50 protein-coding genes, 1 pseudogene and 1 riboswitch (2 of these 52 only partly in view) are annotated in these 57,671 nt (G+C 29.1%); of the genes and pseudogenes, 20 read left to right on the top strand and 31 right to left on the bottom strand.

Annotated features, from left to right (window positions below; translation table 11 throughout):
* From R3X25_RS09670 to R3X25_RS09655, 4 genes are all read right to left on the bottom strand, one after another.
* A protein-coding gene (locus R3X25_RS09670) for a DUF4290 domain-containing protein (RefSeq protein WP_317674257.1) crosses the window boundary here: on the bottom strand, nt 1-510 show its 5' portion. 126 nt of this gene lie to the left of the window's left edge; only the first 510 of its 636 coding nucleotides appear in the window; the start codon lies at nt 508-510; its stop codon lies beyond the left edge, outside the window.
* 105 nt (nt 511-615) lie between these two features.
* Nucleotides 616-2,952: an ATP-dependent helicase gene (locus R3X25_RS09665; RefSeq protein WP_317674255.1), complete on the bottom strand. Its 2,337-nt coding sequence runs from the start codon at nt 2,950-2,952 to the stop codon at nt 616-618.
* A gap of 78 nt (nt 2,953-3,030) precedes the next feature.
* The gene (locus tag R3X25_RS09660; protein WP_317674254.1) at nt 3,031-4,194 is read right to left on the bottom strand and encodes a hypothetical protein; all 1,164 of its coding nucleotides are present in this window, start codon (nt 4,192-4,194) and stop codon (nt 3,031-3,033) included.
* 136 nt (nt 4,195-4,330) lie between these two features.
* On the bottom strand, nt 4,331-5,638 hold the full coding sequence (locus tag R3X25_RS09655; protein WP_317674253.1) for an OmpP1/FadL family transporter: 1,308 nt from the start codon (nt 5,636-5,638) through the stop codon (nt 4,331-4,333).
* A 270-nt stretch (nt 5,639-5,908) separates the two neighbouring features.
* On the opposite strand from R3X25_RS09655, the gene R3X25_RS09650 reads away from it, so the two are divergent.
* The gene (locus R3X25_RS09650) at nt 5,909-6,430 is read left to right on the top strand and encodes a hypothetical protein (RefSeq protein ID WP_317674251.1); all 522 of its coding nucleotides are present in this window, start codon (nt 5,909-5,911) and stop codon (nt 6,428-6,430) included.
* A gap of 7 nt (nt 6,431-6,437) precedes the next feature.
* On the opposite strand, the gene R3X25_RS09645 is transcribed toward R3X25_RS09650, so the two are convergent.
* From R3X25_RS09645 to R3X25_RS09635, 3 genes are all read right to left on the bottom strand, one after another.
* Entirely contained in the window at nt 6,438-7,142 is a 705-nt protein-coding gene (locus R3X25_RS09645; protein WP_317674250.1) for a diphthine--ammonia ligase, read from the bottom strand.
* Between the two features lie 93 nt (nt 7,143-7,235).
* Nucleotides 7,236-8,240 (bottom strand): cell surface protein, encoded by a 1,005-nt coding sequence (locus tag R3X25_RS09640; protein ID WP_317674249.1) that lies wholly within the window; start codon nt 8,238-8,240, stop codon nt 7,236-7,238.
* Nucleotides 8,241-8,294: 54 nt separating this feature from the next.
* Nucleotides 8,295-10,187, bottom strand: a complete 1,893-nt coding sequence (locus tag R3X25_RS09635) for a TonB-dependent receptor plug domain-containing protein (protein WP_317674247.1) — start codon at nt 10,185-10,187, stop codon at nt 8,295-8,297.
* Nucleotides 10,182-10,387, bottom strand: a riboswitch (cobalamin riboswitch). Its footprint overlaps the gene before it by 6 nt.
* Nucleotides 10,388-10,499: 112 nt before the next feature.
* On the opposite strand from R3X25_RS09635, the gene R3X25_RS09630 reads away from it, so the two are divergent.
* Both R3X25_RS09630 and R3X25_RS09625 read left to right on the top strand, forming a co-directional pair.
* A complete protein-coding gene (locus R3X25_RS09630; protein WP_317674246.1) occupies nt 10,500-11,615 on the top strand; it encodes an ABC transporter substrate-binding protein in 1,116 nt (371 codons plus the stop codon).
* Nucleotides 11,616-11,620: 5 nt separating this feature from the next.
* Nucleotides 11,621-12,184, top strand: a complete 564-nt coding sequence (locus R3X25_RS09625) for a hypothetical protein (protein ID WP_317674245.1) — start codon at nt 11,621-11,623, stop codon at nt 12,182-12,184.
* Between the two features lie 6 nt (nt 12,185-12,190).
* On the opposite strand, the gene R3X25_RS09620 is transcribed toward R3X25_RS09625, so the two are convergent.
* The 3 genes from R3X25_RS09620 to ychF all read right to left on the bottom strand — a co-directional run bounded on the left by R3X25_RS09620 (nt 12,191) and on the right by ychF (nt 17,929).
* Nucleotides 12,191-14,785 carry a DNA gyrase/topoisomerase IV subunit A gene (locus R3X25_RS09620; RefSeq protein ID WP_317674341.1) on the bottom strand — a complete coding sequence of 865 codons (2,595 nt, stop codon included), beginning with the start codon at nt 14,783-14,785 and terminating at the stop codon, nt 12,191-12,193.
* A 1-nt stretch (nt 14,786) separates the two neighbouring features.
* A complete protein-coding gene (locus tag R3X25_RS09615; RefSeq protein ID WP_317674244.1) occupies nt 14,787-16,640 on the bottom strand; it encodes a DNA topoisomerase IV subunit B in 1,854 nt (617 codons plus the stop codon).
* 194 nt (nt 16,641-16,834) lie between these two features.
* Nucleotides 16,835-17,929, bottom strand: a complete 1,095-nt coding sequence (gene ychF / locus R3X25_RS09610; protein WP_317674242.1) for a redox-regulated ATPase YchF — start codon at nt 17,927-17,929, stop codon at nt 16,835-16,837.
* Between the two features lie 138 nt (nt 17,930-18,067).
* Here ychF and R3X25_RS09605 point away from each other — a divergent pair, with 138 nt between their 5' ends.
* Entirely contained in the window at nt 18,068-18,841 is a 774-nt protein-coding gene (locus R3X25_RS09605; RefSeq protein WP_317674240.1) for an SGNH/GDSL hydrolase family protein, read from the top strand.
* Nucleotides 18,842-18,844: 3 nt separating this feature from the next.
* Here the strand turns inward: R3X25_RS09605 and R3X25_RS09600 are convergent, their stop codons facing one another.
* Complete coding sequence (locus R3X25_RS09600) at nt 18,845-19,195, bottom strand: 4Fe-4S binding protein (RefSeq protein ID WP_317674238.1); 351 nt, start codon at nt 19,193-19,195, stop codon at nt 18,845-18,847.
* A 49-nt stretch (nt 19,196-19,244) separates the two neighbouring features.
* Here R3X25_RS09600 and R3X25_RS09595 point away from each other — a divergent pair, with 49 nt between their 5' ends.
* The 10 genes from R3X25_RS09595 to R3X25_RS09550 all read left to right on the top strand — a co-directional run bounded on the left by R3X25_RS09595 (nt 19,245) and on the right by R3X25_RS09550 (nt 30,249).
* A complete protein-coding gene (locus R3X25_RS09595) occupies nt 19,245-20,303 on the top strand; it encodes an acyl-CoA reductase (RefSeq protein ID WP_317674236.1) in 1,059 nt (352 codons plus the stop codon).
* An 83-nt stretch (nt 20,304-20,386) separates the two neighbouring features.
* On the top strand, nt 20,387-21,457 hold the full coding sequence (gene serC / locus R3X25_RS09590; RefSeq protein ID WP_317674234.1) for a 3-phosphoserine/phosphohydroxythreonine transaminase: 1,071 nt from the start codon (nt 20,387-20,389) through the stop codon (nt 21,455-21,457).
* A 21-nt stretch (nt 21,458-21,478) separates the two neighbouring features.
* Nucleotides 21,479-22,429 carry a D-2-hydroxyacid dehydrogenase gene (locus R3X25_RS09585; RefSeq protein ID WP_317674233.1) on the top strand — a complete coding sequence of 317 codons (951 nt, stop codon included), beginning with the start codon at nt 21,479-21,481 and terminating at the stop codon, nt 22,427-22,429.
* Between the two features lie 245 nt (nt 22,430-22,674).
* Nucleotides 22,675-23,916, top strand: a complete 1,242-nt coding sequence (locus R3X25_RS09580) for a DUF1015 domain-containing protein (RefSeq protein ID WP_317674231.1) — start codon at nt 22,675-22,677, stop codon at nt 23,914-23,916.
* Between the two features lie 46 nt (nt 23,917-23,962).
* Nucleotides 23,963-24,631 carry a YggS family pyridoxal phosphate-dependent enzyme gene (locus R3X25_RS09575; protein WP_317674229.1) on the top strand — a complete coding sequence of 223 codons (669 nt, stop codon included), beginning with the start codon at nt 23,963-23,965 and terminating at the stop codon, nt 24,629-24,631.
* Nucleotide 24,632: 1 nt separating this feature from the next.
* A complete protein-coding gene (locus tag R3X25_RS09570; protein ID WP_317674339.1) occupies nt 24,633-25,712 on the top strand; it encodes an exonuclease domain-containing protein in 1,080 nt (359 codons plus the stop codon).
* A gap of 12 nt (nt 25,713-25,724) precedes the next feature.
* On the top strand, nt 25,725-27,692 hold the full coding sequence (locus R3X25_RS09565) for a DUF3857 domain-containing protein (protein WP_317674227.1): 1,968 nt from the start codon (nt 25,725-25,727) through the stop codon (nt 27,690-27,692).
* A 71-nt stretch (nt 27,693-27,763) separates the two neighbouring features.
* Entirely contained in the window at nt 27,764-28,594 is an 831-nt protein-coding gene (locus tag R3X25_RS09560; RefSeq protein ID WP_317674225.1) for an ion transporter, read from the top strand.
* Nucleotides 28,587-29,492, top strand: a complete 906-nt coding sequence (gene miaA / locus R3X25_RS09555) for a tRNA (adenosine(37)-N6)-dimethylallyltransferase MiaA (RefSeq protein WP_317674223.1) — start codon at nt 28,587-28,589, stop codon at nt 29,490-29,492. Before R3X25_RS09560 ends, miaA begins: the two co-directional genes overlap by 8 nt.
* The gene (locus tag R3X25_RS09550) at nt 29,485-30,249 is read left to right on the top strand and encodes a TIGR02757 family protein (RefSeq protein ID WP_317674221.1); all 765 of its coding nucleotides are present in this window, start codon (nt 29,485-29,487) and stop codon (nt 30,247-30,249) included. Before miaA ends, R3X25_RS09550 begins: the two co-directional genes overlap by 8 nt.
* 50 nt (nt 30,250-30,299) lie before the next feature.
* Here the strand turns inward: R3X25_RS09550 and R3X25_RS09545 are convergent, their stop codons facing one another.
* The 4 genes from R3X25_RS09545 to recG form a co-directional block, all read right to left on the bottom strand.
* Nucleotides 30,300-30,971 (bottom strand): hypothetical protein, encoded by a 672-nt coding sequence (locus tag R3X25_RS09545; protein WP_317674219.1) that lies wholly within the window; start codon nt 30,969-30,971, stop codon nt 30,300-30,302.
* Between the two features lie 71 nt (nt 30,972-31,042).
* Complete coding sequence (locus R3X25_RS09540) at nt 31,043-32,080, bottom strand: quinone-dependent dihydroorotate dehydrogenase (RefSeq protein ID WP_317674217.1); 1,038 nt, start codon at nt 32,078-32,080, stop codon at nt 31,043-31,045.
* 59 nt (nt 32,081-32,139) lie between these two features.
* Complete coding sequence (pheT, locus tag R3X25_RS09535; protein WP_317674215.1) at nt 32,140-34,566, bottom strand: phenylalanine--tRNA ligase subunit beta; 2,427 nt, start codon at nt 34,564-34,566, stop codon at nt 32,140-32,142.
* A gap of 97 nt (nt 34,567-34,663) precedes the next feature.
* Nucleotides 34,664-36,769 carry an ATP-dependent DNA helicase RecG gene (recG, locus tag R3X25_RS09530; protein WP_317674213.1) on the bottom strand — a complete coding sequence of 702 codons (2,106 nt, stop codon included), beginning with the start codon at nt 36,767-36,769 and terminating at the stop codon, nt 34,664-34,666.
* A gap of 101 nt (nt 36,770-36,870) precedes the next feature.
* Here recG and R3X25_RS09525 point away from each other — a divergent pair, with 101 nt between their 5' ends.
* Both R3X25_RS09525 and R3X25_RS09520 read left to right on the top strand, forming a co-directional pair.
* A complete protein-coding gene (locus R3X25_RS09525) occupies nt 36,871-38,079 on the top strand; it encodes an RsmB/NOP family class I SAM-dependent RNA methyltransferase (protein ID WP_317674211.1) in 1,209 nt (402 codons plus the stop codon).
* Between the two features lie 229 nt (nt 38,080-38,308).
* Nucleotides 38,309-40,447 (top strand): endonuclease, encoded by a 2,139-nt coding sequence (locus R3X25_RS09520; RefSeq protein ID WP_317674209.1) that lies wholly within the window; start codon nt 38,309-38,311, stop codon nt 40,445-40,447.
* Between the two features lie 60 nt (nt 40,448-40,507).
* Here R3X25_RS09520 and R3X25_RS09515 read toward each other — a convergent pair whose 3' ends face one another.
* The 10 genes from R3X25_RS09515 to hisG all read right to left on the bottom strand — a co-directional run bounded on the left by R3X25_RS09515 (nt 40,508) and on the right by hisG (nt 49,534).
* The gene (locus tag R3X25_RS09515; RefSeq protein WP_317674207.1) at nt 40,508-41,182 is read right to left on the bottom strand and encodes a DUF2461 domain-containing protein; all 675 of its coding nucleotides are present in this window, start codon (nt 41,180-41,182) and stop codon (nt 40,508-40,510) included.
* A 49-nt stretch (nt 41,183-41,231) separates the two neighbouring features.
* The gene (locus R3X25_RS09510) at nt 41,232-42,230 is read right to left on the bottom strand and encodes a lipoate--protein ligase (RefSeq protein WP_317674205.1); all 999 of its coding nucleotides are present in this window, start codon (nt 42,228-42,230) and stop codon (nt 41,232-41,234) included.
* 46 nt (nt 42,231-42,276) lie between these two features.
* Nucleotides 42,277-42,876 carry a bifunctional phosphoribosyl-AMP cyclohydrolase/phosphoribosyl-ATP diphosphatase HisIE gene (hisIE, locus tag R3X25_RS09505; RefSeq protein ID WP_317674203.1) on the bottom strand — a complete coding sequence of 200 codons (600 nt, stop codon included), beginning with the start codon at nt 42,874-42,876 and terminating at the stop codon, nt 42,277-42,279.
* A gap of 1 nt (nt 42,877) precedes the next feature.
* On the bottom strand, nt 42,878-43,633 hold the full coding sequence (hisF, locus tag R3X25_RS09500; protein WP_317674201.1) for an imidazole glycerol phosphate synthase subunit HisF: 756 nt from the start codon (nt 43,631-43,633) through the stop codon (nt 42,878-42,880).
* Between the two features lie 88 nt (nt 43,634-43,721).
* Complete coding sequence (gene hisA, locus R3X25_RS09495) at nt 43,722-44,447, bottom strand: 1-(5-phosphoribosyl)-5-[(5-phosphoribosylamino)methylideneamino]imidazole-4-carboxamide isomerase (protein WP_317674199.1); 726 nt, start codon at nt 44,445-44,447, stop codon at nt 43,722-43,724.
* 60 nt (nt 44,448-44,507) lie between these two features.
* Nucleotides 44,508-45,089 (bottom strand): imidazole glycerol phosphate synthase subunit HisH, encoded by a 582-nt coding sequence (hisH, locus tag R3X25_RS09490; protein WP_317674197.1) that lies wholly within the window; start codon nt 45,087-45,089, stop codon nt 44,508-44,510.
* 99 nt (nt 45,090-45,188) lie between these two features.
* Nucleotides 45,189-46,325 carry a bifunctional histidinol-phosphatase/imidazoleglycerol-phosphate dehydratase HisB gene (hisB, locus tag R3X25_RS09485; protein WP_317674195.1) on the bottom strand — a complete coding sequence of 379 codons (1,137 nt, stop codon included), beginning with the start codon at nt 46,323-46,325 and terminating at the stop codon, nt 45,189-45,191.
* 1 nt (nt 46,326) lies between these two features.
* Nucleotides 46,327-47,361 (bottom strand): histidinol-phosphate transaminase, encoded by a 1,035-nt coding sequence (gene hisC, locus R3X25_RS09480; protein ID WP_317674193.1) that lies wholly within the window; start codon nt 47,359-47,361, stop codon nt 46,327-46,329.
* 30 nt (nt 47,362-47,391) lie between these two features.
* Entirely contained in the window at nt 47,392-48,675 is a 1,284-nt protein-coding gene (gene hisD / locus R3X25_RS09475) for a histidinol dehydrogenase (protein ID WP_317674191.1), read from the bottom strand.
* Nucleotide 48,676: 1 nt separating this feature from the next.
* A complete protein-coding gene (hisG, locus tag R3X25_RS09470; protein WP_317674189.1) occupies nt 48,677-49,534 on the bottom strand; it encodes an ATP phosphoribosyltransferase in 858 nt (285 codons plus the stop codon).
* A gap of 322 nt (nt 49,535-49,856) precedes the next feature.
* Here hisG and R3X25_RS09465 point away from each other — a divergent pair, with 322 nt between their 5' ends.
* On the top strand, nt 49,857-50,273 hold the full coding sequence (locus R3X25_RS09465) for a hypothetical protein (RefSeq protein ID WP_317674187.1): 417 nt from the start codon (nt 49,857-49,859) through the stop codon (nt 50,271-50,273).
* The gene (locus R3X25_RS09460) at nt 50,274-50,966 is read left to right on the top strand and encodes an NAD-dependent deacylase (RefSeq protein WP_317674185.1); all 693 of its coding nucleotides are present in this window, start codon (nt 50,274-50,276) and stop codon (nt 50,964-50,966) included.
* On the opposite strand, the gene R3X25_RS09455 is transcribed toward R3X25_RS09460, so the two are convergent.
* The 5 genes and pseudogenes from R3X25_RS09455 to rpsF all read right to left on the bottom strand — a co-directional run bounded on the left by R3X25_RS09455 (nt 50,938) and on the right by rpsF (nt 55,815).
* Nucleotides 50,938-51,408, bottom strand: coding sequence for a DUF6495 family protein (locus R3X25_RS09455; RefSeq protein WP_317674183.1), 471 nt, complete (start codon nt 51,406-51,408; stop codon nt 50,938-50,940). The two genes, R3X25_RS09460 and R3X25_RS09455, sit on opposite strands and share 29 nt — an antisense overlap.
* Before the next feature lie 57 nt (nt 51,409-51,465).
* A pseudogene (locus R3X25_RS09450) lies at nt 51,466-54,603 on the bottom strand (TonB-dependent receptor domain-containing protein).
* A gap of 105 nt (nt 54,604-54,708) precedes the next feature.
* Nucleotides 54,709-55,161 (bottom strand): 50S ribosomal protein L9, encoded by a 453-nt coding sequence (gene rplI / locus R3X25_RS09445; protein ID WP_317674181.1) that lies wholly within the window; start codon nt 55,159-55,161, stop codon nt 54,709-54,711.
* Nucleotides 55,162-55,174: 13 nt separating this feature from the next.
* On the bottom strand, nt 55,175-55,468 hold the full coding sequence (rpsR, locus tag R3X25_RS09440; RefSeq protein ID WP_317674179.1) for a 30S ribosomal protein S18: 294 nt from the start codon (nt 55,466-55,468) through the stop codon (nt 55,175-55,177).
* 5 nt (nt 55,469-55,473) lie between these two features.
* On the bottom strand, nt 55,474-55,815 hold the full coding sequence (gene rpsF / locus R3X25_RS09435) for a 30S ribosomal protein S6 (protein ID WP_317674177.1): 342 nt from the start codon (nt 55,813-55,815) through the stop codon (nt 55,474-55,476).
* A 209-nt stretch (nt 55,816-56,024) separates the two neighbouring features.
* Here rpsF and R3X25_RS09430 point away from each other — a divergent pair, with 209 nt between their 5' ends.
* Both R3X25_RS09430 and R3X25_RS09425 read left to right on the top strand, forming a co-directional pair.
* Nucleotides 56,025-56,651, top strand: coding sequence for a hypothetical protein (locus R3X25_RS09430; RefSeq protein WP_317674175.1), 627 nt, complete (start codon nt 56,025-56,027; stop codon nt 56,649-56,651).
* 18 nt (nt 56,652-56,669) lie between these two features.
* On the top strand, nt 56,670-57,071 hold the full coding sequence (locus tag R3X25_RS09425) for a hypothetical protein (protein WP_317674173.1): 402 nt from the start codon (nt 56,670-56,672) through the stop codon (nt 57,069-57,071).
* Here R3X25_RS09425 and priA read toward each other — a convergent pair.
* Nucleotides 57,068-57,671, bottom strand: the 3' portion of a protein-coding gene (gene priA, locus R3X25_RS09420; RefSeq protein ID WP_317674171.1) for a primosomal protein N'. 1,841 nt of this gene lie beyond the right edge of the window; only the last 604 of its 2,445 coding nucleotides appear in the window; its start codon lies beyond the right edge, outside the window; it ends in the stop codon at nt 57,068-57,070. The two genes, R3X25_RS09425 and priA, sit on opposite strands and share 4 nt — an antisense overlap.

Here is a 57,671-nt window from a genome sequence, read left to right as displayed (position 1 = left end):
ACCATCCGATAATTCAGTTAAATGTTTAAAAATTACCGTATCATCAACTGTATCTTTATTCCAATTTAGATAACATTTTTTCATATGGTTAGCTATAGTAAAATAAAGTGCATCACGTACTTCACCTTCTTCCCAAGTTAAAGCAGTATCAATCATTATTTGAATATTGTTTCCGTAAAAACGATATTTTGTTGCTGATTTTGGGTATTTTAAAGGTTCTGGTTTTGCTTGTAAAATTTCTTTTTCTGGCTTATCGTATGGTGAGTCTACATCTAAATTAAAATCTGCTATTATAAATAACTGATCCCATAATTTATGTTTAAAATCAGGAACATCGCGTAAATGTGGTTGAAGATTTCCCATAACATCTACAATAGCTCTCGCCATTTTATTTCGCTCCTCTTTTGTTTCTAAATTAATACAGTGATTTACTAATTTTTGTATATGTCTACCATATTCTGGTATTATTAATTTTTCTCTATCTGAATTGTATTCTAAATTATATTCCATCTATCTATTCATTAATTCTATAGAAAAATGTTGTGCTGTAAACATTTTTCTTTTTATTTTTTATAAATGCAAATTACAACTTAAATTTTGGATTTCAATATGAAATTAACCTATAATTTTAAGTTTTGCGAATTGTAATAATAATTTTTTTATACCTACTGAAGCAAATTGAATTTCGGCTTTTTTATTAGCACCGTTTCCTTCTAAACTTATAACTTTTCCTTTTCCAAATTTTGTGTGTTCAACTATATTTCCAACAGTAACATCGCTATCAAATAAATTAGCTTGGCTATTTTGATTTGATTTGGTTTCGGTAACTTTTTTTAAGTTTTTTGGTGGTACAAATTGAGCTCTTGGTGTCGCTTTTTTCTTTTCAGGTGTGCGTTGTATTGGTTTTTTAAATCGAATTTTATTTTGTGGAACACTTCCAAAAATAGCATCGTTTATAAATTTATTTTGAGAAACTGCTTTTGGTGCTGGAGCTAAATGTTCTAAATAATTTTCATTAATTTCTTCTAAAAATCTACTTGGTTCACAATCAACTAATTTTCCCCATCTATAACGTGTTTGTGCATAACTTAAGTATGCTTGTTGTTCGGCTCTTGTTAGTGCTACATAAAACAATCTACGTTCTTCTTCTAATTCACTTCGTGTATTCATACTCATTGCTGAAGGAAACAAATTATCTTCCAATCCAACTATAAATACATGAGGAAATTCTAAACCTTTTGATAAATGAATTGTCATTAATGACACTCTTGGCTCATCACCTTCTTTTTCACTATCAAAATCAGTTGCCAACGCTACATCTTCTAGAAAAAAAGCTAAAGAATCTTCTTCTCCTTTTTCTTTTTGAACTTCAATAAAATCTTTAATTCCGTTTAATAATTCTTGAACATTTTCTACTCTACTTACACCTTCAGGAGTTCCATCTTTTTCTAAATCTTTAATTAAACGTGTTTGTTTTACAACAAGTTCTGCTACTTCAAATGCGTTTTTTGTTTGTGCTTCAATTTGAAAGTGCTTAATCATGGTTACAAAGTTTTCTAACTTTGTTTTTGTACCCGAATTAATATTTACATCTGTTAAATTTATGGTTTGAAGCAATTCAAAAATCGATTTTTTATAGTGGTTTGCTGCAACACTTAATTTATCTATTGTTGTTGCTCCAATTCCACGCATTGGATAGTTTATAACTCTTTTAAGTGCTTCTTCATCATTTGGGTTTATAAGTAAACGCAAATATGCTAATGTATCTTTAATTTCTTTACGTTGGTAGAATGATAAACCTCCGTAAATTTTATATTTTATGTCTTTTTTACGCAATGCATCTTCAATAGCTCTTGATTGCGCATTTGTTCTATACAAAATTGCAAACTGATCGTTATTAAGTTGTAAATTCATTTTAGCATCAAAAATGGTATTTGCAACATATCTACCTTCATCAGCTTCTGTAAAAGTTCGCATTACTTTTATTAAATCTCCAGCATCATTATCAGTCCAAATTTCTTTGTCTAATTTAGTTTTGTTTTTTTCAATAACACTATTGGCTGCCTCTACAATATTTTTTGAAGATCTATAGTTTTGTTCTAATTTATAGATAGCGGCATTTGAATAATCTTTTTGAAAATTTAATATATTTTGAATATTTGCACCTCTAAACCCGTAAATACTTTGAGAATCGTCACCAACAACACAAACGTTTTGAAATCTATCTGCTAACGCTCTTACAATTAAATATTGCGAATGGTTTGTATCTTGGTACTCATCAACTAAAATATATCTAAATCTATCTTGATATTTAGCTAAAACCTCTGGAAACCTTGTCAATAACTCGTTGGTTCTTAACAATAAATCATCAAAATCCATAGCTCCAGCTTTAAAACACCTTTCTACATATTGATTGTAAATTTCACCAACTTTAGGACGTTGAGCCATTTTATCGGCTTCAATTAATTCTGGATTGTTATAATACGCTTTAACTGTAATTAAACTATTTTTAAATGAAGATATTCTACTTAAAACCTGTTTTGGTTTATATCTTTCTTTGTCTAATTGTAGCTCTTTAATAATTGAACTTATTAAGCGCACAGAATCTTGCGTATCGTAAATTGTAAAATTTTTAGGAAACCCTAGTTTATCACTTTCTGAACGAAGAATTCTAGCAAAAACAGAGTGAAATGTTCCCATCCATAAGTTTTTTGCCTCGGAAGTACCAACTACAGTTGCAATACGCTCTTTCATTTCTCGAGCTGCTTTGTTGGTAAAAGTTAGTGCTAATATGTTAAATGGATCTACATTTTGTTGCATTAAATATGCAATCCTATACATTAAAACACGTGTTTTTCCTGAACCAGCTCCAGCAATAATAATCATTGGGCCGTTTTTATGTAAAACAGCCGCTTTTTGAGATTCGTTAAGATTTTCTAGGTAAGTATTCACTCAATTTTTCTATAAAATTCAAAAGTACTATTCTAAAGTAAGTTGAGCAATAAAAGTTATTGACAATACTTAAATAATTTATTTTCTAAAAATTTGAACTGTAGCTACTAAAAATATACCTACCATTAAAATAACACTTGCAATTAATAAATTAAGGTGATAATTCTGAATAATCCCTTGATTAATCATCAATAAAAAACCTTGACTAAACATTAATAATTCTGTAACTAAAACACCAATTAAAGTAAGGTATACACCTATTTTTGAATAGATTGATTTAAGCTTTATAATATTAGATTCATTTAAAAGAAAAAATATAAAAACAGTCATAAAACCTAACGTAAACAAATGTAAATAGCCAATAATTAAAAATGGTTTTAATGCAATTGATTTAGTTACAAAATATGGAAATGCTGAAAAAAACTGAATACTTAATTTTAAACTATATGAAGCTATTGAAAATAAAAATAATGCCTTGGAAACTTTACTCAATGTTTTTACTGTTAAAAACTTACCAACAAGTTTTATCAAATATAAAAGAGAAATAATTTGAAATAAGGCTGCTAATCCTCCTAAAACATTAAACATTATTGAAACGTCACTCCATAAAACTGAAAGAAAATATGCTGGAATACAGGCTAAATTTAAAAATATAAAAAAATACTTTTGGTGTTTATTTGAAATTGATATTTTTTTATTTTCTAATAGTTTTAAAAACAAACCAAAAAGGGCAAAAACAAAAAATCCATTGTATAAAAAGTGAAGGTAAAAATACACTGTATTGTAATACAATTCTGTTTTACCTTGTGTAACTATAACATATGCCAAAAACCATGTTGCTAAACTAGAAAGTAGATAGTAATAAATTCCAAATCTCACTAATTTACTACTATACGAAATTTCTTTTATATCTTTTAATAGTTTAAAAGATATGCCATAAGATGTAATACCAAAAACCGACAATACTATTATAGAAAAAGCCTTGTAACCTACTAACGGAAAGCTAAATAGCATTAATACAATACAAAGTAACATTACCAAAAGTGTAAACAAATATATTTTAGATTTCCATTGTTTAACATCAACAAAAAACCTAATTATTAAAATAAGTACACCTAAATATCCCCAACCTAAAAATGCTACATGTGAATGACTTTGTAAAATATTTTTATAGTCAAAATTTTTGATAGGAAAAGAAAAATTCCAACGCATTAAGAATCCATAAAATGCAGAAATAAACAATAAAAAAAATGAAAATTTTAAAATTGTGAGATGGATGGATGTTTTTAACATAATTATTTCTTCAACTACAAAGAAACATTAAAATTGGATATAAAAAAAGCGGCTATTAAGCCGCTTTTCATAATATTAAAATTGATTATTTTAAAAATTTATATGACACACCAATTGTTATTAAGTCTGTTGTCATTTCATAACCTACTTTTGTTCCTGGAATTGCACCTGTTGGGTTTGTTGGAGCAATAGCCATTGGACTTAACATAGAACCTTCGGTTTTTCCATCACTAGATCCATGGTGGTATAAACCATTAATTGTTAGCTTATCGGTAAATTCATATCCAAAACCAAATTGGTATGCGTTTTTAATTACAGCTGTTGCTGGTATAGAGAAAAATGCTAAATCTTCATTAATAGGATTTGTACTATGCGTATACCCAAAACGTAATGGTAATTTATCAATACCTTTGTATTGAATACCAGCAGAGAAAATAGCTATATTTTCCCAACCAAAACCAGCTACTGAAGCTGTTTGTGTCCATCCACTAGCTTCAAAACCTTCGGTATTTTCATAATCTACATATCTAATATCAGCAGCTAAATCAAAATTACTAGTTGAATAACCAAGACCGAACGATAAAATTGCTGGATAATCCATTTGGAAATCAACATCTGGTGCTGCCGAACCGTCTAAATAAGTATTACTAAATTCAAAGTCACTAAATTTTTGTCCTGTTTTGTACGATGCACCTACTTTAACACCTCCATCAGATTCATAATACAATCCAAACTGTGCTCCAAAACCAATTGCAGAAGCTTTATCACTTACTGGATACCCCAAAGTCATACTTGGAGAAGCTAATGGGTTAGGTGCTAATTCTAAACTAGCATAATTAAAATTTGGTTGAATACCTATTGAAAAATTATCTGTAATTTCATAAGCCCACGTTAAACCAACTTGTAATAACATATAGTCTGATTCAATATGTCCAAATCCACCCATACTTTGCGGCATATTAATAGCGTTGGTCATACTTTCAGGAAAAGTAACCCCAAAACCACTAATACCAAAAGCAGAAACACCAAATGTGTGTTTACTATCTTCTTTACCCCAAACCATTGCTACTGAAGGCATTGGTGAAACACCTCTATCATCTTCGGTTACTCCAGAAAATTCAGGAGAACCAGCTCCCATAAACCCAGCAGGTAAAGTAGAAGATAATTCAGGAGAAGAGAAAAAAGCTCCAATATCAAAGTTCAAAATTTTATTGTCAAATGTAGAAAGTGATGCAGGATTCCATTGAATTGCTCCACTAATATCTATTGGTTGTGCAGTTGCAGCTCCACCCATAGACATATTAACGGCACCAACACCTTGCATAATATGACCCGTTTGTGCAAAAACTCCTGCAGAAAATAGCAAAAAAGCTAACTTAAATAAATTTCTCATAATGTTCTGTTTGTTTAATTTAATGATGTTTTAATTCTTTTCTTATTTAGCCTTAAAAGAATTATATGTTAAAAATATTAACAAAGTCAAATATAATTGATGACAAATATCAGTTAAAATATTTAATTCTGTAACATTTGTTACGTATAATGGTGTTAAAATTAATTTTTAGCGATTTTTTGATGAAAATATTTCAGATTTCATAAAATTATTAAACTAAACTATAATATTTACATTAGGTGTTTTATATTTGAATTTTAAACTAATTATATGGATTTGGAACGTATTATTGAATTATTAAGTTACACAATACCTTCAATTGTTACTGGGTTTGTTGCCTATTACTTTTTTGTTAATCACACAAAAAATGAAGAACGAAAACTAAAATTAAGTGTACTTAAAGAAAATCAAAAGCAATCACTACCTCTTAGATTACAAGCTTATGAAAGAATGACGCTATTTTTAGAACGTATAAACCCTTCTAAATTATTATTAAGAGTTACTTCTGTAAATAATGATAAAGCTGCATATGCTCAAAGTTTAATTAATACAATTGACCAAGAGTTTGAACATAACTTAACGCAACAAATTTATATTTCAAATGAATGTTGGAGTATTGTAATTGCTGCAAAAAATGCAACTGTACATTTAATAAAAAAGACTGCTGCTGATAGTAGTATTGAGTCTGCTGAAAACTTGCGTGAAGAAGTATTAAAACAAGTTTTAAATAATGGTTTTCCTTCAACCACAGCACTTTCATATATAAAAAATGAAGTAAAAAGTATTATTTAAACTGTTATTAAGGGATTAAATCACAAAAATGAAAACCAGATGCATTTGTTGAATTATCATCTTTAGTAATCTCATACTCTCTGTACGTTTTTTCGCCTAATTTAAATTTGATTGGATTTTTAAAAATTGGACCATCAAATACAAATGTATGAAACTCACCATTTTCACCACAAGGATCTACGTTTTTAGGCAAATCTTTTAAAAAGTCTTTATCTATAATTCTTCCTGTAAAATCATTTCCTAAAAGTTTTGAACTTGCACAAACTACAATTGTTTTAAAACCTAAATCAATAAATTCGTTTACAATTTCTGTTGTATCTCGCTTCCAAAGTGGAAAATAACCTTTTAAACCTACTTCTTTTAACCTTGTTTCACGGTATGCTCGTAGATCTTCTAAAAAAATATCACCAAAAATACTGTGCGTAATTTTCTGGCTGTTTATATCTGTAAGTTGATCCTTCATGATGGCATCATAATCTTCCATTGAAGGTGTTTCGGGCAATAAAATTCTTTTTATAGGAAGTCCTAATTCTAGACCTTGAGCCGTTAATAATTCATTACGAACACCGTGCATAGAAATTCTATTGTACTTTGAATTTACTGTAGTAACTAACTGTGCAATATCAAACTTATTGTCTTTTAAAACATGATACAACGCTAAAGCGCTATCTTTTCCTCCACTCCAATTAAAAATAGCCTTCTTCTTATTCATCTAAATTACTTTTTATTTTTCCTTATAACTAAAAATTGGTAATAGCTTAAATATACAAGCTATTACCAATTTAAATATAAATAACTATTACAATTAGTTAAAATAAATTTTTGATGCTGCAACAGGTGCAGCAACTGAAGTTGTTTTAGCTCCAGAACTTATACTATAGATATCCATAGTACTTTGGGCTGTAAAACTAGCGTCTAATATAAATAAATTATTGTTATTAACTGCCATTCCATATAAGTATCCTGCAGATGTATCAATAAATTCTGCAGTAGGTAAAGCTGTATCTGAACTACTCATTTTAAACACTTTAGAGCCTATAGCATAATATAAATCAGATCCATTACTTGCCAATAAACTTGGGTGAACACCTTCTTCAAATGTAATTTCAGAATCTACAGTATTTGTTGTTGTGTTTATTTTTGAAATAGCACCAATAGTATTTCCTATAACACTCCAAGAAGCATCATATTGTACTGCTCCTTCAGATAAAACCACTAAATCACCTGAATTATCAATAAATAATTCATCAGGATTATCCTGAACTGTTATTTCTGTTACTACTTTTGAAGCTATATCAATAACTGAAATTACGTTATTTGTTCCATAACCTCCTTTATGAGATACATATAACTTACCTCCATCTGCAATAATTCGTTCGGGACCAAAACTAATTGTAGTTTTACTTAAAACCGTATACGACGTTAAATCAATTTCAGCTACATAAGCACCAGTTGTACCCCAGTTTGTTACATATCCTTTTTCATCTACAACAGTCATATAACGTGGTGTAGCTAAATCTGTTGTAATAGTACCTAATTCTTCAAATGTATATCTATCTACAACAGTAATAGTATTTTGGTTATCAGTTACAATAAATGCTCTTTCATTGTCAAAAGCGACAGATTGTAAATATGTTCCAAATTCTTTAGAATTAACTTTATTGTAAATTTGATGCTCTACTGTTGCAAAATCATCAGAAACATAGGTTATAGAAGGAGAAGAAGCACCTGTTCCTTCACCTGATATAATAATCCCGTTTTCATAATCTCCTTTTGGTAATTGTGGTTCATCGTCATCATCACACGACACGAATAATATACTTAGTACAAATATGCTAAGTAAAAATTTACTGATTTTCATAATTTAAAATTTATAGTTTATGTTAATATTAAGATTTCTATTAGGCATTGGTCTGCTTGGCAACACAACATATTCTTTATTAAATACATTGTTTACCTTAACTCCAATACTAAACTCTTGATTTGTTTTTTGAATAATTTTATAATCTGCACCAACATTTCCAATATTGAAATACGGAACAGTATAACTATCTATATTATCGGTTGTTGTATATACTTCACCATTAAATAAATGTTGATAAAATGCACTAATTCTTTTAAAAGAATACCCTAAAGAAGCATTCATTAAATGCTTTGGCACATAGGTTAAGTAATTATCATTTTCTTTATCTTTTGCTATTGTGTAGCTATAATTTAAATTGAAACTAAAGTTGTGATTTTTAATATTCTTATTAAAATCAGCAGTAAACTCAATTCCTTTATTTTCCGTTTTATCCAAATTAATTGGCACCCAAATTCCAGGTCTTTCCGGATCTCCACTTGGTGTCCAAACAATTTTATCTTCAGAGTCGATATAGAAAAATCCTACATCTAATTTTAAATTATTTATATTATATACAAACCCTATTTCACTTTGTACAGAAGTTTCTGGTATTAAATCTTCATTTCCTTGTCCTGGCCAATACAAATCGTTATACGTTGGTACTCTGTAGTTTTTAGAACCATTAATTCTAACTAAAATATTTTTAAAAGTTTTAATATCAGCTCCTAAAGCAAAAATTAAAGGTACATTGTAATCCGAATTAAAATCTTTTCTAATTTTAGCGTTTATATTTATTAAATTACTAAGGCCTTGTGTGTATATAATTGATTGAGAAAATTGTCTTCTATTTTTTTCTTCAATCTGGTCTGTTTTTCCAAAAGCAGATTCATATTCAGAAAAAGTTTCAACACTTGAATTTTTAGCTATCTTATAATTAAAATCATATTTAAAAATATATCTTTTAGACTTTCCAAAGTTATAACTACTACTATTTTTATCTATGTAATATCTGTATTCTTGTTTTAAAAATGCAGCTTTTAAAGTATGTGAAAATTGATTTTTATGATAGTTATATGTTACTACATTTCGTAAATTATAATCTTTATATTTTTCTTTTGCCGCTGAAGGATTTGGTAAAGTTCCCGAAAACTCTCGTTCACCTGTGTAATTTGAAGAATATAAACTTAACTTACTGAAATTAGATAACTTATAAGCTAAACTTAAATTAAAACTTAAATTGTCAAAGGCACCATTTTCGTTTTTTAAATCGGTTCCTAACCACTCATAATCATTATCAGATATATTGTATGAAACTCCAAATTTAACAGCCAATTTTTCACTTCCATAAGAAAATTTGTACAAATTATTAAAGGTATTATAACTTCCAACTGAAGAGACAATTTGATTTTTTAATCCAGTATTAAAAGTTAATTGATTGTTTAAATGAACCGTACCACCTATTGCTCCCGAACCAAATTCAATACTTCCTCCACCACTTCTAACATCTATATTGTCAGTTAAATTAACCGATAATGAATTAAATCCTGTTTGTCCGTTATTTAATGAATTTATATTAATTCCGTTCCATACAACAGCTGTATTCGAAGCACTTGTTCCTCTAAAACTAGCAGAACTTGTTCCTCCTGCTCCATATTCTTTTAAATAAATTGGAGAATTAAATCTTAATAAATTAGTGAAAGACTCTGTGTTTTTAATAATTATAGAATCGGAAAGTGTTAGTACTTTATAACCTTTAGAGTACTTTTTTAGCTTTGCGCCACTAAGGTTCACAACTTCTAATTGTTGAACACTATCTAACTGTCCAAAAATTTGAATTGAAACTATTAAAAATAAAATACTGAATTTAAATTTCACCTTAAAAACTTTTTCACCCGAAAGTTTATTAATACTCACTTTTTTAGTTACGGCAGGTCTCCTGGCTTGCGTATTGTTAATTCCTTCCCATTCTAAAATTTGAACAGTGGACAAAGTTTTTAACAACCACCTTAAAGGCTAAGCTTACAGTTGCGGGTACAGCTTCGGAGTTTAACCGAATTCCCTTTTCACGCTATTATATAATAATATAATAAAGAACCATAATCTGTGGCAAAAGTAATTATTTAAGATGAATTAGTGTCTTTATTTTTTAAAAATATTACATTTGCTAAAATTTTAAAAAAAATCCTTTTTCTTTGATGTGATAATTATGTCAACAATAAAAAAATTATGAAAAAAATACAACCTACCTTTTATTTAATTTTATTGTTAACTATATTTTCTTGCAATACTAATTCAGAAAAAAAAATTACAAACAATAGCAAATCAGTTATAAAATATGCAAAAGGATTTGATATTGTAAAAACTGGAGACCAAACCAATTTAATTATAAAATCTCCATTTCCTGATGCTAAAGAAAAAACCATTTATAAAATAGTTTCAGAAAAGTCATCTAATATTAATGAAATTCAAACACCTTTAAACTCTATAGTAGTTACTAGTACAACTCATATTCCTGTATTAGAATTATTAAATGTTGAAAATAAATTAGTTGGGTTTCCAAATACAAATTTTATTTCTTCAAAAAAAACACGTGATTTAATTGATAAAAATGTAGTTAAAGATTTAGGGCATCCAGACCACATTAATACTGAAAGTCTATTAGAATTAAAACCTGATATAGTTATGGGATTTTCAGTAAATGGAAATACTAAAATGTTTTCAACTATCGAAAAAATTGGTATCCCTGTTATTTTTAATGGTGCTTGGTTAGAAGAAACTCCTCTTGGAAGAGCTGAATGGATTAAACTATTTGGAATTTTATTTGATAAAGAAAAACTAGCAGATAGTGTTTTTACTAAAATTGAAAAAAGTTATTTAGAGGCCAAAAAAATAGCTTTAAATTCTAAAACAAAACCTTCCGTTATTTGTGGTGGTTTATATAGAGATGTTTGGTATATGCCTGCTGGAAATAGTTTTGAAGCTACTTTTTTAAAAGATGCAAACACTAATTATTTATGGAAAAATAGTAGTGGAACAGGAAGTCTATCATTAAATGTAGAAAATGTATTTGATAAAGGTCAAACTGCAGAGTTTTGGTTTTCTCCAGGAATGTACAAAACTAAAAATGATCTTGAAAAAAGCAACCATATTTCTTCTAAAATGGATGCTTTTAAAAATAACTCTATCTTTTCATATAATAATACTCAAGGTGAAACTGGTGGAATAATTTATTTTGAACTATCACCTATTAGACCAGATTTAGTTCTAAAAGATTTAATAAAAATTACTCACCCTGATTTATTGCCTAATTATAATCTTACGTTTTATAAAAAATTAAATTAAAAATTATGAAAAGATTACGCCCTAAATCTAATATTGATGAGCTTTGCTACCCATATATTTATGAAGAATCTTTATTATGTGATTATGAGATTTTAACTGATGATTTAACTCGAACGGTTGGATGGGCTATTAATGATTTAGGTGTTTTAAGAAAACAATTTCCAAAAAGTATCGAATTAAAAAAACTAGAGGAAGAATTAAATTGGATTCTTCCATTGTGTTATCATTTAAACGGTTCTATTAGAGGTGAATTGGCTATTACAGAAGAAGATCACCATCAACTATTAAAAAACTATCGAAGTTTTAAAACCATTACTGAAAAATCTATTTCTGGCTTTGTTTTACCTGGTGGAAAATCTCCTGTAGGAATTTTAAACAAATGTTCTTCTATGTGTAAACAAGCAATTAGATTAATGGTTAAAATACATAACGAAGAACAAAAAGAAGTTTCAGATATTTTACCAAAATTTGCTAATTTATTATGTAATTATTTTTTTACTTCAACAGTGTTAATAAACCAAGTTACTGGTTTTAAAGAAACTCCATTTATAAGTAAAAGTTACAAGTAATTTTTTTTAAAATAAAGCAGTTTGCCCATCATTATCTTTTGAATTAGAATCTTCAGAATCATCAACAACTTCTTCGTCATTCACTTCAACATTATCAACAATAGGTGGTTCATATGGTAAAGGCTCTAACCTATTTACTGTTCTTATTTTTTCTGTAGTTAACTGATTACCGAGCGCTTTAATTCCTTTAACAGCTATAAACTCTTCTAAATTAATTTCCATATCTTCTAAACTACGTTTTGAAAATACAATTTCAACCATTGGTCTATAATCTGTAGAAACAATTTCTAATTGTGATTTTGGATGTTCCGATATAAACAATTCTTCTTTATTTGGATTGTCAATCATAAAACGTTTTATATAGTAACGTTCTTTTTCACCATCAAAATAAATTGCAGAAATTGGCTTTTCAGGTTCCCACTTTTCAAGAACAATCATATCACTATCAAAATGTGTAGTTAATTCTGGCTTTATAGTTTTTACTTCACCTTTTTGATTGATAATTAACAACCTATCTGCTGCTTTAAATTCTCCTAATAATTCACCTCTGTTATCAACATTTAAGCGTTGAACGGTATCATCAAACCAAATTTTACGTGGTTTTAAAGTAGAAACTCCTTCAGATTTTAATTCAATTTTTCTAATTGCGTATTTAGTAACTGTATTTCCTCTAACTGCTCTACCTTTAATTGCTAATTCAGAAAAATCTAAATCCCATTTCAATTTTTTAATACTGCCTACCGAACGTAAATTAATAGTCACTACTTCAGCTTCACCATTTGGATTTGCTGTAAAATAATGTACTATTGAAGCTTTATTTCCGTTTGTTAAATCGTATTCTTTATCACGTGTAATACTAGTTACGTGGAAACGTTTCATATAACTTGGACCATTTCTACCATCTCTATAAATCATATTGTAAACGGTACGCTTATCTCTTTTCTTAAAAATGGCTATATGAATAATGTTTTTACCTACAAAAGTTTTAGAATCAACTTTTGTAATCATCATTGTTCCATCTTTTCTAAAAATAATTACATCGTCAATATCTGCACAATCTGCAACGTATTCATCTCTTTTTAAAGAAGTTCCAACAAAACCTTCTTCTCTGTTTACATATAATTTAGAATTACGCATTACTACTTTAGTAGCAACAATATCGTCAAATAATCTAATTTCAGTTTTACGCTCTTTTCCTTTCCCGTATTTAATTTTTAGATTTTTAAAGTAGTCAATTGCATAGTCAATTAGATTTGCTAAATAATCTTTTACTTGCGCAATTTTCTCTTCTAAACTCTCAATAAACTGTTTTGCTTTGTCTATATCAAATTTTGAAATCTTTTTAATTCTAATCTCTGTTAATCGAACAATATCTTCTTCAGTTACGGCTCGTTTTAAATGTTTAATATAAGGTTTTAATCCTTCATCAATTGCCTTAATTACACCTTTCCAAGTTTCCTCTTCTTCAATATCACGGTAAATACGGTTTTCAATAAAAATACGTTCTAATGAAGCAAAATGCCATTGCTCTTCCAATTCGTTTAGTTGAATTTCAAGCTCTTGCTTCAATAAATCAACTGTATGATCTGTAGATTGTTTTAAAACTTCTGAAACTCCTAAAAATCTTGGCTTATTATCTTCAATAACACAACCTAATGGCGAAATTGAATTTTCACAAGTAGTAAATGCATACAATGCATCTATGGTTTTATCTGGTGAAATACCGTTTGGTAAATGAATTAAAATTTCAACATTTGCAGCAGTATTATCTTCAATTTGCTTTATTTTAATTTTCCCTTTATCATTCGCTTTTAAAATAGAATCTATTAATGATGAAGTAGTTGTTCCAAATGGAATTTCATTTATAACCAAGGTTTTTTTATCAAGCGTAGAAATTTTTGCTCTAACACGAACCTTTCCTCCTCTTTTTCCATCATTATAATTCGAAAAATCAGCAATTCCTCCAGTTAAAAAATCTGGAACTATGTTAAAACTTCTCCCTTTTAAATATTTTATGGAAGCGTCAATAAGTTCGTTAAAGTTATGTGGTAATATTTTTGTTGAAAGTCCAACCGCAATACCTTCAGCGCCTTGTGCTAACAACATTGGAAACTTTACTGGTAAATCTACAGGTTCTTTTTTTCTACCATCGTATGAAGCTTGCCATTCTGTAGTTTTAGGATTAAAAACAACATCTAACGCAAATTTAGATAAACGTGCTTCAATATAACGCGAAGCTGCTGCTCTATCTCCAGTTAGAATATTTCCCCAGTTTCCTTGCATATCAATTAGCAAATCTTTCTGTCCAATTTGCACCATTGCATCAGCAATTGAAGCGTCTCCATGTGGATGGTATTGCATTGTATGACCTACAATGTTGGCTACTTTATTGTAACGTCCATCGTCTAAATCTTTCATAGAATGCATAATTCTACGTTGAACTGGTTTAAATCCATCTTTAATTCCAGGAACTGCACGTTCTAAAATCACATAAGATGCATAATCCAAAAACCAATCTTTATACATTCCCGTTACCTTGGTAATGGTTTCTTGGTTTCCAAAATCTTCATTTAAATGTTCCTTGTTATCTTCTTCTTGCATATTATTCTTCAACTATATCAAGTTCAACTTTTAGATTTTTTATGATAAACTTTTGACGATCTGGTGTATTTTTCCCCATATAAAACTCCAACATACTTTCTATAGAAGTTTCTTTATCTAACATTACTGGTTCTAAACGAATATCTTCACCTATAAAATAAATAAATTCATCTGGTGAAATTTCTCCCAAACCTTTAAATCGTGTTATTTCAGGTTTACCTTTTAACTTTTTAATTGCATCTCTTTTTTCTTCTTCAGAATAGCAATAAAATGTTTGTTTTTTATCGCGTACTCTAAATAAAGGTGTATCTAAAATATATAAATGCCCTTCTTTTATTAACTCTGGAAAAAATTGTAAAAAGAAAGTTATTAATAATAAGCGAATGTGCATACCATCAACATCGGCATCAGTTGCAATTACTATATTATTATATCGCAAATTTTCTAAACCATCTTCTATATTTAAAGCGGCTTGCAATAGATTAAACTCTTCGTTTTCATACACAATTTTTTTACTCATATTGTATGAGTTCAATGGTTTTCCTCGCAAACTAAATACGGCCTGTGTATTTACATCTCTAGATTTTGTAATGGAACCACTTGCTGAATCACCCTCGGTAATAAATAATGTACTATCTAAACGATTGTCTTTTTTTAAGTTATTTAAATGAACTCTACAATCTCGTAATTTTTTATTGTGTAAACTTGCTTTTTTAGCTCGTTCACGAGCTAGTTTTCTAATTCCAGATAAATCTTTACGCTCTTTTTCAGCTTGTAAAATTTTCTTTTGAATTTTTTCAGTAGTATCTGGATGCTTATGAAGGTAATTATCCAGTTTTGTTTTTACAAAATCGTGAATAAATGTTCTTACTGTAGGTAAATCTCCTCCCATTTCTGTAGAACCTAATTTTGTTTTTGTTTGACTTTCAAAAACAGGTTCCATTACTTTTATACTTACCGCAGAAACAATAGATTTTCTAATATCTGAAGCTTCATAATTTTTACCAAAAAAATCTCTTATTGTTTTTACAACGGCTTCTCTAAATGCATTTTGATGTGTTCCGCCTTGCGTTGTATGTTGCCCATTTACAAATGAATGGTATTCTTCACTATATTGAGCTTTACTGTATGTTATGGCAACTTCAATATCTTCACCTTTTAAATGAATAATTGGAAACATCATAAACTCTTCAGCTATATTTTCTTCTAACAAATCTTTTAATCCGTTTTCTGAAAAATATTTTTCTCCATTAAAAACTATAGTTAATCCAGGATTTAGATATACATAGTTTTTTATCATTTTAACTATATACTCACTTCTAAATTTATATTTTGTAAAAATACTTTTATCGGGCGTAAAAGAAACTTTTGTTCCTTTTCTTAATGATGAATCGTGTGGTTTTTCATTCAGTGTAATATTACCTTGCTCAAATTCTGCAAAGGCAGTTTTTCCTTCTCTTATAGATTGAACTTTAAAATAAGATGATAATGCATTTACAGCTTTAGTACCAACTCCATTTAATCCAACAGATTTTTTAAAGGCTTTAGAGTCGTATTTACCACCTGTATTCATTTTAGAAACTACATCAACTACTTTTCCTAAAGGTATACCACGACCGTAATCACGTACAGTAACCAATTCATCCTTTACCGATAGTTCAATTGTTTTACCGGCTCCCATAACAAATTCGTCAATACAGTTATCTAAAACTTCTTTAATAAGAATGTAGATACCATCATCGGGAGATGAACCATCACCTAATTTTCCAATATACATTCCGGGACGCATTCTAATATGTTCCTTCCAATCGAGCGAGCGAATGTTATCCTCGGTATATGCAGTTTGTTCAGCCATAAAAACGCTATAATTTTTTGAAGAGTTGCTAAATTAACACTTTGGTTTAAAATATAAAAAAAAAGCCTGCTAATTATTATTAACAGGCTTTTTTATATTTTAATCTTTATAACGTTAAGAAAATGAACGTAGTTATCTGTTTTCTTATTTCAGATTACTTCTAGCTTATTCCAGATTTCTCAATAACTGTCGAATTATACATTAAATCTAAAATGCATTACGTCTCCATCTTTTACAATGTATTCTTTTCCTTCAACACGCATTTTACCGGCTTCTTTAACTTTTAGCTCACTTCCATAGCTTACAAAATCGTCATAAGCAATAACTTCGGCTCTAATAAAACCTTTTTCAAAGTCTGTATGAATAACTCCTGCAGCTTGTGGCGCAGAATCTCCAATATTTATTGTCCAAGCTCTAACCTCTTTTACACCTGCTGTAAAATATGTTTGCTGATTTAATAATTTATATGCAGCTCTAATTAATACAGATGCTCCAGGCTCTTTTAAACCTAAATCGTCCAAAAACATTTCTCGCTCTTCAAAAGTTTCCAATTCCATAATATCAGCTTCTACACCAACTGCTAAAACTATTACTTCAGCATCTTCATTTTTAACAGCTTCTTTTACAGCATCTACATATGCATTACCTTTAACAGCAGCGTCTTCATCTACATTACATACGTATAAAACAGGCTTATCTGTTATAAACTGTAATGGTTTAATGTATTCTTCTCGCTCTTTATCTGTTAAATCAATTGCTCTTACAGATTGAGCCGCTTCTAAACCTTCTTTAACTTTTAAAAGAACATCTAATTCTTTTTGAGCTTCTTTATTTCCAGTTCTAGCTGTTTTTTTAACACGCTCTAACCTTTTTTCTAAAGTTTCAAAATCTTTTAATTGAAGTTCTATATCAATAGTTTCTTTATCTCTTACAGGATCTACAGTTGTGTCAACATGTACAATATTATCATTATCAAAACACCTAACTACATGAATAATAGCATCTGTTTCTCTAATATTTGCTAAAAACTGATTACCTAATCCTTCACCTTTACTTGCTCCTCTAACAAGGCCAGCAATATCAACAATATCAACCGTTGCTGGTAACACACGCTCTGGATTTACCAATTCTTCTAATTTCACCAACCTATCATCTGGTACATTTACAACCCCAATGTTAGGTTCAATAGTACAAAATGGAAAGTTTGCACTTTGCGCCTTTGCATTGGATAAACAATTAAATAAGGTTGATTTACCTACGTTTGGTAATCCTACAATTCCTGCCTTCATATTTTAAAATTTTTGCGGTGCAAATATAGCATTTTAGTTTTGTTAAATTTTATATGAAATCTTAATTTATAAAATTCAATTTATTTATTTTGTTTAATATTTATTGTATTAGATTAAACATTTTGTATATTTGACATTATGAAAAGCTTTTTTAAATACTTTTTTATTAAAAAATATCATCTTTTATTCTTTGCCTTTATTTTTTTTTATTCCTGTGAAGTTCAAAATGATTCGATAGATGAAATTAAACCAATAGAAGAACTTGAAACAATAAACAATAATTCTCCAGTTGAAAACAATACCAATACTTCAGAATCAAAAAACATAAGTTATTTAGCTTTAGGAGATAGCTATACCATTGGTACTTCCGTAAATAGAGAAGATAGTTTCCCTTTTATTTTGGTTGAAGAGTTAGAAAGTCTAAATGTATATTCTAAAGAACCTAGAGTAATTGCACAAACTGGATGGACAACTAGTTCACTTCTATATGCAATTGATCAAGAAAATATTACAGAAGAATTCGAGTTAGTAACTTTATTAATTGGTGTTAACAACCAATATTCTGGCCAAAGTATTTCTACCTTCCGAGAAGAATTTGAACAATTATTAAATTTGGCTTTAAAATTTGCTGGAAATAACACTGATAATGTAGTTGTAATCTCTATACCTGACTGGAGTGCGAGTCCATACGCAACTGGAAGAGACAAAAATAAAATACGTCAAGAAATTGACGCTTTTAATAATGCAAAACAAATAATCACTGCAAGTAAAAACATAACATTTATCAATATTACAGAAATTACTAGACAAGCAGAAGGTAATGATTATTATTTCGCTTCAGATCAATTACATTTTTCTGGAGCAATGCACAAATTATGGGTAGATGAAATTCTTAAATATATTAATTTTTAAACTCTAATCTTTATGTAAAAAACGTTCTTTTGATAATAATTGCTCTTCAGTTTCTTCGTTCTCTTCATCTGGAACACAGCAATCTACAGGACAAACAGCTGCACACTGCGGTTCATTATAAAAACCTTTACATTCTGTACATTTATCTGAAACAATAAAGAAAAAATCATCCTCTAAAGGTTCTTGCACTTGATCTGCATTTACTTTTTTACCGTTTGGTAAAACTACAGTTCCCTCTAACTCTGTTCCTTCAGAATATTTCCAATTTTCTGCAGCTTCATATATGGCATTATTTGGACATTCAGGTTCACATGCTCCACAATTTATACATTCATCAGTAATTTTTATTGCCATAACTATAATTAGATTAATTTTACAGCAAATATAAAAAATTTAACTAGTAATGAATTTAAATCAACGTATTGAAGCCTTTGCAAAATTAGGTGAGTTTTTATCTCAATTTTCTTCTGAAAAAATAGAAAAAAAAGAAGATTCTGAATTCAATAATTTATTTTTTGAAGCATTTAAAATGCAATTAGAGAGAGCTTCTGAATACAATGGTTGGTTTACAAAAAATAATGTTTTAAATGCTTTTGAAAACTGGTCTAAAACCTTAACTAAAAGCAACTTAAACAAATGGACTTCAACGTACGCTTTCAATATTAAAAATCCAAAAAAGATTGCTGTAATAATGGCTGGGAACATTCCCCTAGTTGGTTTTCATGATTTTTTATCTGTGTTAATTAGTGGACACAATATAACTGTAAAACTCTCTTCAAACGACCAGCATTTTATTCCGTTAGTTGCTAAATTTTTGGAATATTATAATGAAGAATTTAAAGGTAAAATAACATTTAGTAAAGAAAAATTAACTGATTTTGATGCTGTAATTGCAACTGGAAGTAATAATACAGCTCGTTATTTTGAGCACTACTTTGGAAAATACCCTCATATAATTAGAAAAAATAGAAATTCAGTAGCAATTTTAACAGGAAAAGAAACTCAAGAAGAGTTAGCTTTACTAGGTGAAGATATTTTTCAATTTTTTGGATTAGGTTGCAGAAGTATTTCCAAGTTATTTGTACCAAAAGGTTATAATTTTGACACTTTTTTTAAAGCTATTTATAAATTCAATACTATTATTGAGTATAAAAAGTATGAAAATAACTACAATTACAATAAAGCTGTTTATTTAATGAGTTTATTTAAATTACAGGAAAATGGCTTTTTAATGCTGAAAGAAGATTCGCAATTCGCATCACCAATTGCAACGCTATTTTATGAATATTATGATGATTTTGAAAATCTGTTAAAAAATTTACAACAAAATTCAGATAAAATTCAATGTATTGTATCTAACGAAAACGTTGTAGATTTCGTAAAATTTGGTAATTCTCAAAAGCCAGAATTATGGAATTATGCAGATAACATAGATACCATTAAATTTTTATTAAAATTATAGCATATTTTTTTAGCATTATATTAATGTTGTTACCCTTTTTTTAACGAACTTTGTATCGATTTAACAACAACACTGTTTACACAATGAAAAAACACAATTTTAGTGCAGGTCCTTGCATTTTACCACAAGAAGTACTTAAAAAAGCTTCTGAAGCTGTAGTTAATTTTAATGGTATAAATCTATCATTAATTGAAATTTCACATCGTAGCAAAGAATTTGTTGAGGTAATGGAGAATGCTCGTAGTTTAGTAAAAGAATTATTAAACCTTCCTGAAGGATACTCCGTGTTATTTTTACAAGGCGGTGCTAGCCTTGAATTTTTAATGGCAGCATACAATTTAATGAAAGTTGATGGAAAAGCAGCTTATTTAGATACTGGAGCTTGGAGTTCCAAAGCCTTAAAAGAAGCAAAACTATTAGGAGAAGTAGATGTTATGGCTTCTTCCAAAGATAAAACATATAATTATATCCCTAAAGGGTATAAAGTTCCAACGGATGTTGATTATATTCACGTAACATCTAACAATACAATTTATGGAACACAATTAAAAGAATTCCCACAAACTGATGCTTTATTGGTTTGCGATATGAGTTCTGATATTTTTTCACGTGAATTAGATTTTTCTAAATTTGATTTAATTTATGCTGGTGCTCAAAAAAATATGGGTCCTGCAGGTACAACGTTAGTGGTTGTAAAAGATGAAATTTTAGGAAAAACAGGACGCGTAATTCCTTCAATGTTAGATTACCAAGTACATATTAGTAAAGATAGTATGTTTAATACACCAGCAGTTTTTCCAGTTTATGTTTCTATGTTAACATTACAATGGTTAAAAGATTTAGGTGGTGTTAAAGCCATTGAAAAAATAAATAAAGAAAAAGCTGCTCTACTATATACTGAAGTTGATAGAAACCCTTTATTTAAAGGCTTTGCTGAAGTTGAAGATCGTTCTAATATGAATGTAACCTTCAATTTGACTGATGAATCTACTCAACCTATTTTTGACAAAATTTGGAACGAAGCTGGAATTAGCGGAATAAAAGGTCATAGATCAGTTGGTGGATATAGAGCCAGTATCTATAATGCAATGCCTATTGAAAGTGTTCAAGTTCTTGTAGATGCAATGCAGGCTTTTGAAAAACAAGTTTCTTAACTAAACTAAAAATAATTCAAAATGAAAGTATTAGCAAATGACGGTATTGCACAAAGTGGTGTAAGTGCTTTAAAAGCAGCCGGATTTGAGGTAGAATTAACAACTGTTGCTCAAGAGCAATTGGTTGATTATATAAATGAAAACGAAATTTCTGTGCTTCTAGTTAGAAGTGCTACAAAAGTGAGAACAGATATTATTGATGGATGCCCATCATTAAAAATAATTGGTCGTGGTGGTGTTGGAATGGATAATATTGATGTTGAATATGCACGTGAAAAAGGTTTAAGTGTTATTAACACTCCTGCAGCATCTTCACATTCAGTAGGTGAATTAGTTTTTGCTCACTTATTTGGAATGGTACGTTTTTTACACCAATCAAATAGAGAAATGCCTTTAGAAGGTGATTCTAAATTTAAAGCTCTTAAAAAATCTTTTGCCAAAGGTATTGAATTAAGAGGTAAAACTATTGGTATTATTGGCTTTGGACGTATTGGACAAGCAACTGCCAAAATTGCTTTAGGTTTAGGAATGAAAGTTATTGCTTTTGACCCTTTTATGGATGAAGTTAATTTAGAGTTAGAATTTTTCGATCACCAATCTCTATTTTTTCATATAAATACAATTTCTAAAGAAGATGTTTTAAAAGAAGCAGATTTTATTTCGTTACACGTTCCTGCACAAGAGAATTATGTGATTTCTGAAAAAGAATTTAACATGATGAAAGATGGAGTTTGTATAGTAAATGCAGCAAGAGGTGGTGTTGTTGATGAAGTTGCTTTGGTTGCTGCTTTAGAAAGCGGAAAAGTGGCAAATGCAGCATTAGATGTTTTTGAAAACGAACCAACTCCAGAAATTCAATTATTAATGAACCCAAATTTATCTTTAACTCCACATATTGGAGCTGCTACAGGTGAAGCACAAGATAGAATTGGAACAGAATTAGCCGAACAAATTATTGAAATTTTAGGTTAAAACCTTAAAAATATAAAATTTAAAAGCCTGCTTAAAGCAGGCTTTTTTTATATCATTATAATTTATATATACCAGAACCTTAATTACTGTATTAAATCCATAAAAAAATAAAATTATAAATCAATTAATAAAAAAGTATCTCTTAAATAGTTATATACTATTCAAATCAATATACTTATTGGTTTTTGACTGTTAATTTTGGTAAATTTGAGTAACCTATAAATTAACCTTTACATCTATTTAATATGGCTATAATAAAACCATTTAAAGCTATTCGCCCAACAAGAGATAAAGCTGCGCTTGCAACTTCTAGATCTTACGATGAATATTCAAAAAAAGAATTAAAATCTGTTTTAAATTACAATCCTTTTTCATTTTTACATATTATAGCTCCAGGTTATGCAGAAAACGAAACATATATTGGAAATAAACGATTTAAAAAAATAAAAAAAGTTTATCAGAATTTTAAAGCAAATAATATTTATAGAAAAGATGAAAAAGCTCAATATTACCTTCACGAAAAAACATATAAAGGTGATGTGTTTTGGGGAATTATTGCAGCGGCTCACACTGATGATTACCAAAATAATATTATAAAAAAACACGAAGACACATTAAAACATAGAGAAGAACTTTTTGGGGATTATTTAGATATTACGGGCTTTAATGCTGAACCAGTACTACTCACCTATCCGGAAAGTAATTATTTAAATAGAGTTTATAGAAAATATAAAGAAAAACGTTCAGAATACGAATTTACAACTCATACCAAACGACTACATAAATTATGGATTATTGACCAGGCTTTAGATATTCAAAATATTGAAAAAGAATTTTCAAAAATGAATGCTATTTATATTGCCGATGGACATCACAGAACTGCTTCGTCAAATTATTTAGCACAAAAGCGGAAAAGTCAAAATCCAAACCACACTGGAAATGAATGTTATAATTATTTTATGAGTTATTTAATTTCAGATACAAACCTTAAAATATCTGCTTTTGATAGACTTATAACCGACCTAAACGGCAATACAAAACAAGAGTTTTTAGATAAATTGAATGTTTTGTATAGAATTGAAAATAAAAGCCCAAACCAATATCAACCTTCTGTAAAACATCATTTCTCAATGTATTTAGATGGGGACTATTATTCATTATACCTTCGAAAAACTGATTATCCTATTAACAACGCTTTATCAGATTTAGACACTCATATTATTCATAAAACAATATTAAAGCCTATTTTGGGTATTAAAGATTTAAAAACAGATCCAAGAATTAAATGTTTACCAGCTATCAACAGTAAAAAACAATTAAAAAAAGCAGTAGATTCTGGAAAATATAAAGTGGGCTTTGGCTTGTTCCCTGTTTCCATAACACAATTAAAAGCTGTTGTAAATGAAGATTTACGCATGCCTCCAAAAAGCACTTACATTGAACCAAAATTAAGAAGTGGTTTAACTATTTTTGAACTTGATGAATGATTTATTTCCAGTATATTTGATGTATATTTATAATTAATTTAATACAATGAGTATTGCCTACAATTTAAAACATATCAAAACCACTATTCCATCAAATGTTGAATTAGTTGCTGTATCAAAAACCAAACCTAATGAAGCTATTTTAGAGGCTTACAATGCTGGTCAAAGAGTATTTGGCGAAAATAAAATTCAGGAAATGGTTGAAAAATACGACCAATTACCAAAAGATATAGAATGGCACATGATTGGACATTTACAACGCAATAAAGTGAAATATATGGCACATTTTGTACATTTAATTCATGGAGTTGATAGTTTTAAAACCTTAAAAGAAATTAATAAACAAGCAAAAAAACATAATAGAGTTATAAATTGCTTATTACAAATAAAAATAGCAAAAGAAGAAACAAAATTTGGAATGGATTTAGATGAAGTTTCTTCAATTTTAAATTCAGAAGAGTTTAAAAATTTAGAAAATATATGTATAATTGGTTTTATGGGAATGGCTAGTTTTACTAATAATAATGCAATAGTTAGAGAAGAATTTAAAACGTTAAAACAACATTCCACTAATTTAAAAATAAATAAATTCAAAAATTTTCAACCTACTGTTTTATCAATGGGAATGAGTGGAGATTACCAAATTGCTATTGAAGAAGGTAGCACCATGGTTAGAATAGGAAGTTCAATTTTTGGAGAAAGAAATTATAATTAATTTGTACGCAATATTAGATATAGAAACCACCGGTGGGCAATTTAACGACGAAGGTATTACCGAAATTGCCATTTATAAATTTGATGGACATCAAATTGTAGACACATTTGTAAGCTTAATAAATCCAGAGCGAGATATACAACCTTTTGTTGTAAAACTTACAGGTATTAACAGCGGAATGCTTAAAAATGCTCCTAAATTTTTTGAAGTAGCTAAAAGAATTGTTGAAATTACAAAAGATTGCGTGCTAGTAGCACATAACGCAGATTTTGACAGTAGAATTTTAACTACCGAATTTAGAAGACTTGGCTTTGATTATGAAAGAAAAACAGTTTGCACCGTTGAATTAAGCAAAACATTAATACCAGACCAACCAACTTACAAATTAGGTAAATTGTGTAGAGCATTAGGTATCCCTGTCTCAAGTCGTCACAGAGCAGAAGGAGATGCAATTGCAACTGTACAATTATTTAAGCTTTTGTTAAATAAAGATGTTAACAAAAATATTATTAAAGAAGCTATAAAAACTGAAAACAAAAGAAAATTAGCTCCAAAATTACAAGGCATTTTAGACGAACTACCTTCCAAAACAGGTATTTTTTATGTACATAACAATAAACGAGACATTATGTACATTGGAAAAGGTAGAAATATACGTAAAGCAGTTAATCAATTGTTTTTACGCTCAACTAAAAGAGCTAAAACACTACAAAATTTAGTTGTTTCGGTTTCACATGAAGAAACAGGAAATGAATTAGTTGCAGAACTAAAATTTATTGAAGAATTAAGTATTCACAAACCAACCTACAACAAATCTCAACGCAGTAGTTTTCCTGCTATAAAATTTAGCAATCCTAATTTAATGATTGTAGATAAAGGCAGAGATATTGGAGAAAAATCTGTAGTATTAATTGAAGATAATAAACTTAAAGGTTTCTGTTATACAGATTTAGCCTACCAATTAAATCATTTAGAAGTTTTACGAAATCTAATTTCTCCACTTCACAATTCAAAAAATAATAGGTTTATTGTGAAAAACTATCTACAAAAGAAACAAGTTGAAAAACTTATTAGATTCTAAAATTCAAATGCTATGAATAAAAGATTAATTTTAGCACTAGTTGTGCTACTAACTACTATTGTTAACGCTCAAAAAAAAAATAAAGATTACATTTTTGGATATATAACTTCTGAAGAATATGAATTAAAAAAATACCCTTTAGACACTACTGCCAATGCTGTTGTTTTATATGAAATAGGTAATTCTGTTTTTAAAGTTGATGATGATAATATTTTTATAGAAACCACTTATTATTCAAAAATAAAGATTTTCAATAAAGAAGGATTTGAACATGCTAATTTTAAAATTCCAATTTATAATAACGATAACCATAGCGAAAAAGTAATTAACATAAAAGGAACAACTTCTAACAATTACTCCAAAACACATTTAGCTAAATCTAACATATTTAACGAAAGAGAAAATGAAAATTGGAGTTATGTAAAATTTACGCTTCCTAACTTAAAAGCAGGAAGTATTATTGAGGTAGAATACACCTTAAAAACACCATTTAAATTTAATCTAACTGGTTGGGAATTTCAATCTTCTATTCCAAAAGTTTTAAGCATTTACAAAGCACAAATTCCTGGCAATTATGTTTATAACAGAAAGAAAAAAGGAAAAATTCATTTAAAAACTAATTCTTCAACACTTAAAAAAAAATGCTTCAGAGTTCCTTGGTATAATTCAGCTGTTGCAGATTGTGAAGATGTTGAATATTCAGCGGAAAACATCCCTGCTTTTATAGAAGAAGATTATATGACAGATCCAGATAATTTTAAATCTCAAATTAAATTTGAATTATCTGAATTTAAATGGTTTGATGGAACAAAAAAAAAATATTCAAAAACTTGGGCTGATGTAGATAAAGAGTTTAAAACTGATAAAAACATTGGAACACAACTAAAAAAAGTTAGCTTTTTTGAAAATAAATTACCTGAAGATATTAAGAGTTTACCTAACACTTTAGAAAAAGCAAAAAAAGTATATTATTTTATCCAAAATCATTTCTCATGGAATAAAAAGTATCGATTATTTTCAGAAGTAAGAGTGAAAAAAGCTTTTGAAGAACAAGTAGGTAATGTTGGAGAAATAAATATTTCATTAATAAATGCTTTAAAAGCTGCTGGGTTTAACGCAGAATTAGTGGCGCTTTCTACAAGAAACAATGGTTTTGCAACAAAATTATACCCTGTTATTTCTGATTTTAATTATGCCATTGCCAAATTAAATATTGATAATAAATATTATCTACTTGATGCTACTGATAAAAATTTACCCTTTAACCTACTACCTTTTAGATGCTTAAATGGCTCTGGAAGAGCTATGGATTTTGAAAATGATAGTTATTGGGTGGATATTATACCTAATGAATCAAATAAAACTTCATTAACTTCTTATTTAGAATTAAAAGAAGATGGAACTATTGTTGGTAAATTAAGAAAATATCATTCTGGCTATAACTCTTTTTTAAGAAGAAAAGAAATAGAGGAGTCAAATGAAGATGATTTAATCTCTGAATTTGAAGACAGTTTTAACAATTTAGAAGTTCTTAATTACGAAATTTTAAATAAAAACGACAAAGAAAAACCTCTTACTGAACTTATTGAAATTAAAATAAAAACTAGCAATAATCCATCTACTATTTTTGTTAATCCTTATTTTGACGAAAAGTTCTCTAAAAACCCTTTTAAACAAAAAAACAGATTCTATCCTGTAGATTTTGGATATAAAAGAGAGTATTCTACTATACTTTCTATCGAAATCCCGGATAATTACCAACTTAATTATTACCCTGAGGAAATGGGTATAACTTTAGAAGAAGAAGGTGGAGAACTTAATGTGTTCAGTAAAAAACTAAACGATTATAAATATACTCTCAAAAGTAGATTTAAACTTAAAAAACCAATTTATTATAATTTTGAATATCAAGGATTAAAAGAAATATTTAGAAGGGTAATAAACGCTCAAAAAGAATCTTTAGTGATAAGTAAAAACTAGCAGTTAAATAACCTAGTTTAAAAATTATACAAATTTAATTAAAATTAGTAACTTCGAATAAAACATTTACGTTGAAAAAAGAAAATAAAGAATCTAATTGGAAGAAAATACTTCATGATATTATTTATGAAGCCGACACCAAACAAGGTAAATGGTTTGATATAATTTTGATACTAACCATTCTAGCTAGTATTATTTTTGTAATGCTTGAAAGTGTTGAAAGTTTTGATAATAAATACCATAAATTTTTAAACGCTGCAGAATGGGTAATTACAATTTTATTTACAATTGAATATTTTACTCGTATTATTACCATTAAAAGGCCTTCAAGCTATATATTTAGTTTTTATGGAATTGTTGATTTATTAGCCACCATTCCAAAATATTTATCATTAATTTTTGGAGGTACACATGCTTTAGTTGCTTTACGCGCTTTAAGATTACTACGTGTATTTAGAATTCTAAAACTTGCACGTTATTTAGGTGCTTCTAAATCTCTAATTAAAGCCTTAAAAGCTAGCAGAATTAAAATTGCAGTATTTCTGTTTAGTGTATTAGTATTAACCATTATTTTAGGTACAGTTATGTACTTAATTGAAGGACCTTCAAATGGTTTTACAAGTATTCCTTTAAGTATGTATTGGGCAATTGTAACGCTTACAACAGTAGGTTATGGAGATATTGCACCACACACACCTTTTGGTCAATTTATTGCAAGTATAGTAATGATTTTAGGTTATGGAATTATTGCAGTTCCTACCGGAATTGTAACTTCTGAAATAACTAAAACAGAACTTCAACACCATAACAACACTCAACATTGTTCTAATTGTAACGAAGATAAACATGCAAAAGGTGCTAAATTTTGTCATAAATGTGGAGAGGAATTAAACTATGAATAATTATTTAATTACAGTTATTGGCGCTACAGCTATTGGAAAAACGGCTTTAAGTATAAAATTAGCTCAACATTTTAATGCTGAAATTATTTCTTGTGATTCTCGTCAATTTTATAAGGAAATGGAGATTGGTACTGCTGTACCTTCAACCGAAGAATTAGCAGCTGCTAAACATCATTTTATTCAAAATAGAAGTATTTTTGATAATTATAGTGTTGGTCAATTTGAAAAAGACGCTTTAACAAAACTAAACAAGCTTTTTAAAAATAATAAGGTTGTTATTATGGTTGGAGGTAGCGGTTTGTATGTAAATGCAGTTTTAAAAGGCTTGGATTATTTTCCCGATGTTGATGCTAAAATAAGAGAAAATTTAAATGCTGAAATTGAAAAAGGTAATAGTACCCAACTTCAAGAAAAATTAAAACAATTAGATCTAGAATCATACAATTCAATTGAAATTGAGAATCCTCACAGATTAATTAGAGCATTAGAAATTTGTATTGGAACTAGTAAAACCTATTCTGAATTTAAAAACAAACCGAAAGCAAAACGTAACTTCACTCCTATTAAAGTTGGTTTAACTGCAGATAGAGAACTTATGTACAATAGAATTAACCAACGTGTTGATATTATGATTGAAAATGGCTTGTTAGACGAAGCTAAAAAACTTCACAAATACAAAGAATTAAACGCCTTGCAAACTGTTGGTTACAGAGAGTTATTTGAATATTTTGATGGAAACTGCACATTAGATTTTGCTATTTCAGAGATTAAAAAAAATACCCGTAGGTTTGCCAAAAGACAAGTTACTTGGAATAAAAAAGATGAAGAAATAACGTGGTTTGACTTTAAAACAAATGCTTCAACAATAATTTCTAAAATTGAAAATCTCCTTGAATAAAAAAGAACTTAAAGAATTTTTAGACGAAAAAGTAATTGAGTTCAATAATCCAAAGTTTATTGAAAGTGATCCTATTCAAATTCCTCATCAATTTACGTTAAAAGAAGATATTGAAATTTCGGCATTTTTAACATCAACCATTGCTTGGGGAAACAGAAAAATGATTATCAATAATTCTAAAAAAATAATGGAGTTGTTAGGTAATTCACCTTTTGATTTTATAATGAGTTATAAAGAAAATGAATTAGGTAGGTTTGATTCTTTTGTACATAGAACCTTTAATGCCATAGATTTAAAGTTTTTTATTCAATCGCTTCAACATATTTATAAAAATCACAATGGTTTAGAGGCTGTTTTTACAAAACATTCAGAAAAAAATAGTACACAACCAGCTATTACGGCTTTAAAAGAAGTTTTTTTTGAAATTCCTCACCAGCAGCGTACTCAAAAACATGTTTCAAACCCAGCTAAAGGTTCTGCAGCAAAACGCATAAATATGTTTTTACGTTGGATGGTTAGAAATGATAATGCTGGTGTAGATTTTGGAATTTGGAAAAACCTTACTCCTTCTCAATTATCTTGCCCTTTAGATGTTCATTCAGGAAACGTAGCTAGAAAATTAGGCCTTTTAAATAGAAAACAAAATGATGCAAAAGCATTACTTGAACTCGATACAAATCTTCGAAAACTAGATAAAAATGATCCTGTTAAATACGATTTTGCCTTGTTTGGGTTAGGTGTGTTTGAAAAGTTTTAAACAAAAAAAAGGTCTAAATTAATTTAGACCTTTTTTATACTATTTTTTTATTATTGAGCTTCTAATGTTGTTAACTTACTTTTTGCCAATACAAAATCTGGAAATAAACTTACTGCTCTTTCAAAGCTTAATTTAGCATCTTCATTCTTTTTCATTGCCACTTCAATCATTCCTAATAAATACGCAATTGCAGGCTTTAGTTTTACTTTTTGATTGTAATTTTTATTTACCTGAAATGTAACTTCATACTTGCCAGAATCTGTTAATTGATCTGCTTTTTTAGCTGAAGCATATGCTTCATCAAATTTATTTAAAGCAAGTTGTAAGCCAGATATTTTATACGCATGGTAATTACTATTACTTAATTTAAGAATGGTTTGGTATGTTTCAATAGCTTTTTCTAAAGCACCCATAGATTCTAACGAGATAGCTTTCATCTCCAACAACCTTTGGTCGTTTGGTTTACTTTTTAAAATATCTTCTATAACTAAAAAACAAGAAATATTTTTTCTTGAATTAAAGTACATAACAGCTAAAGTATCTAAATATGTACTAGTTGGTCCTTCTAATGCAATAATATTATAAATAGAGCTTATTGCTGAAGATTGATCGCTATATTTTTTTGCTAATGTTAATTTACTTTTTTCAAATGCAACAGTTGTACTTTGTGAAACAGCTACAAACGTAATTAAAAATGTTGCTATATAAATAAAATTTTTCATTGTATAAATGCTATTAATTAGATGTAAGTTTATATAATTTTAAACTAATTTAGTAAAAGTAGTTAACAAATTTATAAACTACGCTTTAATATTTCCTTATTTATTTTTTTCACTAATGAAGGACCTTCATAAATAAAACCTGTATATATTTGAACTAAATCTGCACCAGCTTCTATTTTTTCAATAGCATCTTCTGCTGAATGAATTCCACCAACACCAATAATTGGAAACGCTTTATTTGATTTATCTGCCAAATATTTTATGGTAGCAGTACTTTGTTTAGCAATAGGTTTACCGCTTAAACCTCCATTACCAATTGCCTCTATCTCTTCACTAGAAGCTTTTAAACCTTCTCTACTAACTGATGTATTTGTTGCTATAACACCATCAATTTTAGTTTCATCAACAAGTTCTATTATTTCATCTAGTTGAATTTCATTCATATCAGAACCAATTTTAAGTACTATTGGTTTTTGAATTTCTTTAGAATTATTAATTTTTTGAACTTCTGTAATTAATTCAACCAAATAATCTTTATCCGTTAATTTAGCATGGCTTCCAACATTTGGGCAACTAACATTTAACACAAAGTAATCTACAAAAGAATGTAATTCATTAAAGCATTCTATATAATCATTTGTATAACTTTCAGGCATTGTAGCTGTATTTTTACCAATGTTTCCTCCAATAATTACTTTGCCTTTGTTATTTTTAAGTTGTTCAATAGCCGCTTTTAAACCTTGGTTATTAAAACCCATTCTATTAATAATTCCACCATCTTGCTTTAGTCTAAATATTCTTTTTTTTGGGTTTCCAACTTGTGGTTTTGGAGTTACCGTTCCTATTTCTATAAAACCAAATCCAAAATCCGCTAATTCATTATATAAAACAGCATTTTTATCAAAACCGGCGGCTAAACCAACTGGATTTTTAAATGTTAATCCAAATAGTTTTTTTTCTAAACGTTTATCTTTCAACTGAAATAAATTTCTAAAAAGACTAGGAAAACCAGGTATTTTTGAAAGTATTTTAATTGCTGAAAAAGTAAAATGATGTATTTTTTCTGGATCGAAAAGAAAAAAGAATGGACGAATGATAGTTTTATACATTACTCTAGGTTTATGCTAAATTAAAAAAAAAGCCTTTAGAAAACTAAAGGCTTAAAATATTATCTCAATATTGCTCCAACATTTTTTTCAAATGTTTGTTGCAACTTCTGCATTATTTTATCTATCTGCTTATCGTTTAATGTTTTATTTTCATCTTGTAATAAAAAACTAACCGCATATGATTTTTTGCCAGCTTCTAATTTATCTCCTTCATAAACATCAAATAAATCAACCTCTTTTAATAAATTCTTTTCAGCTTGAAATGCTAAATTATAAATTTCTTTAAATGTTACTTCTTCATTAATTAACAGTGCAAAATCACGTTTTACAGCAGGAAATTTAGGTAATTCAGAAATTTTAACAGTTGATTTTCCTCCTACTTTTAAAACGTTCTCCCAATTAAAATCTGCAAATAAAACTTCTTGTTTAATTCCAAATTCTTTGTTTATACTACGTTTTACAACACCTAAATCTACAAGTTTTATTTTACCTAAACTTAACGTAATTCCTTCAGAAAACACATCGTTTTTAGTTGGACTTGTTTTAACGTTCGAAATACCTAATCTATCCAATAAAGTTGAAACAATTCCTTTTAAATAAAAGAAATCGGATGTTTTTTGAGTAACGTTCCAACTCTCTTTTGTACGTTGACCAGAAACAAACAATGTTAAATGTTTTTGTTCACTATAACCACTTTCAAATTTGTGATAGGTTTTTCCAAATTCAAAGAATTTTAACGCATTATTTTTACGATTAACATTGTAGATGACTGACTCTAAACCACTGAATAATAATGATTGACGCATAACACCTAAATCATTACTTAAAGGGTTTAACATTTCTACATTATGCTCTTCTTTTAACAATTCTGATAATTTTACATAGTCAGATTTTGTTAATGAATTTGCCATAGTTTCATTAAAACCTTGTGAAACTAATTGATTTGAAACTACATTTTCAATTTTAACATCGTCAAATTCTGAAAAGGAAATAGATGTATTTAGTTTATGTGAAAACTCTACATTATTATAGCCATAAACACGTAAAATTTCTTCAATAATATCGGCTTCTCTCGTTACATCAACTCTATACGAAGGAACCGTTAATCCAACACCTCCATCAGTTACACTATTTACTTTTATATCTAAAGATGCTAGTATATTTTTAACTGTTTCTCTTGGAATAACAGCACCAATTAAACGATCCATTTTTTCATAGGAAAGAAAAACTTCAAAATCACTTATTTTAGTTGGATATAAATCAACAATTTCCGATGAAACTTTTCCACCTGCAACTTCAATAATTAAATTTACTGCACGTTTTAAAGCATATTCAGTAATATTTGGGTCTATTCCTCTTTCAAATCTAAAAGAAGCATCAGTATTTAAAGCATGACGTTTTGCTGTTTTTCTAATAGAAACTGGGTTAAAATAAGCGCTTTCTAAAAAAATAGAGGTTGTACTGCTCGAAACTCCAGATTCAATTCCTCCAAAAACACCTGCAATACACATTGGTTCTTCATTACCATTACAAATCATTAGATCTTCTTCATGCAATTCTCTTTCTACTTCGTCTAAAGTTGTAAATTTTGTTCCGGCTGGAAGCGTTTTTACAATTACCTTATTTCCTTTTACTTTATTAGCGTCAAAAGCGTGTAAAGGTTGACCTAATTCGTGTAATACATAATTTGTAACATCAACAATATTATTTATAGGTGTTAAACCAATTGCTTTTAGTCTATTTTGAATCCAAGTTGGAGAATCTTTTACTTCAATATTTGAAATTGTTACACCAGCATATCTAGGAGCTTTTTCAGAATCTTCAACTACTACATCAAATTTTAGTGTTCTATCATCTACATGAAAATCACTAACTGAAGGCGAAATTAATTCTAATTTTGTTCCTTGCTGAATCATACCTGCACGTAAATCACGGGCGGTTCCATAGTGACTCATACCATCAGCTCTATTTGGAGTTAATCCAATTTCAAAAACTTCATCTTTTTCAATATTAAAAACTTTGGCAGCAGCTGTACCAGCTTCTAAATCATTATCTAATATCATAATCCCATCATGACTTGAACCTAAACCTAATTCGTCTTCAGCGCAAATCATTCCAAAACTTTCTTCGCCTCTAATTTTTCCTTTTTTAATTTTAAAGTCTTTCCCTTTATCATCGTATAATGTAGTTCCAATAGTAGCAACCGGAACTGTTTGTCCAGCATCAACATTTGGAGCTCCACAAACAATTTGAACTGGCTCTTCAGCACCTATATCAACAGTTGTAACTTTTAACCTATCAGCATTTGGATGCTGAACACACGTTAAAACTTTACCTATTACTATACCTTCTAGACTTCCTTTTATAGATTCTACAGTTTCAATTCCTTCAACTTCAAGTCCTAAATCAGTTAATAATTCTCCAGTTTTTTCAGCTTCCCAATCAACTTTTAAAAACTGCTTTAACCAATTGTATGATATTTTCATGTTTAATGTTCTTTTTTATCGAAATGCAAAGATAATCATTCCTATTAAGAAGGAAAAAAAATGAAGGTAGAAGTTTATTGTGTTTTTAACTTATCTATTAACTAATATTAGACCAAACAGTACTGTTTTTTTGAAGATGAATATAAGCCATTTTTACAACCTTATTTTTAGGTATATTTAAAGCCGGATCTTCGGTTAAAATTTCAATAGCAAAGCTTCGAGCTGATTTTAATATTTGAGAATCTTTAACAATGTCTGCAATTCTTAAATTTAAAATACCACTTTGCTGTTTTCCCATTAAATTACCTGGACCACGCAATTTTAAATCAACTTCAGCAATTTCAAAACCATCGCTAGTTCTAACCATAGTTTCCATTCTAGTTTTAGCATCAGCAGACAACTTAAAATCAGTCATTAAAATACAATAACTTTGTTCTGCTCCTCGCCCAACTCTTCCGCGTAATTGATGTAATTGAGACAACCCAAACCTTTCTGCACTTTCAATAACCATTACACTTGCATTTGGCACATTTACACCTACTTCAATTACTGTAGTTGCTACCATAATATGTGTTTCTCCTTTTAAAAAACGTTGCATTTCAAACTCTTTATCTTGAGCTTTCATTTTACCATGCACAATACTAACTTGGTATTGAGGTTTAGGAAAATCTCTTGAAATACTTTCAAAACCATCCATTAAATCTTTATAATCCATAGCTTCGGATTCATTAATTAAAGGATATACAACATACACTTGTCTTCCTTTTGCAATTTCATCTTTTAAAAATTTAAAAACTGAAAGTCGTTGAGAATCAAATCGATGTGCTGTTTGTATTGCTTTTCTTCCTGGAGGTAATTCATCAATTACAGAAATATCCAAATCTCCATACAAACTCATAGCAAGTGTTCTTGGAATTGGAGTTGCTGTCATAACTAAAATATGAGGTGGTAATTCGTTTTTTAACCACATTTTAGAACGTTGTTCAACACCAAATCTATGTTGTTCATCTATTATTGCTATTCCTAAATTTTTAAATTTTACTTTATCTTCAATTAAAGCGTGTGTTCCTATTAATATATGAAGTTCTCCAGATTCTAATGCTGAATGAATTTCTTTTCGTTCTTTGGTTTTAGAGCTTCCTGTTAATAATTTTACCTTAATATCTGTTTTTTCCAATAATTCTACTATTGAATTGTAATGTTGTGTTGCTAAAATTTCAGTAGGCGCCATTAACGCAGCTTGAAAATTATTATCCAATGCTATTAACATAGTTAATAATGCAACCATTGTTTTTCCCGAACCAACATCGCCTTGTAGTAAACGATTCATTTGAGCATTAGAACCTAAATCTTTTCTAATTTCTTTTAAAACTCGTTTTTGGGCATTTGTTAATTCAAACGGTAAATGATTATTATAAAAATTGTTAAAATGTTCTCCAACATTCTCAAAAACATAACCTTTAATTTTAGATTTTCTAACTATTTTTTTTCTAATCAACTGCAATTGAATAAAAAACAACTCTTCAAACTTTAATCTAAACTGTGCTTTTGTTAATAATTTTTGACTTTGAGGAAAATGAATATTTAAAAGCGCCTCGCGTTTTGATATTAAATTCAATCGTTCTAATACATCTCTAGATAAAGTTTCTGTAAAATTTCCACCAAATTCTTGAAATAAATTTTGAATAATTTGAGAAATCACCCTATTTCCAATTCCTTTATTTGTCAATTTTTCAGTAGATGGATAAATTGGCTGCATGGCGCTTCGTAAATTCTTTTTGTAATTTTCTACTAATTCCATTTCGGGATGTGGCATACTATAAGTACCATTGAAATAATTTGTTTTCCCAAAAATAACATACGGAGTATTTATTTTTAATGAATCTTTAATCCATTTTGCACCTCTAAACCAAACCAGTTCCATTCTACCAGTTTCATCAATAAATGTCGCTACCAACCTACTTCCTCGTTTTTGCTTTATTGTTTTTAAGGAAGTAATTTTTCCTACAATTTGAACTTCAGAAGAATTTTGCTGTAACTGATTAATTTTAAAAAACTGCGTTCTATCTAAATATCTATTTGGAAAAAAATTTAATAAATCGCCGAATGTGTGTATACCAAGTTCCGATTTTAATAAATCAGCTCTATTTGGTCCAACTCCTTTTAAGTAAGAAATAGCTGTATTTAAAGTATATATTGGCATTAAGCAGTTTTAAAGCACGAAGATAATCATTCAACTTTCAAAATACAATTAACATGATACTAACGTGTAAATTTGTATCTTTGCAGCCTTAAATTTAAAATATGAGATTACACAGAAATTTAGTGTTTACAGTTATAGATTCGATAAAACTGATTTTTAATGAAGGTGAATATGCCGATAAAGTTGTTCAAAAAGCTTTAAAACGTGATTCACGCTGGGGAGCGAGAGACCGTAAATTTGTAGCAGAAACTATTTATGAAATGGTTAGATGGAAAAGATTATACAATGAAATTGCTGGTACAAAATCTCATTACACTACAGAAAATGTTTGGAAAAATTTTACTGTTTTTGCTGTATTAAAAGGTTATACTTTACCTGATTGGCCACAATTTGAAGGTACTCCAGAAAGAAGAATTAAAGGTAAATTCGACGAACTTCAAAATAATAGAGTTTTTAAAGAATCTATTCCTGATTGGATGGATGAATTAGGAGTTGCTGAATTAGGAGAAAAACATTGGAGTAAAGAAATTGAAGCTTTAAATAAACAAGCTGAAGTTATTTTACGTACAAATACACTTCGAACTAATAAAGCTACTTTACAAAAAAAATTAGCTGATGAAGGAATTGAAACTGTTGAAATAGATGGTTATCCTTCTGCATTAAAATTAGTAGAAAGAGCAAATGTTTTTAGAACTGACGCCTTTAAATCAGGTTTTTTTGAAGTGCAAGATGCTTCTTCTCAACTAGTTGCTGCTTATTTAGATGTAAAACCTGGAATGCGTGTAATTGACACCTGTGCTGGTGCTGGAGGTAAATCGTTGCATTTATCAGCGTTAATGGAAAATAAAGGAACTATTATTGCAACCGATATTTACGAAAGTAAATTAAAAAAGTTGAAAATTAGAACTAGAAGAGCTGGTGCACATAACATTACCACTAAAGTAATTGAATCTTCTAAAGTTATCAAAAAAATGAAAAATACTGCAGATGCAGTATTAATTGATGCTCCTTGTAGTGGAATTGGAGTTTTAAGAAGAAATCCAGATAGTAAATGGAAATTACAACCCGAATTTATTGAAAACATAATTAAAACACAAGCTGATATATTAGAACGTTATTCTAAATTAGTAAAAGTTGGTGGAAAAGTAGTATATGCAACTTGCTCTATTTTACCTTCTGAAAACGAACTTCAAGTTAAAGCTTTTCTAAAAACCAACGATAATTTTAGAATTATTAAAGATCATAAAGTTTCACCGTTTAAAACTGGTTACGATGGTTTTTATATGGCTTTATTAGAACGAATTAGCTAATTCTAATTTTTCATGGCTAAAAAAGGTAAAGCAAAAAATACCCAAAATAAAGCGAAACATAGTAAGTTAATAAATCAGAAAAAGAATAAATTAAAACAACAAAAGTTAATACGAGAGTTAAAACTAAAAAGTTTAAATTTAAAAATTAACAAACAAAAGAGCTAAAAATGTTTTTTTTTTCTATTTTTGATTGATTTATTACATATAATAACCCTAAAACAAGAATTTAATGAAAAAACTATTACTTTTTTTATTGTTGGTAAATTATACATTATTTGCCCAACAATCTTATTATGACGATGTTGATTTAACCAAAACAGGAACTGATTTAAGGGATGAATTGGCAACTAAAATTATTACTACTCATACCACAACTTTAAGTTATACTCCAGGTGTTTGGGAAGCTTGTAAAATTACTGATTTAGACCCTGATGATGCTACAAATAGTAATGTATTATTAATTTATGGATCTAGCGATACTGATGGAAATTATGTTACAGACAGAACTAGAGATAAAGATTTAAACGGAGGTACAAGCGGAACTGAATGGAACAGAGAACATACCTATGCTAAATCGCTAGGTTCACCAGATTTAGGAACTTCTGGACCTGGTGCTGATGCACACCATTTAAGAGCTTCTGATATTACATTAAATGGATATAGAGGTAGTTTAAAGTTCGCTACTGGTTCTGGTACAGCAGGAACATCAGGAAGTGGATGGTATCCTGGGGATGAATGGAAAGGTGATGTTGCAAGAATGATGATGTATATGTACTTGCGCTATGGAAGTCAATGTTACCCTACAGGTGTTGCTATTGGAACTACAAATTCGGTAGATTCAAATATGATTGATTTATTATTAGATTGGAACGCTGAAGATCCTGTTTCTGATTATGAGGACCAAAGAAACACACATCATGATAGTTCTCACCAATACGCACAAGGAAACAGAAACCCTTTTATTGATAATCCAAATTTAGCGACTCAAATTTGGGGTGGACCTATTGCGGAAGATAGATGGAATGTTATTCCTGATACTGAAGCTCCAACAGCACCTTTAAATTTAGCTGCTTCAAACATTACTAATACAACGGTAGATTTAACTTGGACAGCGTCAACGGATAATGTTGCTGTAACTAGTTATGAAATTTATATTGACGGATCTTTATATGATACTTCTTCAACTAATTCAGCTACATTAACTGGATTAACTCAAAATACCGCATATAGTATTACTGTTTATGCTAAAGATGCTGCTGGAAATACTTCAACAGTTAGTAATACTGAAAACATCACTACTACTAATATTATTGATACAGAAGATCCTTCAACTATTACTGACTTAACGTCTTCAAATATAACAAGTTCATCTGTAGATTTAGACTGGACAGCTTCAACAGATAATTTTGGGGTAACTTCTTATGAAATCTTTCAAGATGGTAGTTTAATTGGAACATCGACTACAAACTCTTATAGTGTTTCTGGTTTAACTTCTGAAACATCTTATAGTTTTACGGTATATGCTAAAGATGCCGCTGGAAATACTTCAACAGTTAGTAATACTGAAATGGTAACAACATTAGAAATATCTGTTATTGGAGGAATGTATTTTCAAGGTTTTGAAGGAACCGCAAATGATACTTGGAATTATTCAATAACACCAACTAATTGTAATGATAGTAATAACGATGTTTGGGATGTAGTATCAAGTGTTGGTTCTATTAGTACTGCAAACACCGACTCATACTTTTTTGGAGTTAAGGATTTAGAAGGAAATTGTGGAACTTCTGATGGAGGAACAATTTCTTTTTCAGCTGCTGACTTATCTAATTACACTGATGTAACATTATCATTTGCAATTAATGTAGTTGGGTACGATGTTTCTTACAATGATATTATTACATATGAAATTTTTCATGATAATGTTTCACAAGGTGCTATTACCATAACCGTAGGAAATCCTTATAGTACCTCTGGTTGGGAAGAAATATCAGCTATAGTACCAAATAGCGTTACCTCGGTAAAACTAGATATTTATGTTAAACAAAATGGAGGAAGTGATTATGCAGGAATTGATGACGTTAAACTAGAAGGTACAAGTACCTTGTCAAATGATGAATTTGAAAATAATCTATTTAATGTGTATCCAAATCCAACAAAAAATAACAAAGTAACCATTGCTTTAAATAATACTTCTGAAGTTAATTCTGTTGAATTTTATAACATGGCAGGTCAACTAATTATTAGTAAGCAACAACCAACTATTTCAAACAATAAAATTGAAATGGATAATATTCCAAGTGGAATGTATATTGTTAAAGTTCAAAATAATACATCTCAATCTATAAAAAGGTTAGTTGTTAATTAGATCTAAAGCATAAAAAAGTAATAAAAAAAAGCGACTCAAAAATTTGAGTCGCTTTTTTATTTAATCTAATATTGATTCTCCATTTAAATTAGTGGTAAGTACATCACTCATATAATTAAAAAAAGGTCGCATAGCTTTAAATGAGTTGTTAACTTCAGCTAAAAAATTAGCTGAAGTTATTTGTTTATCCGTAAATTTTCTAGTTACAATAAACTGTTTCATTCTAATTAAATCTAAATCTGGATGCGTTTTATCAAAACCTCTTGGGGCAGTTTTTAAACTATCTCCTTCTATCTTCCCAAAATATTTTTGGAAATTTTCTTCAGAAATAATTTCACGAATTTCAACAGTATCCATTTCAAATTCTTTTCGAATTCTAAATAAATCCTCTTTTTCCGGTGCCCAAAAACCACCAGCTAAAAAACTTTCCCCAGGTTGAATATGTAAATAATAGCCTCCTCTTCGCTCCTTACCTTCTCTTACAAAATGACCTGACATATGGACTTTATAAGGCGTTTTATCTTTAGAAAAACGTACATCTCTATAAATTCGAAATATTTTTAGTTTCTCAATAGCATCGTGTTTTTCCATTTCCAATTGTAACAATTCATAAAAACTTTTCAGTTTTTTTTGTTCCTCTTGAAATTTTTCTTTGTGATCAGCAAACCATTCTCGGTTGTTATTTTTTTTTAATTGTTTTAAAAAAGAAATTATTGATGCATCAATTACTGTCATTATTCAAATTTTAGCGTTTATTATTTAGTAATTTATTTTCTAGAATTAGTTAATCATTTCCATACACCAAATCTATAAATTCTGAATTTTCTAATTTACCAAAATAATTCTCAATAGCTATATGTTGTAGTTTTTTACTAATTTCATTTTTATCGTAAGCGGTTCCAATTAATAACTCTTCAAGGTCAGTAACTGGACGCCTACCAAAAAAGTCTCCAAAAATTTTAAAATCAGAAATAAGTCCTTTTTCAACAAAAATACGTAGATCAATTTCACCAATTGAAAAACGTTTATTTCGTTGTATGTTGAATTTTGGCGAATGTCCAAAATTCCAATCCCATAAATCATACTTTTCAGCTTTTAATTTATGTACAGCTTTCCATTCGGCCTCTGTTAATTTATAAATTTCAAAATGTTCACGTGCTTTATACAAACCAATAAGTAACTGATTCTTAAAATCTTTCATTGTTAAAGGCGTTTTCAAAAATTCACTAATATTTGCAACACGACTTCTAACAGATTTATGACCTTTTGATTGAATTTTACTCATTTTTACTTGAAGCGCATTGGAAACCTCTCCCATATTTGTATCAAATAATAAAGTCCCATGACTAATCATTCTTTTTCCTGTAGAAAATTGAGCAGTACCCGAAATTTTCTTTTCTTCGACCAAAATATCATTACGTCCTTTTAACTCGGCCGCAACTCCCATAGTATTTAATACTTGTATTACAGGTGCTGTAAATTTTTTAAAATTACTTATGCTTTTTCCATCATGATTGGTAATAAAACTAAAGTTTAAGTTCCCTAAATCATGATAAACGGCGCCACCACCAGAAATTCGTCTTACAACGTGAATATTATTTTCAGCAATATATTCTTGATTAATTTCTTCTAAAGTATTTTGATTACGCCCAATAATAATTGAAGGTTCATTTATATAAAACAACAAATAATCTGTCGAACTATCAAAATTCCTTAAAGCAAACTCTTCTAATGCTAAATTTAATTTAGGATCTGTACAGCCTTCATTATCAATAAAAATCATCTATTATTTCTTATTATTTTAGAAAATACACGTGAATTGATAAAGTCTATTTATGTCTTCCTTCTAAAACCTTTACAATATCTTTTAATGAAAAACCTTTAGCTTGTAATAATATTAAATAATGAAATAATAAATCAGCGCTTTCGTTTAAAAACAAATCATCATTATCATCTTTAGCTTCAATTACTGTCTCTACCGCTTCTTCACCAACTTTTTGAGCAATTTTATTAATTCCTTTTTCAAATAAAGATGCTACATAACTTTTTTCAGAATTAGCGTTTACTCTTCTACTTTTAATTACATTTTCTAATTCAGATAAAAAACCAAAATATTGTCTGTTAGTTTCGTTCCAACAAGTATCAGATCCTTTATGACAAGTTGGTCCCATTGGTTTTACTTTTATTAGTAAAGTATCATTATCACAATCGTTTTTAATAGATACCACGTTCAGAAAATTACCGCTTTCCTCACCTTTTGTCCATAAACGTTGCTTTGTTCTGCTATAAAAAGTTACTCTACTATTATCTATAGTTTTTTTGTAAGCCTCCTTATTCATATAACCCAACATTAGTACTTGTCTAGTTATAAAATCTTGAATTATTACTGGTACTAAACCATCTCCGTTTTTATTAAAATCTATATCCATTTTATAATCTTACAGGTATTCCCTGATTTTTTAATTCTTTTTTTAAATCTGTTATGTCAATTTCTTTATAATGAAAAACACTTGCAGCCAAAGCCGCATCAGATTTCCCATCAATAAATGTATCTGCAAAATGTTGCATATTTCCTGCTCCTCCAGAGGCAATAACAGGAATGTTTACTAATGAAGTCAAATAATTTAAGGCTTCATTGGCAAAACCATTTTTAGTACCATCGTGATTCATAGAGGTAAATAATATTTCACCAGCTCCACGTTGTTCAACTTCTTTTGCCCAATCGAATAATTTAATTTCCGTAGGAACTTTTCCACCAACTAAATGCACAATCCATTCTCCATTAATTTGTTTTGCATCAATTGCTACAACCACACACTGACTTCCAAATTTAGCTGCTAAATCGTTCACCAACTTTGGATTTTTAACTGCTGAAGAATTAATAGACACTTTGTCTGCTCCAGAATTTAATAAAATCTCCACATCTTCTACCGATGATATTCCACCACCAACTGTAAACGGAATATTTACCTTTTCAGCAACGTGCATAACCAATTCTGCCAAGGTTTTACGTTTTTCTTCTGTAGCAGAAATATCTAAAAACACCAATTCATCAGCACCTTCATTTGCATAAATTTCAGCCAATTCCACTGGGTCACCAGCATCACGTAAATCTACAAAATTTACACCTTTTACCGTTCTACCATCCTTAATATCTAAACAAGGAATTATTCTTTTTGTTAACATTCTCTTTTATTTCGTCATTGCGAACAAAGTGAAGCAATCTATTCATCCTCAAAAGATTACCACGTCATTTCACTCCTCGTAATGACAATTAATTATTTAATATAAAGTTTTCTAATTGTTTCATACTTATTCTTTCTTCGTAAATAGCTTTACCAACTATAGTTCCTTCGCATCCCATTTCGGCTAATTTTGGTAATTCATCAAAGGTTGAAATTCCTCCTGAAGCAATAAGTTTAATGTTTTCTGTTTCTTTTAAAATCTTTTCATACAATTTAAATGAAGGACCTTGTAACATACCATCTTTAGAAATATCAGTACAAATAACATAACTAACTCCTTCTTTTTCATAGCTTTGAATAAAAGGAACTAGTTCTTCTTCACTTTCTTCTAACCAACCACTAACAGCAACTTTTTCATTATTAGCATCGGCACCTAAAATAATTTTATCTGAACCATACTTTTGAAGCCATTTTTTAAAAATAGTTGGATTTTTAACAGCAATACTTCCGCCAGTAATTTGATTTGCGCCACTTTCAAAAGCAATTTTTAAATCTTCATTAGATTTTAAACCACCTCCAAAATCTATACTTAAATTAGTTTTTGAGGCAATACTTTCCAACACTTTATAATTTACAATATGACTCGCTTTTGCGCCATCTAAATCTACTAAATGTAAATGCTTTATACCATGAGCTTCAAACATTTTAGCCACTTCAAGTGGATTCTCATTGTATATTTTTTTTGTATTATAATCGCCTTTTGAAAGACGAACACATTTGCCTTCAATAATATCTATCGCTGGAATTATTCTCATTATTTTTGTATAACCATTTATCTAATCGTCATGCTGAAACAAGTTCAGGGTGACGTACATTTATAATTCTAAAAAATTCTTAACTATTTGTTCTCCTGCTTTACTACTTTTTTCTGGGTGAAATTGTACACCATAAAAGTTTTTTTCTTGCAATGCTGAAGCATATTTAAATCCGTATTCAGTGGTTGCAATGGTTTCTTCATTTAAAGGAACATAATAACTGTGAACTAAATACATATATTCGTTTTCTAAAATTCCTTTAAACAAATCTGATTTTAAATTTGATATTTGATTCCACCCTATTTGCGGAACTTTAACATCATTTTTAAAACGAAGCACATCAACATCAAAAATGTTTAACCCATTTGTATCACCTTCTTCACAGTACTTACACATTAATTGCATTCCAAGGCAAATACCTAAAACTGGTTGTTTTAAAGTTGGAATTACTTTATCTAAACCTGTAGCTTTTAATTTTTCCATTGCACTACTCGCCTCTCCAACACCAGGAAAAATAACCTTATCGGCATTTCTTATTTCCTCTTCGTTATCGCTTAAAACAGCTTCAAAACCAAGCCTTTTAATTGCAAATTTTATAGATTGAATGTTTCCAGCTCCGTAATTAATTATTACTATTTTCATTAATAGTTTTATCTTTTATTCAATGAGATTGTCACGTAGTTTCACTCCTCGCAATGACAATCTTCAATTATTCATTTTTAATTATCAATTGTTATTTGATTAAAGCATTCCTTTTGTTGATGGTAAAATCATTTTTTCTGGATCACGTTTTACCGCCATTTTTATTGCTTTTGCAAATGCTTTGAAGATGCCTTCAATTTTATGATGTTCATTTTCACCTTCGGCTTTAATATTTAAATTACATTTTGCTCCATCGGTAAACGATTTAAATAAATGAAAGAACATTTCTGTTGGCATTTTCCCAATCATTTCGCGTTTGAAATCTGCATCCCAAACAAGCCAATTTCTACCACCAAAATCAATAGCCACTTGTGCTAGACAATCGTCCATTGGTAAACAAAATCCGTAACGTTCAATTCCTAATTTATTCCCAAGAGCTTCAGAAAAAACTTCACCTAACGCAATCATAGTATCTTCAATGGTATGGTGTTCATCAACTTCTAAATCTCCATCTACTTTTATAGTTAAATCCATACTTCCGTGACGCGCAATTTGGTCTAACATATGATCAAAAAAGTCAATTCCTGTAGAAATATCACTTTTTCCAGTTCCATCTAGATTTAAATTGATGTAAATCTTTGTTTCATTGGTATTGCGTGTAATTTCTGCTGTTCTATTTTTAAGTTTTAAAAACTTATAAATTTCTTCCCAATCGTTACTTTCAAGTCCAATTACATCGTCTAATTCATCTCGTTTTACTGTAATTTCTCCAGTTCCAAGATTTGTATTGTCATTTATATAAATTCCTTTTGCTCCAAGATTTTTAGCTAACTCAATATCTGTTAACCTATCTCCAATAACAAATGAATTTTCTAAATCATATTCTTCAGAAAAATATTCAGTTAACAAGCCTGTTCCTGGTTTACGAGTATTTGCATTTTCGTGCGGAAAAGTTCTATCTAAAAACACTTTATCAAAAGTAACACCTTCATTTTCAAAAGATTTCATAATAAAATTATGAACAGGCCAAAAAGTATCTTCAGGAAAAACATCGGTTCCTAAACCATCTTGATTGGTAATCATAACCAATTCATAATCTAATTCTTTTGCTATTTTACCAAGAAATGTAAATGCTTTTGGATAGAAAATCATTTTTTCAAATGCGTCTATTTGTTCATCTACAGTTTCTTTTATTATAGTTCCGTCTCGGTCAATAAATAATACTTTTTTTGCCATCTTATAATTCACTCAATGCTTTTAGTAATAATTTTGTCTCTTTTTTAGTTCCAACTGTAAAACGCAATGTGTTTTCACACAAAGGTTGTGTTGTTCTATTTCTAATTACTATTCCTTTTTCCAATAGCTGATTGTAACGTTTAGTTGCATCATCTACTTTTACCAATACAAAATTAGCATCGGTTGGATATATTTTTTCAATAAATTTAATTTCTTCTAAACCAATAATTAATTTAGCTCTTTCTTTTAGAATTTTTTTAACTTCATCAGTTACCATTTCTAATTTATCGAACCTTTTTAAAGCACAACGTTGAGTTAAAACATTTACATTGTATGGTGGTTTAATTCTATTAAAAATTTCAATAATCTCTTCTGAAGCGTAACAAATTCCTAACCTAACTCCTGCCATTGCATAGGCTTTTGAAAAGGTTTGAGTTACAATTAAATTTGGATAATCATTTAAACGACTTATCCAACTTTCTTGTTCTGAAAAATCTATATATGCTTCATCAATAACAACAACACCTTTAAACATCTCCATAAGAACTTCAATACTTTTAACATCTATTGAATTTCCTGTAGGGTTGTTCGGCGTACATAAAAACAGTACTTTAGAATTATTATTTGCCTGCTCTAAAATATTTTTCACACTTGGCTGAAACTCTTTAGTTAAAAAGACTTCTTTATTTTCAATGTTATTAATATCTGCTAAAACTCCATACATTCCATATGTTGGAGGAAGTGTAATAATATTGTCTTCTTTAGGTTCGCAAAAAGCTCTAAAAATTATATCTAAAATTTCATCACTACCATTTCCTAATAGAATTTGCGACTCTTTTACTCCCTTTAATTTAGCTAATTCTTTTTTTACAGAAGTTTGCTTGGGATCTGGATAACGGTTTACTCCATTTTCATGTGGATTTTCATTCGCATCTAAAAAAATCATCTCTTTTTCAAAATCTTTAAATTCATCACGTGCAGATGAATACGGTTTTAGACTTCTAATGTTTTTTCGAGTTAGTAGATCGATATTCATTTTTTGTTGGGTTAGTTAGTATTTTCTTTTTTATTTTAAACTTTCTAAACGTAAAGTTACTGCATTTTTATGAGCCTGCAATCCTTCTGCATCTGCTAAAATTTCGATAGATTTTCCAATATTTTTAATTCCTTTTTCAGAAATTTTCTGAAATGAAATCGCTTTTTGAAACGCATCTAAATTTACTCCAGAATATGCTTTAGAATAACCATTTGTTGGCAATGTATGGTTTGTACCTGAAGCGTAATCTCCAGCACTTTCGGGTGTGTAATCACCTATAAAAACAGATCCTGCATTTTCAATTCCATCTACATAAAAATTATTAGTTGATGTACAAACTATAAAATGCTCTGGGCCATATTCATTAATTAAATCTAATGCAATTTTATTATTTTCAACATAAATTAATTTAGAATTCTCAATAGCTTTTTTTGCGATATCTTTTCTTGGTAACTTTATAATCTGATTTGTAATTTCTTTTTCAACTTCTACAATTTTCTCTTTTGAAGTTGAAACTAAAATTACCTGACTATCAGTTCCATGTTCAGCTTGACTTAATAAATCTGAAGCTACAAAACTTGCATTTGCAGTTTCATCAGCAACAACTAGCAATTCGCTTGGACCAGCAGGCATGTCAATTGCAACTCCATATTTAGTAGCTAACTGTTTTGCTACGGTAACATATTGATTTCCTGGTCCAAATATTTTATAAACTTTAGGAACCGTTTCAGTTCCAAAAGTTAATGCTGCAATAGCTTGAATACCTCCAACTTTTAAAATTTTTGTAACTCCACATTGTTGGGCTGCATAAATAATAGCAGGATTTATTTCACCTTGTTTATTAGGTGGTGTTGCTAAAATAATTTCTTTACAACCTGCTATTTGTGCTGGAATTGCAAGCATTAAAACAGAAGAAAATAATGGCGCAGTTCCTCCAGGAATGTATAAACCTACTTTTTGAATTGGTCTTTTTTCTTGCCAACATTCAACACCTTCGGTTGTTTCAACTAAAACTTTTTTTGTTTTTTGAGCTTCGTGAAATTTATAAATATTAGCTTTTGAAACTACAATTGCTGCTTTTAATTCATCTGAAACAACACTATTAGCTTCTTTAATTTCTTTTTCAGAAACATACAAATCGTCTAAATCTACACCGTCAAAAATTGCTGTATAACGTTTAATTCCATCATTACCATTTCTTTTAACATCATCAAAAATTGCTGTTACAGTTTCTTCAATAGCTTCAACTGTTTGAGTTGGTCTTTGTAAAATTGTTGACCAATCTGATTTTGGAGGATTACTTATTACTTTCATATTACATTACCATTTTTTCAATTGGAACCACTAGTAAACCTTCTGCTCCACTTGCTTTTAATTCATCAATTACTTCCCAAAAAGAATTTTTTTCAATTACTGTATGAATTGAACTCCAACCTTCTTCAGCCAATGGTAAAACAGTTGGACTTCGCATTCCTGGCAATAATTTAATAATACTTTCAACTTTATTGTTTGGAGCATTCATTAAAATATATTTAGATTTTCTTCCTTTTAAAACTGCTTGAATTCTAAATTGTAATTTATCTAATATTTCTTTTTTTTCTTTTGAAATTTTTGGTGATACGGCTAAAACAGCTTCACTGGTTAGCATTTTTTCTACCTCTTTTAAATTATTTTTAAATAATGTGCTTCCGCTAGAAACAATATCACAAATAGCATCTGCTAATCCAATATTTGGTGCAATTTCAACTGAACCATTAATTAGGTGAATATCTGGTTTTACATTAAATTTTTTGAAATATTCATTTACGGTATTTGGATACGAAGTTGCTATTCGCATACCATCTAAATCTTGAATGGATTTGTATTCAGCATCCTTTGGAACTGCAATTGAAACTCTACAATTTGAAAATCCTAGTTTTTCAGCAATGTCAATGTCTGTACCTTTTTCAATTAATACATTTTCGCCAATTATTGCAATATCTACTACTCCATCACGTAAATATTGTGGTATATCTCCGTTACGCAAGTATAATACTTCCATTGGGAAATTACTTGAAAAAGCCTTAAGTTGATCTTTTCCATTGTCTATTGAAATTCCACAATCTTTTAATAATTTTAATGAATCTTCGTTTAATCTTCCTGATTTCTGAACTGCGATTTTAATTTTTTCCATTTTTTGTTTTAAATATTTTCAATAAAATCAAACTGATTTTAAAAATAAAACCCGCTTGACAATATCAAACGGGTTTACAATATATTTTAAATTAATTCAATACATCTTCAGCTCGCTTGATTGCAAGAAAAATGATGATGACGATGTGTTGAACTAAAATTCATTTTTTATTAATTTTAAGCAAATATATAAATTTGTTTAAAATTAAGTTCCCATTAATTTAAATATTTTACAATTATTTAATATTTGTTAATTTCTGTTATTACAACTTAAACAAAATTAGTTTAATTTGCGAAAATATTATATTGCTTACATATGCTCAATGAATAGAACTAATAAAAAAATAAGAATTGATTTAACTATTTTTGAAAAAAATGGCCAAAAAGAATTTGTTCAAATAGTTCAAAAAAACAAGTTAAGAGCTAATAAAGCTATGAACGATTTTTTTAGAGGTATAAAAAATGAAGCTGTAGATACTAAAGAAACTTCTCGCATTATTTTAAAATTTGTTGCAACTCAAAATATTTCTAAAATTGAAGAAAAACATATAAAAACTCAAGTTTATGATATGTTTAAAATATTAGGAATAGGAGTTCCATTTGTATTTATTCCTGGTGCAACATTAATAATTCCTTTTTTATTAAAAGTAGCAGAAAAAAAAGGAATTGATCTTATACCTAGCAATTTTAAAGCTGAAGAAATAGATAAAATAACCATAAAATCAAAAAATAATCTTTAAATGAAAAACATTGTAGTTTTAACTGGAGCTGGAATTAGTGCCGAAAGTGGAATTAGTACTTTTAGAGATGCTGATGCTTTATGGGAAGGACATGATGTTATGGAAGTCGCGTCTCCAATTGGATGGTCTAAAAATAAAGAGTTAGTACTCGATTTTTATAATAAAAGAAGGGCGCAATTATTACAAGTTAAACCAAACAATGCTCATTTAAGGTTAGCAGCTCTTGAAGAAAACTTTAATATTACTATAATTACTCAAAATGTTGATGATTTACACGAACGATCTGGCAGTTCTAAAGTGCTTCATTTACATGGTGAATTATTAAAAGTTAGAAGCACAAAAAATAGCGATTTAATTTACTCTTGGAAAAAAGATTTAATTCTAGGAGATTTATGCGAAGAAAATTCACAATTAAGACCTCATATAGTTTGGTTTGGAGAAGCTGTACCAATGTTAGATAAAGCTATTGAAATTACCCAAAAAGCTGATATTTTAATAATTATTGGAACTTCTATGCAAGTGTACCCTGCAGCTAATTTGGTAAATTATGTAAAAAATGGAACTAAAATCTATTTTATTGATCCAAAACCTGCTATTACAGAAAATAGTTTTGAAAATTTAACTATTATAAAAGAAAACGCTACTGTTGGAGTTCAAAAAGTAGTTAACTTATTAACGACTTCATTTTTGTAAACAATTCTCCTGAAGAAATTTGCGCACCCATTTCAATTAATTCAAATATTTCAAGATTTCTTTCTTTTGAATATTTTTTTGAAGCTTTAAAAAAATCAAATTCATTGGCTAATGGGTTGTTAAAAAATTGATTAAAATCTTTATTTTCTAAAAAACTAAATGATGCTTTTGAGCATTTAACCATAATTCTAATAATTTCTTTAGAATTACATTGAAATAGATTTATATAGTGTTCCGATATATGTTCTAAATAGTTTGTTTTTGTTAGTACATCTTCCCAAACAACATCACTAAAAATATTCAACTCTTCTTCAGCTATTTGAGGTTTTTTAACCTTCATTTCTTCCCACTCTTTAACATCAATCTGTTGAGTTGCTAAAAACTGTGCAAACTCTTGATGTAACTCTAAAAATTGTTCTTTTGATAATTGTCTGTATTTCATAAATAGGTATAAAAAAACCGCCCAAAATGGGCGGTTCAAATATATTAAATTAAAAATTTAGAAGCTATAACGAACTCCAAATTGTACTTGCCAACGAGAAATTAATGAAGAATCATAAACAAATGTTTTATCAGAATCTGCATTAAAAGTGTACGTAGGAATTTTAGATACAGGATCAACTGAAACACCTAAAGGCTGCTGATTAGCTGGTAATTGGACTAATCCCCAATCAGAATTAATCATATTTCCAGCATTCAATACGTTTGCACTGAATTCAACTCTATGTCCATTATTCAATTTAAGTTCTTGCATCACTTTTAAATCCCATTTACCTCTCCAAGGAGCTAAAGCACCATATCTTTTGAAGTATTCACCTCTATGGTCGCTTAAATAATCATCTTGTTGAATAAATGCTTCAAAAGCTGCAGCGTCACCAGCATTTGCAAATAACATATCATCCAATTCTCTTTCAGTAGGAATATAAATTAAATCGTTTAATCCAGAACCATCGTTATTTATATCTCCTCCATACGTGTAATTAAATCTACCTCCTTGAGCATATTCAAAGAAAGTAGCAACTGTTGTTGTCCATTGTTCTGAAGAACCGTAGTTAAACGATTTTGAAATTGTACCCAAAATTCTGTGCTTATCTCCGTATTTAGAATTTGATAATGTAGCAGCATTTGCATCACCTAAAGTAGGATTAAAATCAAATGCATCACCAGTAATTTCAGCTTCAATAGAATTTACATCTTTAGAATCTAAATAGTTATATGCTAAACTTGCGAATAAACCATTATCAAACGATTTTTGAACTTTAGTTGAAAAGTTTAATGAACGTCCCTCACTTGAATTTGTAAATACATAACCTGTATTACCTTTATCAGCATCTAAATAGATAGGTCTTTTATCTCCTTCTCCATTAAGTGAACCTGTTGGAGGTCTTAATCCCCAATTTTGAACGTGAGCACCATTAATATCTTTAGTTATTACTAAATCATTAGACCAAACTAGTCCGTCTTTAAATTTAATATCTGTACCTAAACTAGTTCTAAATACTTGTGGGAATTGAAAACTCGGATCAACCATTTGATAATACCAAACATTTGGATTGGCAATTTGATTTCCTATCCATACAAATGGTAAACGTCCTGTAAAAATTCCAGTTCCTCCTCTAACTTGAATGGTTTTATTTCCTAATACATCCCAATTTATTCCTAACCTTGGTGAAATCATCCATTTATCAGTTGGCATTTGAGTATTATCTAATAATACTTCTTCACCTGTATTTGGATTGTAATATGGAATATCTGGTGTATAACCAAATGATCTATCAATTACTTCTTGAGCTTTTTCATCAGTATCAAAATATAAAGGCTTATCTAGACGTACCCCATAAGTTAATGTAAAATTATCTGCTACAGAAAATTCATCTTGTAAATAAAATGCTAATTGTCCAACATTAGTTTCTGCTAAAGACCAGCTTCCAATTACTCCTTCACCTGCAGCATTATTATTGTTGTAAATAGTTTCTGCGTTTGTCATTGCAGTTGATAATAATCCATTTGATATTGCAGTATTAAATGCATCCATATCTGCAAAATCACCAAAAAATGCACCTACATAACCTCTATCATCACCATATCCATATGCGCCTAAATTAAATGAATTATCAAATTCAAATTTTTCGAATGAAAAACCAGCCGTTATAGTATGGTTATCTAAAAAATAATTGAAGTTATCCGAAATTTGAAAGACCTTTTGATCTAACCTATTATGGATTGAAAATGGTTCGTGACCAACAACAATGTAATTAGATCCACCATTCATTATTCTAAAAGCTGGCATTGGTTGAGATTTAGGATCTCTAAAATCGTCAAAGTGCGTATATCCAGCTCTTAATTTATTTGTTACTTTATCTGAAAAAGTTGAGTTCAATTCTACTTGAAATGATTGAATTTTGTTATTCATTTCATATCCTGAATTTTCAAATTGAATAGTACTGTAAGAAGGTCCTCTAAATCCTAACGCAGTTGGATGTGCGGTTTTATCTTGAGAAGCATCTAAAAAGTTGTAAATAAATGCAGCTCTGTGTTTTTCATTTATATTCCAATCTAATTTAAAAATTCCTTTAATAGATTTTGTATCATGCGTAAATCCTTCATAAGCTCCAGTATCGTAACCAATTCCTGCTAAAGCAGATTGTACAGCAATTAAATCGCTTTCTAAAACTCTAGATTCGTTAATTGCTCCCGTTCCTCTATTTGGTGACCAAGATTACCCTAAATCTGTTCTATCATCACTTTCAAAATTTGCGAAAAAGAATAATTTATCTTTTATAATTGGTCCACCAACACTTACACCATATTGAATTTGTTCTAAATCTGGAACAAATAATTTTTCTCCTTTAACTTTACTTCCAGTTAAATCTTGATTTCTAAAATATCCATAAACAGTTCCAGCAACTTCATTAGTTCCTGATTTTGTTACTGCGTCTATTGAAGCTCCTGTAAAACCAGATTGAGAAACATCATAAGGTGCAGTTGCCACTGAAATTTGCTCAATAGCGTCTAAAGATACAGGTTGCGCAGATGTTTGCCCTCCTGGAGTTGCAGCATCCAAACCAAATGGATTGTTAAAAATTGAACCATCTAATGTAAAATTATTGAATTGATCGTTTCTACCTCCAAAGGAACCACCTGAAGCAGAAGGATCTAAACGATAAAAATCAGAAGCTGAACGAGAAATAGTTGGTAAGTTTTTTAAATCTCTTGATCCAACACTTGTGTGAGCACCAGTTCTATCGTTGTTAAACGTGGAACTTTTTTGAGCAGTAATAATTACTTCAGCTAATTGTTCACTTTCAGCAACCATTTGAATATTTACATCAAATGATTTACCTAAATCTAAATATACATCTGTATATTCAATAGTTTTGAACCCAACATAACTTACCGAAATGGTGTAAGGGCCACCTACACGTAAATTTGGTAAATTAAAACGTCCGCCTTGTAATGTCATAGTTCCAGCAACAGTACCTGATGGTGTATGCTTTGCAACTACATTTGCTCCAAATAACCCAGTACCGGTATCATCGGTAACAGCACCCTGAATTTTTGAAGTTGTAACTTGTGCAAAAGTCATGGATACAAATGCTAAAGTTAAAAACATGGATAAAAATAAATGTTTTTTCATCTTTTTAAATAGTTAAATTTGAATTAATATTTCTTCATGCAAAATAAAAAAAAAGCCCGCCAAATTGGCGAGCTCTATTTTTGTTTATTAACTATTGAGTGTTAATTACTTTTCTTCTGCAATTATATCAATTGGTAATTCAACTATTACAGCTCTGTGTAAACGAATAGTTGCATTGTATTTTCCAAGTCTTTTGATGTTTCCACCTTCAACTTTAATAAACTTTTTGTCAACATCATGTCCTGCAGTAGCTAATGCTTCAGCTACATTTCCATTATTAACTGATCCAAATAATTTAGTACCATCACCAGTTTTTGCACTAATTTTGATTTCTAATTCTTTTATTGCATCAGCAATTTTAGTTGCATCTTTTATTAATTTTTCTTCTTTAAAAGCTCTTTGCTTTAAAGTTTCAGCTAATACTTTTTTAGCTGAAGCTGTTGCTAATACTGCTACTCCTTGAGGAATTAAAAAGTTACGACCGTAACCATTTTTTACAGTAACAACATCATCTTTGAAACCTACGTTCTCAACGTCTTGTCTTAATATAATTTCCATAATTCCTTAGGTTTTATTTTAACATATCACCAACGTATGGCATTAAAGCTAAATGACGTGCTCTTTTAATAGCGACAGACACTTTACGTTGATATTTTAATGAAGTTCCTGTTAAACGGCGAGGTAAAATTTTACCTTGTTCGTTTACTAAATACATTAAGAAATCAGCATCTTTGTAATCGATATACTTAATGCCATTCTTTTTGAATCTACAGTATTTTTTTACTTGTTTTGTATCAATATCTAATGGAGTTAGGTAACGAACATCACCTTGTTTTCCTCCCTTTGCTTGTTGTTCTATAGACATAACTCTTATTTTTTAGATGATTTAACTCTGTCTCTTCTTTTTTCAGCCCAAGCAGCAGCGTGCTTGTCTAAACTTACAGTTAAATAACGCATAACGCTATCATCTCTTCTAAATTCTAATTCAAATGGAGCAACTTCTGCACCTTCAAGTTTGAATTCAAATAAGTGGTAAAATCCACTTTTCTTGTTCTGAATTGTGTAAGCTAATTTTTTTAGCCCCCAATCTTCCTTCGAAATCATTTCGGCACCTTTAGAAACAAGATAGTCCTCGAACTTCTTTACTGTTTCCTTTACCTGAACATCAGATAAAACGGGATTCAAAATGAAAACAGTTTCGTAATGATTCATATTTATTAATTTTAAATTTTACTTTTTAAGCGTGCAAATATACAAATTAATATAAAAGAACCACTATAACAACTAAACTATTTTCACAAAAAGCTTGGTTTTTTATTTAAAATTTTTGTAAATTAGAAATCAAGCTATTAGAACTAAAAAATCTACTATTAAAACTCTTTTTAGAGTGTATTTTTATTGTTTTATTTAATTCTTTTAGTATGAAAAATTTTTTACTTCATTTTACAAAAATTCTATTTATATTTAGTATGACTTTTATATACAGTCAGGTCAATCCTATTAGGGTAAAAAACACAAATAGTCAAAGTATACCTGTAAAAAATGTTAATACTAATATTAACCCTAATCAAGTTCCATTAACATCTATTAAAATAGGTGACATAACATTAGAGTCTGGAAAAGGTGTCTTTTTCTTTGGGAAGCATCCAAATTATACTATTCAAATGCAAGAACTAAATATTGTGGCTAGTGATGGTATAGAAATAATTGGAACATATCCAAATTTATTAATCACTCTTAAAAAGCATTTTATTGGCGAAAAATATTTAGGAGGAAAAGTAGCTTATGTTGATAAAACTGGTCAACATGGCTTTGTAGTTTACTCTTACGACTCAAATAAAGTTCACGTTTTTGAAAAATCGAATTGGGCAACTTTTGATTGGGGCGAATCCCAAGAAGTTAATGATGATTTAACTAGTAATGGCTTTAGTGGAATTAGCTATAGAAACTGGGACAAATATGGTGATGTAGAAACTGCAAATACAGAAATAAATTCTAATGAATTTGATATGATAGGTAATTTTAATAACGACATTGGTTTTGGTTGAATAAACACAAAGCGTTTAATGAAATTAGATAATATTTATAAAAACATTCCAGATGTTGGTGAACTTCATTCAATACCTCAAATACTACATTACCATGATGACGGTCGTTGGGTTTTGCCTTCATTAAATGAATTAAAAGAAATTTATAAGAATAAGAAAAAACTAGGGTTAGTTGGTATAAATGAATTTATTTGGAGTTCTTCAGAATCAATAAAACAAATTTCTCAAGGAGTTAGAGATCAATATAATGGAATTAATTACAGTAATGGTAAGTATTTTGAGGGATATAACGGCATACCTGTTAAATTATCTAAAGATGAAAAAATAATTGGTGTTTATTGTCTGAATTTCTCTAATGGAAAGGTAGTCACTATAGCAAAAACATATGGAAATAGATTTTTTTTAATCAAAGAATTTTAATAATTATCAACATCTACCCCAACTTTAACGGATCTAAAATCAGTTATAGCTTGAAATGAGTTTAATATTTTTTTAAGGTGGTTTTTAGTTTTACCTAACGAGTTTTCTTGTGGAATTTTTAGAATTATTGTTCTAATGTAATAGTTTCTAATTTTGGAAATTGATGGAGTTGTTGGTCCAAGAACATTTTGCTTAAAGCTATTAGTCATAGACTTTCCTAACCAATTTGCTGCAGTTTCCACTCTATTAAAATCTTTATGGCGTAGTGTTAACTTTATCAATCTATAAAACGGAGGGTATTTATATTGCCATCGTTCATCCAGTTGTTCTTTAAACATTGCCTCGTAATTATTAGTAGAAACTTGCTGTAAAATTTGATGGTATGGATTAAAAGTCTGAATAGCAACTCTTCCTCTTTTTTTAACTCTTCCTGCTCTACCAGCTACTTGTACCATTAATTGATAACTACGTTCGTATGCTCTAAAATCTGGAAAATTAAGCATGTTATCTGCATTCATTACACCAACTAAAGTAACATTAGAAAAATCTAAACCTTTTGATAGCATTTGTGTACCTACCAAAATATCAATTTCTTGTGCT

This window comes from Lutibacter sp. TH_r2 (genome assembly GCF_033101135.1).
GTDB lineage: Bacteria > Bacteroidota > Bacteroidia > Flavobacteriales > Flavobacteriaceae > Lutibacter.
This window is presented reverse-complemented; position numbering and strand designations above follow the sequence as displayed.

Coding starts and splice junctions, on each gene's coding strand:
- R3X25_RS09655 (WP_317674253.1), bottom strand. CDS start 5,638: ATGAGAAATTTATTTAAGTTAGCTTTTTTGCTATTTTCTGCAGGAGTT.
- R3X25_RS09650 (WP_317674251.1), top strand. CDS start 5,909: ATGGATTTGGAACGTATTATTGAATTATTAAGTTACACAATACCTTCA.
- R3X25_RS09645 (WP_317674250.1), bottom strand. CDS start 7,142: ATGAATAAGAAGAAGGCTATTTTTAATTGGAGTGGAGGAAAAGATAGC.
- R3X25_RS09630 (WP_317674246.1), top strand. CDS start 10,500: ATGAAAAAAATACAACCTACCTTTTATTTAATTTTATTGTTAACTATA.
- R3X25_RS09625 (WP_317674245.1), top strand. CDS start 11,621: ATGAAAAGATTACGCCCTAAATCTAATATTGATGAGCTTTGCTACCCA.
- R3X25_RS09620 (WP_317674341.1), bottom strand. CDS start 14,785: ATGCAAGAAGAAGATAACAAGGAACATTTAAATGAAGATTTTGGAAAC.
- R3X25_RS09615 (WP_317674244.1), bottom strand. CDS start 16,640: ATGGCTGAACAAACTGCATATACCGAGGATAACATTCGCTCGCTCGAT.
- ychF (WP_317674242.1), bottom strand. CDS start 17,929: ATGAAGGCAGGAATTGTAGGATTACCAAACGTAGGTAAATCAACCTTA.
- R3X25_RS09605 (WP_317674240.1), top strand. CDS start 18,068: ATGAAAAGCTTTTTTAAATACTTTTTTATTAAAAAATATCATCTTTTA.
- R3X25_RS09600 (WP_317674238.1), bottom strand. CDS start 19,195: ATGGCAATAAAAATTACTGATGAATGTATAAATTGTGGAGCATGTGAA.
- R3X25_RS09595 (WP_317674236.1), top strand. CDS start 19,245: ATGAATTTAAATCAACGTATTGAAGCCTTTGCAAAATTAGGTGAGTTT.
- serC (WP_317674234.1), top strand. CDS start 20,387: ATGAAAAAACACAATTTTAGTGCAGGTCCTTGCATTTTACCACAAGAA.
- R3X25_RS09585 (WP_317674233.1), top strand. CDS start 21,479: ATGAAAGTATTAGCAAATGACGGTATTGCACAAAGTGGTGTAAGTGCT.
- R3X25_RS09580 (WP_317674231.1), top strand. CDS start 22,675: ATGGCTATAATAAAACCATTTAAAGCTATTCGCCCAACAAGAGATAAA.
- R3X25_RS09575 (WP_317674229.1), top strand. CDS start 23,963: ATGAGTATTGCCTACAATTTAAAACATATCAAAACCACTATTCCATCA.
- R3X25_RS09565 (WP_317674227.1), top strand. CDS start 25,725: ATGAATAAAAGATTAATTTTAGCACTAGTTGTGCTACTAACTACTATT.
- miaA (WP_317674223.1), top strand. CDS start 28,587: ATGAATAATTATTTAATTACAGTTATTGGCGCTACAGCTATTGGAAAA.
- R3X25_RS09545 (WP_317674219.1), bottom strand. CDS start 30,971: ATGAAAAATTTTATTTATATAGCAACATTTTTAATTACGTTTGTAGCT.
- R3X25_RS09540 (WP_317674217.1), bottom strand. CDS start 32,080: ATGTATAAAACTATCATTCGTCCATTCTTTTTTCTTTTCGATCCAGAA.
- pheT (WP_317674215.1), bottom strand. CDS start 34,566: ATGAAAATATCATACAATTGGTTAAAGCAGTTTTTAAAAGTTGATTGG.
- recG (WP_317674213.1), bottom strand. CDS start 36,769: ATGCCAATATATACTTTAAATACAGCTATTTCTTACTTAAAAGGAGTT.
- R3X25_RS09525 (WP_317674211.1), top strand. CDS start 36,871: ATGAGATTACACAGAAATTTAGTGTTTACAGTTATAGATTCGATAAAA.
- R3X25_RS09520 (WP_317674209.1), top strand. CDS start 38,309: ATGAAAAAACTATTACTTTTTTTATTGTTGGTAAATTATACATTATTT.
- R3X25_RS09515 (WP_317674207.1), bottom strand. CDS start 41,182: ATGACAGTAATTGATGCATCAATAATTTCTTTTTTAAAACAATTAAAA.
- R3X25_RS09510 (WP_317674205.1), bottom strand. CDS start 42,230: ATGATTTTTATTGATAATGAAGGCTGTACAGATCCTAAATTAAATTTA.
- hisIE (WP_317674203.1), bottom strand. CDS start 42,876: ATGGATATAGATTTTAATAAAAACGGAGATGGTTTAGTACCAGTAATA.
- hisF (WP_317674201.1), bottom strand. CDS start 43,633: ATGTTAACAAAAAGAATAATTCCTTGTTTAGATATTAAGGATGGTAGA.
- hisA (WP_317674199.1), bottom strand. CDS start 44,447: ATGAGAATAATTCCAGCGATAGATATTATTGAAGGCAAATGTGTTCGT.
- hisH (WP_317674197.1), bottom strand. CDS start 45,089: ATGAAAATAGTAATAATTAATTACGGAGCTGGAAACATTCAATCTATA.
- hisB (WP_317674195.1), bottom strand. CDS start 46,325: ATGGCAAAAAAAGTATTATTTATTGACCGAGACGGAACTATAATAAAA.
- hisC (WP_317674193.1), bottom strand. CDS start 47,361: ATGAATATCGATCTACTAACTCGAAAAAACATTAGAAGTCTAAAACCG.
- hisD (WP_317674191.1), bottom strand. CDS start 48,675: ATGAAAGTAATAAGTAATCCTCCAAAATCAGATTGGTCAACAATTTTA.
- hisG (WP_317674189.1), bottom strand. CDS start 49,534: ATGGAAAAAATTAAAATCGCAGTTCAGAAATCAGGAAGATTAAACGAA.
- R3X25_RS09465 (WP_317674187.1), top strand. CDS start 49,857: ATGAATAGAACTAATAAAAAAATAAGAATTGATTTAACTATTTTTGAA.
- R3X25_RS09460 (WP_317674185.1), top strand. CDS start 50,274: ATGAAAAACATTGTAGTTTTAACTGGAGCTGGAATTAGTGCCGAAAGT.
- R3X25_RS09455 (WP_317674183.1), bottom strand. CDS start 51,408: ATGAAATACAGACAATTATCAAAAGAACAATTTTTAGAGTTACATCAA.
- rplI (WP_317674181.1), bottom strand. CDS start 55,161: ATGGAAATTATATTAAGACAAGACGTTGAGAACGTAGGTTTCAAAGAT.
- rpsR (WP_317674179.1), bottom strand. CDS start 55,468: ATGTCTATAGAACAACAAGCAAAGGGAGGAAAACAAGGTGATGTTCGT.
- rpsF (WP_317674177.1), bottom strand. CDS start 55,815: ATGAATCATTACGAAACTGTTTTCATTTTGAATCCCGTTTTATCTGAT.
- R3X25_RS09430 (WP_317674175.1), top strand. CDS start 56,025: ATGAAAAATTTTTTACTTCATTTTACAAAAATTCTATTTATATTTAGT.
- R3X25_RS09425 (WP_317674173.1), top strand. CDS start 56,670: ATGAAATTAGATAATATTTATAAAAACATTCCAGATGTTGGTGAACTT.